This window comes from Pseudactinotalea terrae, assembly GCF_009733845.1.
GTDB classification, from domain to species: Bacteria; Actinomycetota; Actinomycetes; order Actinomycetales; family Beutenbergiaceae; genus Pseudactinotalea; species Pseudactinotalea terrae.
Window position 1 is genome coordinate 340057 of the sequence record NZ_WNXZ01000003.1, and the last position, 55853, is coordinate 395909.

Annotated in this window: 57 protein-coding genes (2 of these 57 only partly in view); 42 read left to right on the forward strand and 15 right to left on the reverse strand. The window is 70.5% G+C overall.

Annotated elements, in window-relative coordinates:
- The 4 genes from GPA03_RS12370 to GPA03_RS12385 form a co-directional block, all read left to right on the forward strand.
- Window positions 1-674, forward strand: partial view of an ABC transporter permease gene (locus tag GPA03_RS12370; RefSeq protein WP_241681275.1) — the 3' portion only. The gene continues 607 nt to the left of window position 1, outside the view; 674 of the gene's 1281 nt are visible here — the last part of the coding sequence; its start codon lies beyond the left edge, outside the window; the stop codon is at window positions 672-674.
- A complete protein-coding gene (locus tag GPA03_RS12375; protein WP_156252313.1) occupies window positions 674-1123 on the forward strand; it encodes a cytidine deaminase in 450 nt (149 codons plus the stop codon). Before GPA03_RS12370 ends, GPA03_RS12375 begins: the two co-directional genes overlap by 1 nt.
- Window positions 1120-2421: a thymidine phosphorylase gene (locus GPA03_RS12380; RefSeq protein WP_156252314.1), complete on the forward strand. Its 1302-nt coding sequence runs from the start codon at window positions 1120-1122 to the stop codon at window positions 2419-2421. Before GPA03_RS12375 ends, GPA03_RS12380 begins: the two co-directional genes overlap by 4 nt.
- Window positions 2422-2482: 61 nt before the next feature.
- Window positions 2483-3589: a GntR family transcriptional regulator gene (locus tag GPA03_RS12385; protein ID WP_156252315.1), complete on the forward strand. Its 1107-nt coding sequence runs from the start codon at window positions 2483-2485 to the stop codon at window positions 3587-3589.
- A 7-nt stretch (window positions 3590-3596) separates the two neighbouring features.
- On the opposite strand, the gene GPA03_RS12390 is transcribed toward GPA03_RS12385, so the two are convergent.
- From GPA03_RS12390 to GPA03_RS12415, 6 genes are read right to left on the reverse strand one after another with little or no spacing between them, the layout of a single operon-like run.
- The gene (locus GPA03_RS12390) at window positions 3597-4757 is read right to left on the reverse strand and encodes a glycoside hydrolase family 76 protein (RefSeq protein ID WP_162458356.1); all 1161 of its coding nucleotides are present in this window, start codon (window positions 4755-4757) and stop codon (window positions 3597-3599) included.
- 10 nt (window positions 4758-4767) lie between these two features.
- Window positions 4768-5814 carry a glycoside hydrolase family 76 protein gene (locus tag GPA03_RS12395; RefSeq protein WP_156252317.1) on the reverse strand — a complete coding sequence of 349 codons (1047 nt, stop codon included), beginning with the start codon at window positions 5812-5814 and terminating at the stop codon, window positions 4768-4770.
- Between the two features lie 3 nt (window positions 5815-5817).
- Window positions 5818-7095 carry an ABC transporter substrate-binding protein gene (locus GPA03_RS12400; protein WP_156252318.1) on the reverse strand — a complete coding sequence of 426 codons (1278 nt, stop codon included), beginning with the start codon at window positions 7093-7095 and terminating at the stop codon, window positions 5818-5820.
- A 34-nt stretch (window positions 7096-7129) separates the two neighbouring features.
- Entirely contained in the window at window positions 7130-8044 is a 915-nt protein-coding gene (locus GPA03_RS12405) for a carbohydrate ABC transporter permease (RefSeq protein ID WP_241681276.1), read from the reverse strand.
- Window positions 8041-9009 carry a carbohydrate ABC transporter permease gene (locus tag GPA03_RS12410; RefSeq protein WP_156252319.1) on the reverse strand — a complete coding sequence of 323 codons (969 nt, stop codon included), beginning with the start codon at window positions 9007-9009 and terminating at the stop codon, window positions 8041-8043. Before GPA03_RS12410 ends, GPA03_RS12405 begins: the two co-directional genes overlap by 4 nt.
- Entirely contained in the window at window positions 9006-10313 is a 1308-nt protein-coding gene (locus tag GPA03_RS12415) for a glycoside hydrolase family 125 protein (protein ID WP_241681277.1), read from the reverse strand. The genes GPA03_RS12410 and GPA03_RS12415 overlap by 4 nt, the downstream gene beginning before the upstream one ends.
- Window positions 10314-10534: 221 nt before the next feature.
- Between GPA03_RS12415 and GPA03_RS12420 the strand changes: the two genes are divergently transcribed.
- Genes GPA03_RS12420 through GPA03_RS12430 form a run of 3 tightly spaced genes read left to right on the forward strand, consistent with a single transcriptional unit; the run spans window position 10535 to window position 12039 of the window.
- Window positions 10535-10909, forward strand: coding sequence for a YidH family protein (locus GPA03_RS12420; protein ID WP_156252321.1), 375 nt, complete (start codon window positions 10535-10537; stop codon window positions 10907-10909).
- Window position 10910: 1 nt separating this feature from the next.
- Complete coding sequence (locus GPA03_RS12425; protein WP_156252322.1) at window positions 10911-11231, forward strand: DUF202 domain-containing protein; 321 nt, start codon at window positions 10911-10913, stop codon at window positions 11229-11231.
- A gap of 4 nt (window positions 11232-11235) precedes the next feature.
- Window positions 11236-12039, forward strand: a complete 804-nt coding sequence (locus tag GPA03_RS12430) for a hypothetical protein (protein WP_156252323.1) — start codon at window positions 11236-11238, stop codon at window positions 12037-12039.
- Between the two features lie 15 nt (window positions 12040-12054).
- Here the strand turns inward: GPA03_RS12430 and GPA03_RS12435 are convergent, their stop codons facing one another.
- Window positions 12055-14952: an AfsR/SARP family transcriptional regulator gene (locus GPA03_RS12435; protein WP_162458357.1), complete on the reverse strand. Its 2898-nt coding sequence runs from the start codon at window positions 14950-14952 to the stop codon at window positions 12055-12057.
- Window positions 14953-15037: 85 nt separating this feature from the next.
- Here GPA03_RS12435 and GPA03_RS12440 point away from each other — a divergent pair, with 85 nt between their 5' ends.
- From GPA03_RS12440 to GPA03_RS12580, 29 genes are all read left to right on the forward strand, one after another.
- The gene (locus tag GPA03_RS12440) at window positions 15038-15829 is read left to right on the forward strand and encodes an HAD hydrolase family protein (RefSeq protein ID WP_156252325.1); all 792 of its coding nucleotides are present in this window, start codon (window positions 15038-15040) and stop codon (window positions 15827-15829) included.
- 2 nt (window positions 15830-15831) lie between these two features.
- A complete protein-coding gene (locus GPA03_RS12445) occupies window positions 15832-16926 on the forward strand; it encodes an adenosine deaminase (protein WP_156252614.1) in 1095 nt (364 codons plus the stop codon).
- Window positions 16927-17017: 91 nt separating this feature from the next.
- Entirely contained in the window at window positions 17018-17887 is an 870-nt protein-coding gene (locus GPA03_RS12450; protein ID WP_156252326.1) for an ABC transporter substrate-binding protein, read from the forward strand.
- Between the two features lie 148 nt (window positions 17888-18035).
- Window positions 18036-18665 carry a LysE family translocator gene (locus tag GPA03_RS12455; protein ID WP_156252327.1) on the forward strand — a complete coding sequence of 210 codons (630 nt, stop codon included), beginning with the start codon at window positions 18036-18038 and terminating at the stop codon, window positions 18663-18665.
- A 61-nt stretch (window positions 18666-18726) separates the two neighbouring features.
- Window positions 18727-19584: an amino acid ABC transporter permease gene (locus GPA03_RS12460; protein WP_156252328.1), complete on the forward strand. Its 858-nt coding sequence runs from the start codon at window positions 18727-18729 to the stop codon at window positions 19582-19584.
- A complete protein-coding gene (locus tag GPA03_RS12465; protein WP_156252329.1) occupies window positions 19581-20342 on the forward strand; it encodes an amino acid ABC transporter ATP-binding protein in 762 nt (253 codons plus the stop codon). The genes GPA03_RS12460 and GPA03_RS12465 overlap by 4 nt, the downstream gene beginning before the upstream one ends.
- A 357-nt stretch (window positions 20343-20699) precedes the next feature.
- Window positions 20700-22316 (forward strand): ABC transporter substrate-binding protein, encoded by a 1617-nt coding sequence (locus GPA03_RS12470; protein WP_156252330.1) that lies wholly within the window; start codon window positions 20700-20702, stop codon window positions 22314-22316.
- Window positions 22317-22388: 72 nt separating this feature from the next.
- Window positions 22389-23357, forward strand: coding sequence for an ABC transporter permease (locus GPA03_RS12475; protein WP_156252331.1), 969 nt, complete (start codon window positions 22389-22391; stop codon window positions 23355-23357).
- Complete coding sequence (locus GPA03_RS12480) at window positions 23354-24259, forward strand: ABC transporter permease (RefSeq protein ID WP_206673535.1); 906 nt, start codon at window positions 23354-23356, stop codon at window positions 24257-24259. The genes GPA03_RS12475 and GPA03_RS12480 overlap by 4 nt, the downstream gene beginning before the upstream one ends.
- Window positions 24259-25332 carry an ABC transporter ATP-binding protein gene (locus GPA03_RS12485; protein ID WP_156252332.1) on the forward strand — a complete coding sequence of 358 codons (1074 nt, stop codon included), beginning with the start codon at window positions 24259-24261 and terminating at the stop codon, window positions 25330-25332. Before GPA03_RS12480 ends, GPA03_RS12485 begins: the two co-directional genes overlap by 1 nt.
- Window positions 25329-26354: an ABC transporter ATP-binding protein gene (locus GPA03_RS12490; protein WP_162458358.1), complete on the forward strand. Its 1026-nt coding sequence runs from the start codon at window positions 25329-25331 to the stop codon at window positions 26352-26354. The genes GPA03_RS12485 and GPA03_RS12490 overlap by 4 nt, the downstream gene beginning before the upstream one ends.
- Entirely contained in the window at window positions 26351-27622 is a 1272-nt protein-coding gene (locus GPA03_RS12495; RefSeq protein ID WP_156252334.1) for an amidohydrolase, read from the forward strand. Before GPA03_RS12490 ends, GPA03_RS12495 begins: the two co-directional genes overlap by 4 nt.
- Window positions 27600-28832, forward strand: a complete 1233-nt coding sequence (locus GPA03_RS12500) for an MFS transporter (RefSeq protein ID WP_162458359.1) — start codon at window positions 27600-27602, stop codon at window positions 28830-28832. Before GPA03_RS12495 ends, GPA03_RS12500 begins: the two co-directional genes overlap by 23 nt.
- Before the next feature lie 2 nt (window positions 28833-28834).
- The gene (locus tag GPA03_RS12505; protein WP_156252336.1) at window positions 28835-29506 is read left to right on the forward strand and encodes a GntR family transcriptional regulator; all 672 of its coding nucleotides are present in this window, start codon (window positions 28835-28837) and stop codon (window positions 29504-29506) included.
- Window positions 29507-29508: 2 nt separating this feature from the next.
- Window positions 29509-30474 (forward strand): alcohol dehydrogenase catalytic domain-containing protein, encoded by a 966-nt coding sequence (locus GPA03_RS12510; protein WP_156252337.1) that lies wholly within the window; start codon window positions 29509-29511, stop codon window positions 30472-30474.
- The gene (locus GPA03_RS12515; RefSeq protein WP_156252338.1) at window positions 30471-31286 is read left to right on the forward strand and encodes an alpha/beta fold hydrolase; all 816 of its coding nucleotides are present in this window, start codon (window positions 30471-30473) and stop codon (window positions 31284-31286) included. The genes GPA03_RS12510 and GPA03_RS12515 overlap by 4 nt, the downstream gene beginning before the upstream one ends.
- The gene (locus GPA03_RS12520; RefSeq protein WP_241681278.1) at window positions 31283-32413 is read left to right on the forward strand and encodes an adenosine deaminase family protein; all 1131 of its coding nucleotides are present in this window, start codon (window positions 31283-31285) and stop codon (window positions 32411-32413) included. The genes GPA03_RS12515 and GPA03_RS12520 overlap by 4 nt, the downstream gene beginning before the upstream one ends.
- Window positions 32406-33350, forward strand: coding sequence for a nucleoside hydrolase (locus GPA03_RS12525; protein ID WP_156252617.1), 945 nt, complete (start codon window positions 32406-32408; stop codon window positions 33348-33350). Before GPA03_RS12520 ends, GPA03_RS12525 begins: the two co-directional genes overlap by 8 nt.
- Window positions 33351-33382: 32 nt before the next feature.
- Window positions 33383-34306: a nucleoside hydrolase gene (locus GPA03_RS12530; RefSeq protein WP_156252339.1), complete on the forward strand. Its 924-nt coding sequence runs from the start codon at window positions 33383-33385 to the stop codon at window positions 34304-34306.
- 2 nt (window positions 34307-34308) lie between these two features.
- Window positions 34309-35058, forward strand: coding sequence for an MBL fold metallo-hydrolase (locus GPA03_RS12535; RefSeq protein WP_156252340.1), 750 nt, complete (start codon window positions 34309-34311; stop codon window positions 35056-35058).
- Window positions 35055-36017, forward strand: coding sequence for a phosphoglycerate dehydrogenase (locus GPA03_RS12540; RefSeq protein WP_156252341.1), 963 nt, complete (start codon window positions 35055-35057; stop codon window positions 36015-36017). Before GPA03_RS12535 ends, GPA03_RS12540 begins: the two co-directional genes overlap by 4 nt.
- A complete protein-coding gene (locus GPA03_RS12545; protein ID WP_156252342.1) occupies window positions 36014-36799 on the forward strand; it encodes a hydroxypyruvate isomerase family protein in 786 nt (261 codons plus the stop codon). The genes GPA03_RS12540 and GPA03_RS12545 overlap by 4 nt, the downstream gene beginning before the upstream one ends.
- Window positions 36796-37473 (forward strand): aspartate/glutamate racemase family protein, encoded by a 678-nt coding sequence (locus GPA03_RS12550; protein WP_156252343.1) that lies wholly within the window; start codon window positions 36796-36798, stop codon window positions 37471-37473. The genes GPA03_RS12545 and GPA03_RS12550 overlap by 4 nt, the downstream gene beginning before the upstream one ends.
- The gene (locus GPA03_RS12555) at window positions 37470-38198 is read left to right on the forward strand and encodes a molybdate ABC transporter substrate-binding protein (protein ID WP_156252344.1); all 729 of its coding nucleotides are present in this window, start codon (window positions 37470-37472) and stop codon (window positions 38196-38198) included. Before GPA03_RS12550 ends, GPA03_RS12555 begins: the two co-directional genes overlap by 4 nt.
- Window positions 38195-38980: an NAD-dependent epimerase/dehydratase family protein gene (locus GPA03_RS12560; protein ID WP_156252345.1), complete on the forward strand. Its 786-nt coding sequence runs from the start codon at window positions 38195-38197 to the stop codon at window positions 38978-38980. The genes GPA03_RS12555 and GPA03_RS12560 overlap by 4 nt, the downstream gene beginning before the upstream one ends.
- The gene (gene otnK / locus GPA03_RS12565; RefSeq protein WP_206673537.1) at window positions 38977-40224 is read left to right on the forward strand and encodes a 3-oxo-tetronate kinase; all 1248 of its coding nucleotides are present in this window, start codon (window positions 38977-38979) and stop codon (window positions 40222-40224) included. Before GPA03_RS12560 ends, otnK begins: the two co-directional genes overlap by 4 nt.
- Window positions 40224-40865 (forward strand): class II aldolase/adducin family protein, encoded by a 642-nt coding sequence (locus GPA03_RS12570; RefSeq protein ID WP_156252620.1) that lies wholly within the window; start codon window positions 40224-40226, stop codon window positions 40863-40865. Before otnK ends, GPA03_RS12570 begins: the two co-directional genes overlap by 1 nt.
- Window positions 40853-42031, forward strand: coding sequence for a threonine synthase (locus GPA03_RS12575; RefSeq protein WP_206673539.1), 1179 nt, complete (start codon window positions 40853-40855; stop codon window positions 42029-42031). Before GPA03_RS12570 ends, GPA03_RS12575 begins: the two co-directional genes overlap by 13 nt.
- Window positions 42018-42401 (forward strand): RidA family protein, encoded by a 384-nt coding sequence (locus tag GPA03_RS12580; RefSeq protein WP_156252346.1) that lies wholly within the window; start codon window positions 42018-42020, stop codon window positions 42399-42401. Before GPA03_RS12575 ends, GPA03_RS12580 begins: the two co-directional genes overlap by 14 nt.
- A 15-nt stretch (window positions 42402-42416) precedes the next feature.
- On the opposite strand, the gene GPA03_RS12585 is transcribed toward GPA03_RS12580, so the two are convergent.
- The 8 genes from GPA03_RS12585 to GPA03_RS12620 all read right to left on the reverse strand — a co-directional run bounded on the left by GPA03_RS12585 (window position 42417) and on the right by GPA03_RS12620 (window position 51351).
- Window positions 42417-43295, reverse strand: coding sequence for an aldehyde dehydrogenase family protein (locus GPA03_RS12585; protein WP_156252347.1), 879 nt, complete (start codon window positions 43293-43295; stop codon window positions 42417-42419).
- Window positions 43292-44737, reverse strand: a complete 1446-nt coding sequence (locus GPA03_RS12590; protein ID WP_156252348.1) for an aldehyde dehydrogenase family protein — start codon at window positions 44735-44737, stop codon at window positions 43292-43294. Before GPA03_RS12590 ends, GPA03_RS12585 begins: the two co-directional genes overlap by 4 nt.
- Before the next feature lie 17 nt (window positions 44738-44754).
- Window positions 44755-45774: a deoxyribose-phosphate aldolase gene (gene deoC / locus GPA03_RS12595; RefSeq protein WP_156252349.1), complete on the reverse strand. Its 1020-nt coding sequence runs from the start codon at window positions 45772-45774 to the stop codon at window positions 44755-44757.
- A gap of 50 nt (window positions 45775-45824) precedes the next feature.
- Entirely contained in the window at window positions 45825-47201 is a 1377-nt protein-coding gene (locus GPA03_RS12600) for a hypothetical protein (protein ID WP_156252350.1), read from the reverse strand.
- Window positions 47202-47241: 40 nt separating this feature from the next.
- Window positions 47242-47637, reverse strand: a complete 396-nt coding sequence (locus tag GPA03_RS12605; RefSeq protein ID WP_156252351.1) for a DUF6507 family protein — start codon at window positions 47635-47637, stop codon at window positions 47242-47244.
- Window positions 47638-47668: 31 nt separating this feature from the next.
- Complete coding sequence (locus tag GPA03_RS12610; RefSeq protein WP_156252352.1) at window positions 47669-48646, reverse strand: DUF6177 family protein; 978 nt, start codon at window positions 48644-48646, stop codon at window positions 47669-47671.
- Between the two features lie 147 nt (window positions 48647-48793).
- The gene (locus GPA03_RS12615; protein WP_156252353.1) at window positions 48794-50503 is read right to left on the reverse strand and encodes a phospho-sugar mutase; all 1710 of its coding nucleotides are present in this window, start codon (window positions 50501-50503) and stop codon (window positions 48794-48796) included.
- On the reverse strand, window positions 50503-51351 hold the full coding sequence (locus GPA03_RS12620; RefSeq protein WP_156252354.1) for a purine-nucleoside phosphorylase: 849 nt from the start codon (window positions 51349-51351) through the stop codon (window positions 50503-50505). Before GPA03_RS12620 ends, GPA03_RS12615 begins: the two co-directional genes overlap by 1 nt.
- A gap of 84 nt (window positions 51352-51435) precedes the next feature.
- Between GPA03_RS12620 and GPA03_RS12625 the strand changes: the two genes are divergently transcribed.
- From GPA03_RS12625 to GPA03_RS12645, 6 genes are all read left to right on the forward strand, one after another.
- Window positions 51436-52848, forward strand: a complete 1413-nt coding sequence (locus GPA03_RS12625) for an NAD(P)H-quinone dehydrogenase (RefSeq protein ID WP_156252621.1) — start codon at window positions 51436-51438, stop codon at window positions 52846-52848.
- Window positions 52849-53035: 187 nt separating this feature from the next.
- Window positions 53036-54154: a succinyl-diaminopimelate desuccinylase gene (gene dapE, locus GPA03_RS12630; RefSeq protein ID WP_156252355.1), complete on the forward strand. Its 1119-nt coding sequence runs from the start codon at window positions 53036-53038 to the stop codon at window positions 54152-54154.
- On the forward strand, window positions 54151-54942 hold the full coding sequence (locus tag GPA03_RS12635) for an LOG family protein (RefSeq protein ID WP_156252356.1): 792 nt from the start codon (window positions 54151-54153) through the stop codon (window positions 54940-54942). The genes dapE and GPA03_RS12635 overlap by 4 nt, the downstream gene beginning before the upstream one ends.
- Window positions 54943-54949: 7 nt before the next feature.
- Window positions 54950-55210 (forward strand): hypothetical protein, encoded by a 261-nt coding sequence (locus GPA03_RS22470; RefSeq protein ID WP_162458360.1) that lies wholly within the window; start codon window positions 54950-54952, stop codon window positions 55208-55210.
- Complete coding sequence (locus GPA03_RS12640) at window positions 55182-55349, forward strand: DUF3117 domain-containing protein (protein ID WP_156252357.1); 168 nt, start codon at window positions 55182-55184, stop codon at window positions 55347-55349. Before GPA03_RS22470 ends, GPA03_RS12640 begins: the two co-directional genes overlap by 29 nt.
- Window positions 55349-55853, forward strand: the start of a protein-coding gene (locus GPA03_RS12645) for a leucyl aminopeptidase family protein (protein WP_156252358.1). The gene runs 1013 nt beyond the window's last position; only the first 505 of its 1518 coding nucleotides appear in the window; the start codon lies at window positions 55349-55351; its stop codon lies beyond the right edge, outside the window. The genes GPA03_RS12640 and GPA03_RS12645 overlap by 1 nt, the downstream gene beginning before the upstream one ends.

Consider the following 55853-nt stretch of genomic DNA (forward strand, 5'->3'; position numbering starts at 1 on the left):
CGATCAGGTACCGGGTCGACCAGGTGATCACCGGTGTCGTGCTCAACGTGCTCGTGCTCGGGCTGACGACGTTCTTCTTCAAGGGCCTGCTGAGCGAGCTCGAGGGCCTGAACGACCGGTCGCGGTTGCCGGTGCTGCCGATCCCGCTGCTGTCGGAGATCCCGGTGATCGGGCCGGTGCTGTTCCGGCAGACGCTGCTGGTGTACCTGCTCTACGTGATCGTGATCCTGCTGCACATCTACCTGTTCCGCTCCCGGTGGGGACTCCGGGTGCGCTCGGTCGGCGAGCACCCCAAGGCCGCCGACACCGTGGGGATCGACGTCAACCGCACCCGGTGGCGCAACACCCTCCTCGGCTCCGGGATCGCCGGCCTCGGCGGCGCGTTCTTCACGATCGGTCAGGGGCTGGCGTTCGGCATCGACATCACGGCGGGCTCGGGGTTCATCGCGCTCGCCGCGCTGATCCTCGGGCGCTGGACCCCGCTGGGGGCGGTGGCGGCGGCGCTGTTCTTCGGGTTCGCCAACGCGCTGAGCCAGTCGCTGCGCTCGTACGGGGTCAGCCTCGACTCCAACATCCCGCTGATGATCCCGTACATCGTGACGCTGTTCGCGGTCGCCGGGTTCGGCGGCAAGGTCCGCCCGCCCGCCGCCGAGGGCACCCCGTACGTCAAGTGATGCCTGGTGCAGGCCCGGCGAGGCAGGATGGCACTGTGAGCACCGAGACGATCGACTGGGAAGCGTTGCGTGCCGCGGCACGCGAGGTGATGACGCGCGCCTACGTCCCCTACTCCCGCTTCCCGGTGGGCGCGGCCGCGCTGACCGACGCGGGCGAGGTGGTCGTGGGGTGCAACGTCGAGAACGCCGCGTACGGCGTGACGTTGTGCGCCGAGTGCTCGTTGGTCTCGGCCCTGATCACCGGGGGCGGCGGGCGCCTGGTGGCGTTCACCTGCTGCGACAGCCGCGGCGCGCGGCTGATGCCGTGCGGTCGCTGTCGCCAGCTGCTCTGGGAGCACGGCGGGCCCGAGCTGATCGTCGACACCGTCAGCGGACTCAAGCCGATGACCGAGGTGCTGCCCGATGCGTTCGGCCAGACCCAGCTCGAAGAGGGCACCACACCAGCATGACCACCACGCACGAGGCGCATGACGCCGTCGACATCATCGCCACCAAGCGCGACAAGGGCGTGCTGAGCGATCAGCAGATCGACTGGGTGGTCGATGCCTACACCCGCGGCGTCGTCGCCGAGGAGCAGATGTCCTCGCTCGCGATGGCGATCCTGCTCAACGGCATGAATCGCGCCGAGATCGCCCGCTGGACCGCCGCTATGATCGCGACCGGGGAGCGAATGGACTTCTCCACGCTCTCGCGCCCCACCGCGGACAAGCACTCCACGGGCGGCGTCGGCGACAAGATCACGCTGCCGCTCGCACCGCTGGTCGCGACGTTCGGGGTCGCGGTCCCGCAGCTGTCCGGGCGCGGGCTCGGCCACACGGGCGGCACGCTCGACAAGCTCGAGTCGATCCCCGGCTGGCGCGCGGCGCTGAGCAACGACGAGATGCTGGCGCAGCTCGACGGCGTGGGCGCCGTGATCTGTCAGGCCGGTTCCGGCCTCGCGCCCGCCGACCGCAAGCTCTACGCCCTGCGTGACGTCACGGGCACGGTCGAGTCGATCCCGCTGATCGCCAGCTCGATCATGAGCAAGAAGATCGCCGAGGGCACCGGCGCGCTGGTGCTGGACGTCAAGGTCGGCTCTGGCGCGTTCATGAAGGATCTCGAGGACGCGCGCGAGCTGGCCCGCACGATGGTCGATCTGGGCACGGACGCCGGCGTCCGCACGGTCGCGCTGATCACCGACATGTCGACGCCCCTCGGCCTCACGGCCGGCAACGCGCTCGAGGTGCGGGAGTCGGTCGAGGTACTGGCAGGTGGTGGCCCGCAGGACGTCGTGGAGCTCACGGTGGCGCTCGCGCGCGAGATGCTCGCCGCCGCGGGCCAGCCGGACGCCGATCCTGCGGCAGCGCTCGCCGACGGTCGCGCCATGGACACCTGGACGCGGATGATCGCCGCCCAGGGCGGTGACCCCGACGCCGCGCTCCCGACGGCGACGCACACCGAGCAGGTCCTCGCACCCGCCGACGGGGTGCTCGCCGGGCTGGACGCGCTCGCGGTCGGGATCGCGGCCTGGCGCCTCGGCGCCGGGCGTGCCCGCCGGGAGGACCCGGTGCAGGCCGGCGCCGGCGTCGAGATGCACGCCAAGCCCGGTGCCCTCGTCCGGGCCGGTGAGCCGCTCATGACGCTGCACACGGACACCCCGGAGCGGTTCGACCGTGCCAAAGAAGCCCTCGAGCACGCTGTGACGATCCTCCCGGAGGGCGACCGGGCCGCCGTGGGACCGATCGTCATCGATCGCATCGGTGCCTGAGGGCGAGCGCCGCGCCTGCGCTAGGCTCTGGACATATTGATTCTCTCCAGAGGGGCACGTGATGAACGACGCGTTGTACGCCCGGGTGTTCACCGCCCTCAAGGAGCGCATCGAGTCGGGTGAGGCCGCGGTCGGCGAGCGGCTGCCGACCCAGAGCGAGCTCGCCGGCGAGTTCGGCGTCTCGACGATCACGATCAAGCACGCGCTCGACATGCTCGACCGCGCCGGTTACATCAAGCGCCGACCACGCCTGGGCTCGGAGGTCATCTCCAGGACAGCCAGGACCGGGGGAGACCGGTCGCCGGGCGCGCTCCCGACGATCGGGTGCGTGCTGACCAGCTTCGACGACAGCTTCGGCACCCGGGTGCTGTGGGGCATCCTCGACGCGAGCCTCGGGCGAGCCAACGTGGTGCTCGGCCGCACGGAGGGCTTCCACGATCGGGAGCAAGGGCTGCTGGCCCAGTACCGCGACCTCGGCGTCGACGGGTTGATCCTGCAGCCCGGCTCCTCGGAGTGGATCGCCCCGGCGATCCTCGACCTGGTCTCCACCCAGCGTCCGCTGGTGATCCTCGACCGCAACCTCGACGGGCTCCCGGTCTCGACCGTGTGCTCGGACAACATCGCCTCGGGGCGGGCCGCTGCTGAGCACCTGTTCGAGCTCGGCCACCGCCACATCGGCCTGGTGACCTCTGCCGGCACGGTCTCCACGCTCGACGACAGGCACCGCGGCTTCGTGTTCGCGCACGCCGAGCACGGCCTGCCCTTCAGCGCCGCCCACGAGTACCGCAAGGTCTCCTCGGTGGTGCCCGACCACGAGGTCGGCGTCGAGGACGACCTCGCCAACCTCAAGGAGTTCCTGTCGGCCAACGCGCACCTCACCGGGTTCGTGGCGTCCGAGCACGCCGTCGGCCTGCTGCTGGTGCGCGCGCTGCACGAGCTCGGGCTCGAGGTGCCCGAACAGGTCTCCGTCGTCTCGTTCGACGCCCCGCAGCACGTGTTCGACGACGAGGTGCGGCGGTTCACGCACATCGACCAGCACGAGCACGACCTGGGTCGCGCGACGCTGGAGTCGGTGCTCGCTCAGGTCGCCGAGCGTGGCCGCGTCACCAAGCAGGTGCTCGCCACCGAGCTGGTGATCGGCGACACCACGGCGCCGCCGCGAGGCTGACCTCCGTTCAGCGGTGCTGCGCTGCCGCGACCTCGGTGGCCATCACGGCGCTGAGCTGGGTGGACAGGTCGGTCGAGGGTGGGGCGGGCTGCGACCAGTCGTCGCCGGCTCGCAGCGTGCCGTCGGTGGCCTGGTTCCGGAACAGCGCCTCGGTGCTGCTCACCAGGAACCGCGACAGCGCTGCGTGCTCGGTCTCGGCCAGCAGCTGCCCCGCGTACCGGTAGAAGATGCCCGGGAACAGCCCGGCGTCGCCGCCGTCGCCGTCGGGCAGCAGCACCTCCCCGTCGGAGAGCTCCGCGAGCGTCACGTCGATCGTGGTGGCGGCGCGCTCGAGCCTGCCCTCGTCACCGTCGGTGCGGTACTCCTCGACGCACGCTCCCACGTACAGGCCTTGGTTGTAGCTGAAGCGCCAGTCGAGGTCGATCTTGCCGTCCCGGTTGCGGTTGATGCCGTCGTGGACGAAGCCGTTCGGTGCCACCAACGTCTCCTCCCACCACTGCATGGAGGCACGGGCGCGGTCGAGGAACCTGGCCTCGCCCGTCGCCCGGTGCAGCCGGTGGCCGGCGATCACGAACGGGCCGTTGGCAGGGGTGTTCTTGTAGTGGTACTGGCCCTTCTCCCACACGATGCCGCCGCCCTGGGTGCTCCAGCCGAGGTCCCAGATGTGGTCGTGCAGCGTGATCGCGTCCTGGAGCGCGCTCTGGTCCTGGGCGGCGTCGTACAGCCTCACCAGAGCGAGAGCGAACCAGCCCATGTCGTCGAAGAAGTCGTTGATCAGGCTGTCCCCGTTGCGCAGCACCAGGTTCTCGCGCAGCTGCTGTGCGCGGTCGAGGTCGGCGGCGTCCTGCGTGCGCTCCCAGGCATCGATCGCGGCGTCGACGGCGTGGACGTTCCACCAGTAGTGGAACGGTGCATCGGCCTGGGGGTCCTCCGGGTAGGCGTAGTGCAGGAGCTGCGGCGACGGCGCCTCGAAGAAGGCCGCCAGGCCATCCTGAGCTGCGGCGGCCCGCCAGGCCGCGAGCCCGGCGGGGTCCGTCGGTGGCGACGCCGTGGTCTCCTCGGGCGCCGGCGGCGCACTCGATCCGCAGGCGCCGAGCAGCGCCGCCACTCCTGCGCTGCCCAGCGCCAGCGCCCGACGGCGGCTCAGCGCCGATCGGGCAGCCGGCACCGGGCCACGCTCAGCCCGGGGTGTCCGCGAGCTCACGGGCATCGATCCGCGCGCGCATCTCGGTCGCCATGATCGCCGACAGCTGGGTGGACATCGACGTCGGATCGGCGGCGGGGGAGCGCCAGTCGTCGCCGGCCCGGAGCACGTCTCCCGAGCAGGCGTTCTCCCACAGCGCGTCGGTCCCCAGCCGCACGAACGCGACCAGGTCCGCCGCGGGTCGCAGCGCCAGCAGCAGCTCCAGGTAGCGGTAGAAGATGCCCTTGAACAGGCCGACGTCACCACCTCCGGTCTCGGGGAAGACACCGTCGACGGCGAGCAGCTCGATCGCGCGGCGTGCGCTGAGCTCGGCGCGGTCGAGCCACCGCTCGTCGTGGTCGTGCGAGAACAGCTCGACGCACGCCCCGATGAACAGGCCGTAGTTGTAGGTGTACCGCCAGTCGGTGTCGACCGAGCCGTCGTCCTCGCGGTTGACGCCGTCCTCGACCGTGCCGTCGTCGCGCACCAGGTGCTCCTGCAGCCAGGACATCGTGCGCCTCGCCCAGACCAGGTACGGGTCGTCCGCGCCGAGTCTGCTGGCCAGCCGCGCCCCCAGGATGATGAAGGGTCCGTTGGCGGGCGTGTTCTTGTAGAACCGCTGGGGCTTGCGCCAGGCGATGCCGCCGCCCATCGTGTCGTTCCAGCCGTCGTCGAGGCAGTGCTGCCAGATCTCCCGCGCGGGCTCGAGGTAGCGCTCGTGCCCGGGCGCACGGGAGAGTCGCTCGAGCGCGAGCCCCAGCCAGAGCATGTCGTCGAAGTACTCGTTGAAGAGCCGGCCCTCGTTGCGGGTCAGCACGTTCTCGAAGATCTCGACGGCGGCCCCCAGGTGGCTGGGGTCGCCGCTGCGCTCCCACCGGTCGACGGCGATATCCATCGCGTGCGCGAGCCACCAGTAGTTGAAGGTCTCGTTCTCGTCCACCGGATAGGTGTTGTTGAGCAGCTGCGGAGCGGGTGCGCCGTACAGGCTCCACAGGCTGTCTTGGGCGAGCTCGGTGCGTGCGGTCCAGTCGGTTCGTGTCATCGATCAGGCGTTCTCGGCGAGGATGCGGTTGAAGGACTCCTCGGCATTGTCGAGCGCTTCCTGCGCGGTGATCTCACCGGCCATGAAGCGCTGCAGCTCGGGGATCAGGCCCTGCACCTCCGCATCGGAGTAGCCGGGCACCGTCGGACGTGCTGTCGCGAAGGACATCGTCTCCAGCAGCGCCGAGTAGGCCTCGTTCTCGGTGAAGAAGGGGTCCTCGGCGGCCTCCAGGTTGGCGGGCATGTTGCCGCTGGCCTCGGCGAACGCGACACCGTTCTCGGCCTGCGCGGTCCACCAGGTCATGAACTCCCAGGCGCCCTCGGCGTTCGGTGCACCCTCGGGGATGATGAGCCCGAAGCCGCCCAGACCGGAGGCCTGGTCGCCGTCCGGGCCTGCGGGGGCAGGCATGATGCCGTAGTTGAGGCCCTCGAGAGCGTCGTAGCTCGCGAGCATCCACGGGCCGTTGTAGGACATGGCCACGGTGCCCTCGGCGAACCCGTCGGTACCCTCGGCGAACCCGAGCTCGTAGACCCCGCGCTCGTTCATCAGCTCGTCCCACTGCTCGAGCACCGCGAGGCCCTCGGGCGTGTTGAAGGCGGCGGTGGTGCCGTCGTCGGAGACCATCTGGCCGCCGGCCTGACCGAGCCACATGCTGAACAGCCCGACGTCGTTCAGCGCGAAGCCCGAGCGCACCAGTGCCCCACCGTCGTCACGCACCGTGAGCGCCTCGGCAGCGTCGGCGAGCTCGGCCCACGTGGTGGGCGGCTCGACGCCGGCCTCGGCGAGCATGTCGACGTTGTAGAAGAGCGACCGGTTGTCCACGGTCAGCGGCAGACCGTAGACCGTGCCGTCATAGGTGAGCTCGTTCAGCGCGGCCTCGTAGAAGATCGAGGTGTCGAGCGAGTCCTGCGAGATGAGGTCCTCGAGCGACATCAGGGCACCCTTGCTGGCGTAGACGCTGGTCTGGAACCTGTCCCAGAGCACGACGTCGGGTACGCCGCCGCCGGCGATCGCGGTGAGCAGCTTCGCCTCGACCTCCTCCTGCGGCTGGTAGGTGACGACGTAGTCCTCCTGGCTGGAGTTGAAGGCCTCGACCTGCGCCTCGATCTGGGCGGCCTGCTCGCCGGTCCAGTTGCCCCAGAAGGTGACGTCCTGGCTGCCGCCGGCGTCGTCACCGCCGGCACCACCGCCGCCGCTGGAGCAGGCGGCCAGGGCGAGCGCCCCGGCCGCGAGCGCGGCCGAGACCTTGATGAGTCCTGCGGTTCGTGTCTGCGTCGACATGGGATCCGGATCTCCTTGCGTGGGTGGGGTGGGCTTACTTGCTTCCGACATGTGCGACGCCCTCGATGATGTATCGCTGGGCGAGCACGAAGATGAGCAGCACCGGGAGGCTGACGATCACGGTGCCCGCCATCAGCGGCCCGTAGTCCGTCGTGTGCTCGGACTTGAAGGCGGCCAGACCCACCTGCACGGTCAGCATGCTGCGGTCGCTGAGCACGATGAGTGGCCACATGAAGCTGTTCCAGCCGGCCTGGAACGTGAGGATGCCGAGCACAGCTGCTCCCGCCGTCGCGAGCGGCATGTAGATCTGGGCGAAGATCCGGAACTCGGAGGCGCCGTCGATCCGGGCGGCCTCAGCGAGCTCCTCGGGCATCGAGGCGAAGAACTGCCGCATGAAGAACACGGCGAACGCACCGGCGGCGCCGGGCAGGATCACGGCCCAGTACGAGTTGATGAAGCCCATGCCGCCCTCGCCGAACAGGTCGTTGCCACCGGCGAACGGGAAGCGGCGCAGCACCAGGAACGTGGGAACCATGGTGACGATGCCGGGGATCATCAGCGAGGACAACAGGGTGCCGAACAATGCACGCTTGCCGCGGAAGCGCAGCCGGGCGAACGCGTAGCCGGCCAGCGACCCGAAGAAGATGTTCAGCACGACGCCCGCGACGGCGAGGAACGTCGAGTTGAAGAAGTAGCGCCCGAACGGCACCGACGTCCATGCGCGGACGTAGTTCTCCAGCGTCGGTGCGTCCGGCCAGATCTGCAGCGACGAGGAGAGGATCTCGCCCTCGGGCTTGAGCGAGGTGACGATCGTCCAGACCAGCGGGAACACGGTCGTGATCGAGATCAGCACCACGGCGGCGAACCACAGCACCGTGCCGATCTTCTGGCGGGGCGTGCTCGGGCGCTTGGCACGCATGAGGGAGGGCTGTGGTGCTGCAGCGGTCATGACTGGCTCCGTGACGTCAGCCTGAAGTTGATGAGCGAGAACACGGCGATGATCAGGAACAGCACGAAGGACAGGGCCGATGCGTAGCCCATCTTCAGACCGCCGAAGCCCTGGTTGTAGATGTAGTAGACGACCGTCAGCGTCGAGTTGCCTGGCCCGCCCTTGGTGAGGAGGTACGCCTGGTCGAAGACCTGGAAGGCACCGATGATCAGCAGCGTGGAGATCAGGAACGTGGTCCGCGACAGGCCTGGCAGCGTGATGTAGCGCAGCGACTGCCACGCGTTCGCACCATCGATCCGCACCGCTTCGTAGAGCTCGCGGGGGATGCCCTGCAGGCCGCCGAGGTAGATGAGCATGTTGGTGCCGAAGCCGGACCAGACCGACATCAGCACGATCGCCGTCATCGCCCACTTGGAGTCGTACAGCCAGGCCGGGCCGTTGATGCCGAACCATCCGAGCACGATGTTGAAGAGCCCGGACTGGGGGTTCAGGAGCCAGTACCAGATCGTCGCGGTCGCCACGGTCGAGGCCACCACGGGAACGTAGAAGAAGGTGCGGAAGAGGTTGACCGCGCGGCTGTCGCGGTTGAGCAGGAGGGCCGTGCCGAGCGCGACCAGCACGCCCAGCGGCACGAACATGACCGTGTAGATCGCGGTGTTGCGCAGCGCCAGGCCGAAGATCGGGTCATCGAGGATGCTCCGGTAGTTCTCGAGCCCCACCCAGCCGACGTCGCCGATGACGGCGTAGTCGGTGAAGCTCAGCACGACCGCCATCACCACCGGGATGATGACGAAGGTCAGGAACAGCAGCATCGGCACCAGGACGAAGAGCCATCCCCAGAGCTCCTGGGGGTCAGGGCGGCGGAACGGGTGCGAGTGACGGTCTCGGCGCGGTGTGGCCTGCGGCTCTCTCGTCGCCACATCCATCGCGTCGGCGCTGACGGCGGTGGGCTGGATGGTGGTCATGGCATCGGCACCTGCTCCGGCTCGGAGGTGATGGATCGCACGCTGATCCCGCACACGTCGAGCACGAGCTCGCAGAACATCGAGTCGGCCCACGAGAACCACTCGCGTGTGAAGGTGCCCGGGTCGTCGACGTCGAACGACTCGTGCATGCGGAAGGTACCCGCGTGCGTGCGGGCGAGGAGGTCGAGGATCCGGCGTTTGTCCGCCTCGTCCGTCGTGGTCAGCCCCTCGACCGCGAACGCGATCGGCCACACGTACCCCTGGGGGGTGTGCGGACTGCCCATGCCGGTGACATCTGCGCCTGAGACATGGCTCGGGTTGTCGGCGGAGAGCACGAACGCGCGCGTGCGCAGGTAGAGCTCGTCGTCGAGCGCGTGGCCGCCGGTCAGCGGCAGCGAGAGGAGGCTCGGCATGTTGGCGTCGTCCATCAGCACCGCGTGGCCGAGACCATCGACCTCGTAGGCGTAGATGCGCCCATGGACCGGGTGCTCGACGACGCCCCACTCGTTCACGCCCACGGTGATCTCGGCGGCCAGCTCGCGGGCGCGGGCGGCCAGCTTCGGGTCGTCGAGGACGGTCTGGGCAAGCGTGGCGAGGTCGCCCAGCGCCGCCGCGGCGAACAGGTTGCCCGGTACGTTGTAGTGCAGCTCGCACGCGTCGTCGCTCGGCCGGAAGGCGCTCCAGCTCATGCCGGTCCGGCCGACGGGCGCACCCATGCCCTCGTGCGTGAGGGTGTCCGAAGGCGGGCCGTCGTGGCGCTGGAACCGGTAGGGCGAGCGGTCGGCGTGGTCCTGCTCCACCCGCCAGGTGGTGATGATCAGCTCGGCCGCGCGGGTGAACTCCGAGTCGAGGTGGTCGGTGCGCCCGGTCGCGCGCCAGAGGAGGTGCGCGAGCTGCAGCGGGAAGGCCAGCGAGTCGATCTCGTACTTGCGCTCCCAGACGCTCGGGTGCATCTGCGTGTCGTCGTCGACGTGGCCGGCGCCGTTCGGGCTCGCGTTGAAGGCGTTGGCGTACGGGTCGAGAAGGACCGCGCGCACCTGGCGGCGTACCAGCGAGACCAGCAGGTCGGCGAGCGCGTCGTCGTCGGCGGCGAGCGGGAGGTATGGGCGCACCTGGGCTGCCGAGTCGCGCAGCCACATCGCCGGGATGTCGCCGGTCAGCACGAACACGTCCTCGCCCTCGACGTGCACGAAGGCGTCGCGCAGGGTGCGGGCCATCGCCTCGGCGAAGATCCGGGTGATGGTGTCCGATCCAGTCGTCGTGCGCACGCGCTCGACGAGATCGTTCGGAACGGTCAGAGCCACAGTGCTCCCTCTGGACATATTCAACATTAAGGATGTCTGGCCGCAACATTAAACGTACTCACCTCGATCGCGCAAGGCCCGGCTAGGCTCACGCGGGTGACGATCATGGGTGCGTATACGCCTCCCGGCTCTCGAGCCCGCGGCCCCGCGCCGACACCGCGTCGCGCACGCCGCCGTCCCGGTGGCGGGCCCCGGTCTCGTCGGCACGGGGAGGCCGGGAGGTGACGGGCGAGCGCAAGCCCACCTCGGTGTATGGCGTCGGCAGCGAGCCGGACCCGCGGTTCTCGCTCGCGAACGAACGGACGGCGCTCGCCTGGCTGCGCACCGGGCTCGCGCTGGTGGGTGGTGGCGTCGCGCTGACGACGCTCGGCACCTTCGCCGATGCCGGGGCCTTCCTCGACGTCATCGCCGCGGTCGCGTGCCTGGCCGGCGGCGTGCTCGCCGTCGGCGCGCTGGCGTCCTGGCGCCGGGCCGAGCGCGCACTGCGGCTGAAGCAGCCGCTGCCGTCGCCGAGCGCGTTGCCGATCCTCGTTGGCGGTGTCGCGGTCATCGGGATCGCGATGGCGGTCTACGCGGTGGTCCAGGCGGTCACCTGAGGTGCGCAGCGTCCACTCCGATCTCGACGCCGACGGCGGTGCGCAGCCCCAGCGCACGATGCTTGCGTGGAACCGCACGATGCTCGCCACGGTGCTCGGCTGCGCCACGCTCGCTGTCGCCGCGCAGCGGCAGGAGATGGCCGTCATCGCTGCGGTCGCGGCCCTGGCCGCGCTCGCGGTGCTGGTGCTGGTGCTGCGAGACATGCCTGCCTGGCGCGAGGGCGGCAGCACTCACTACACGCTGATGCGGCACGTCGCGGGAGCGGTGGTGCTGCTGGCCGCCCTGGGTGCGGTCATCTCGATCCGCGGCCTGCTGGGATGAGGCCATGAGCTCACCGTTCGCGCTCAACAAGGCGCTGAGCCCGTTGTTCACCTCGCGGTGGACGACGCTCGCGATCTCCAGGCTCGACGGCGGCGCCCGGCGTGCGATCGGCCGTCGCCTAGAGCCGCCCACGATGGCGATCTTCGGGCGCGGCACAGGACCCGTGAAGGTCGGGGGAGTGACGGTGGCGCAGCCCGATGGCATCACGTGCGCCGCCACGGGCCTGCTGCTGCTCAACGCCGCGTGCGACCCGGCACTCGCGGCCTGGCTGGAGGCCGGCGACCGGCCCGGCGCGCTGCCGCCCGAGATCGCTGCCCTGAGCGAGGCGCAGCTGGCTGAACCCGACGCCGCGCGCAGGATCGCGCTTGCGGCCGCCGCCGTCCACGACCGGGCCACCCGCGCGACCCTCGGCCCATTCCGGTGGCCACGGAGATACGGGACGACGCCCTGGGGCGTGGCGCGCGAGGCCCGGGTGCCGGGCGTGCGGTACCGGCAACGCGCCGTCGACGACCAGGACCAACAGGTCATGGACGAGGTCCTCGAGATGATCACATCGGCGACGATGCAGGGCATCCCGGTGCCGGTCTACTCCGGTGGCGACCGGGCCGGCGGATGGCAGACCGCGATGCCGCGGCACCTGGTGCTGGCGCTGCCGACCACCCGCCCGGACCAGCTGCGGATCTACGAGCCCGGTCGCGGCCGCATCGAGACGATCGCCCCGCACGAGCTCCGCGCCCGTACCGAGCCGCACCGTGCGCTCGGCGGCTGGACCCACCTCGCCTGGACCCTGATCCCGATCGTGCGCTGACGGCACCGCCGTGCGTCAGGGGACCCCGGCCAGCCCGCACTGCGCGAGCAACTGCTGGGAGCGGGCCTCGTCGGAGGCCGACTCGGCAACGTCACCTCGATCCCGCAGCAGCTGCGAACGCGCCGCCAGGGCCCGGGCCTCGTTCTCGGCCATCCCGACCCGACGGGAGCGAGCGACGGCGTCGTCGAGCAGCCGGAGGGCCTCGCTCTGGTCGGTGGCAGCGGTCACGGTGGCGAGGCCGACGAGTGAGCGGGTGAGCTGGTCGTCGTCGTGGAACCGGCGGGCCTTCTCGACCGAGCTCGCCAGCCAGAGCTGTGCACTCTCAGGCTCCTGGAGCTGCAGCATCGACATACCGATCACCCACTCGAACTCCGCCTCCTGGGTGATCGCGCCGAGCTCGGCCGCCGCCTCGAGTGCCCGGCGCGCCGTCGCGATGGCCTCCTCTGGGCGGCCCTGCAGCATCTGTAGCCAGGCGAGCGATCCAAGGGCCTCAGGCAGCCGCCCCAGGTGATCGGTGCGCTCGCCGGTCAGGTCCTCGACCTGCGCCACCAGATGCGGCTCGGCCTCGTCGAGCCGACCCAGCCGTGCCAGCGTGAAGCTCACGTTGCCGAGCGCCAGTGCCTGGCGCGCCTCGTCGTTGCCCTGCTCGCACCAATGGGCGCTGGAGCGGTAGGCATCCAACGCGTCCTGCAACCTCCCCGTCTTCTCGAGAAAGATGCCGTACTGGTTGCATGCGACGGCCATCTTGATCGGGTTGTCGGCCGCGTCGGCACAGCGCATCGCAGCGATCAGATGCTGTCGCGCCCCCTCATGGTCCCCGGTCCGGGTCGCGATCGACCCGAGCGACGCATGGGCCGAGGCGGCGCCACCGGGGTCATCGGTGCGCGCCGCCGCCTCGAGGGCAGCGGTGTGGAGCGCTCGACCGATCTCGTGGTTGCCGCTGCGCAGGATCAGCAGCGGGATCGCACGCGAGATGAGGATGAGCGACCCCGCCGCCTCGTCGGGTGCGTGGTCGATCGCGGCCATCAGGGGCCCGAGCGCAGCCAGCAGCCACTCCCGGGCCGCACCCCCGTCGGCGAACCGCTCCGACGCGGCCCCCTCCTCCAGCACCCCGATCGCCTCGCGCACGAGGCCCGCGTAGCAGGCGAGCAACCGGACGCGGGATGCCTCGCGCTGCTGCTCGCTCCCGAGGTCGTCGGCGCACTCGCACGCGTAGGCGGCCACGAGGTCGTGCTGACGCACCCACCGCCCCTCCGTCTCGGCGAGGTGCGCTCGCCGCAGTGCCGCGATCGCCACGGCTGTCCGCCGGTGGTCGAGGCCTGCGAGCGCTGCGACGCCCTCGACGTCGACCGCGTTGCTTCGAGCCAGCCCGATGGCGGTGAACACCGTGACCGCATCGGGCGGCACTGCTCGCAACGACCAGGAGAGCACCTCGCGGGCGCTGCTGCGCCGGTCACCGAGGTCCCAGAGGTCGAGCGTGGTGCCGTCGAGGTGAGAGTCGGACAGCGCGGCCAGGGCGCCCGGGTCCTCACGGACACGCTCACCTGCGAGCTTGAGCATGAGAGGCATGTACCCGCAACGTCGCGCGAGGTCGGTCCACGCCGGGTCGTCGTGCGCGCCGGCAGCACTGCCCCGCAGCAGGGAGACCGCCGTCTCCTCGTCGAGCCCCGGCAGCGCGAGGTGGAGCGCGTCCTCGCGCACGCAGAGCCCGCTGAGGCGTTCCCGGCTCGTGACGAGCACGCGAGTGCCCGGCGTACCCGGCAGCAGCGGCCGCACCTGCTCGACGTCGCGGGCGTTGTCGAGCACCACCAGCGCGCGCCGACCCGCCAGCAGGCTGCGGTAGGTCGCGGCCCGTTCGTCGAGGTCGTGCAGGCTCGCCGGGTCGCCACCCAGCGCGCGGATGAACCCGTTGAGCGCGCGCTCCGGGGCGATCGGGGCGCCGGCGCTGTAACCGTGCAGATCGACGAACAGCTGGCCGTCGGGGAAGTCGTCACGGTTCTCGTGCGCCCAGCGAAGTGACATCGCGCTCTTGCCCACACCGGGCGGGCCGCAGATCACGGCGACGCGCGGGGCGCCGTCGCCCTCGCCGAGCAGAGGCGCGAGCGAGTCCATCGCCTCGCCGCGACCGACCACCTCGGTCGCACCCGGGAGCTGGGCCGGCACGAGAGGCGGCTGGTCGGCCGGGGTGCCGGTGAGCACGAGATCCTGCACGGCTGCGAGATCGGCAGAGGGTTCGAGGCCGAGCTCGCGTACCAGCAGCCTGCGCGTGCTCCGGTACACCTCCAGGGCCTCGTTCCGGCGGCCTGCCTGGTGGAGCGCGCGCATCAGCAGGGCCTGCACGGTCTCCCGCAGCGGGTGCAGCCGCGCCAGCACGGTCAGGTCGGCGAGCGAGTCGAGATGCCGCCCGTGCCGGACCGCTGCGGCCAGGTCGACCTCGGCCACCTCGAACCGGAGCGTCTCCAGACGCTCGGCCTCGTCCCGGCAGATCGGGACGTCGACGCCCTCGTACGCTCGGGCCGACCAGTCCGTCGGCCACTCCTGCAGGGCAGCGTGCGCCGCCTCCGCCCTGACCGTCTCGTCCGCCGAGCTCAGCGCCGTCCGTGCGAGATCCTCGAACCGCTGCGCGTCGAGGCCGCCCGGGAGGACACGCAGCTCGTACCCGCCGTCATGGGCGATCAGTGCACGGGGGTCGCTCAGCTCGTTCCGGAGTCGATGGATGTGAACGTGCAGCCGCTGCTTGGCCCGGTCCTGCGCCGCTCCGGGCCAGAGTGCGTGCCACAGCACGTCGCCCGGCACCTGCTGACCTGCGCGTGCCAGCAGCACCGCGAGCAGGCGACGGCGGAGCTCGCCGCCAGGTTGGACCCACGACTCCCCGGTGTGATGAGCCACGGGTCCGAGCACGCGAAACCGCACCGAATCACCTCCCCGACCCTTCGCGAGCGTACTCACCGTGCGGTCGTGAAAGCGAGGAGAAAGCCGGCCCACGCAGGGTGTCCACATGAAGCTCCGGACCGGGCCCGCATCCCGTCTGCTGGTGGTGTGCGACATCGATGGCACCCTGACGTTCACCGGCCGACGGCCCGAGCCACGCGTGCTCGCCCAGCTGGTGGCGCTGGCATCCCGCGGGCCTCGCGTGAGGATCGCCGTGGCGACCTCACGATCCTCCCGCAACGTGCTGGCCTGGTTTCCCGAGCTCCTTCACCGGCTCGACCGCATCTGCTGCCACGGTGCGCTGACGATCACCGCGGACCGCATCTCGCGTGTGCCGGTGCCGGTCGAGTCCCTCGAGGTCGTCGTCGGGCGACTGGCGGACCTCGGCGCCGACTACTGCCTCGAGCGCGGCACACACTTTGCCGCGAGCGATGCTGGCGCGCTGCCCTGGCTGGGAACGACGCACCGCTACGTGCTCCCCGGCCTGCCCGCGCGCTCTGACCTGACCGGCGTCGTCATGTGCAGCGTGGCCGATGCCGAGCAGGCTGCCGAGGCTGTGCGCGACGTGGCGGGTGTCAGCCTCGTCCCGAACGCCGGCCACGCCGACGTCGTGGCTGCCGGTGTCGACAAGGCGCGTGCGCTCGCCGAGCTGCGCGAGCCGGACGACCATGTCGTGGTGCTCGGCAACGACCACGAGGACCTCCCGATGCTGCTCGCGGCCGATCGGGCCTACGTCGTCGGCGGCGACCTCGCGGGTCTCGACGAGCTGCCGCACATCAGCCGAGCTCCCGCGACCGCGATCGGGGTCGGGGACGTGCTCGCCCAGCTGGAGCTGCCCGCACTACGCTCAGCGCTGTGACGTTGACCCAGGACCAGATCCGCACCCTCCCCAAGGTCGTGCTGCACGACCACCTCGACGGCGGCCTCCGCCCGGCCACGATCATCGAGCTCGCTGCCGAGATCGGCCACGAGCTGCCGACGACGGACCCGGCCGAGCTCGCCCAGTGGTTCGTCGACGCGTGCACCTCCGGGTCGCTGGTGCGGTACCTGTCGACGTTCGCGCACACGTGCGCCGTCATGCAGACAGCGCCGGGGCTGCGCCGGGTGGCGCGTGAGTCGGTCGTCGACCTGGCCGCGGACGGCGTCGTCTACGCCGAGCAGCGGTACGCGCCCGAGCAGCACCTCGAGAGGGGACTGACCCTCCAGCAGGTGGTCGATGCCGTCGAGCAGGGATTCGCCGAGGGCGTGGCCGAGGCGGCGGAGAACGGCCACACCATCCGGGTGGGGACCCTGCTCTCGGCGATGCGGCAGAACAGCCGCAGCGACGAGATCGCGCAGCTGGCGATCGAGAACTACGGTGCGGGCGTCGTTGGATTCGACATCGCCGGGCCCGAGGACGGCTTCCCGCCCACCCTGCACTCTGCCGCCTTCACGACGCTGCGCAAGAACCACGTGCCGGTCACGATCCACGCGGGCGAGGATGCGGGGTTCTTCTCGATCGACCAGGCTGTCATCGACTGCTACGCCCTCCGCATCGGTCACGGGGTGCACATCATCTCCGACGTCACCACACCCGCGGGGGCCGATCCCAGCGACATCGATGCCGCTGAGCTCGGTGTCACCGCAACCTGGGTGCGCGACCGCCAGATCCCCCTCGAGGTGTGCCCGACGTCGAACATCCAGACCGGCACGTCGCCCTCGATCGTGGAGCACCCGATCACGCGCCTGCGCGACCTGGGCTTCGCCGTCACCATCAACACCGACAACCGGCTGATGTCAGGCACGTCGATGAGCCGGGAGATGTCGCTGCTGGTCGACCAGGCTGGCTGGGAGCTCGCCGACCTCGAGCGCGCCACCCTCACTGCGGCGTGGAACGGGTTCGCCCACCACGACGTGATGGAGGACATCATCACGAACCAGATCATCCCGGGGTACGCCGCCATCATCGGCGACTGATCTCGGCAGTCGACCCCCTGGGGCCTCGCGCCGGGAATGTGCGCGGCCGCGCCTACGCTGAACAGCGGGAACACGACCGAGAGGACCTTCCTTGCGACCTGCTACGCGCGCGCTGACCGGGGCGGCTGCTCTGCTGCTCCTCGCTGCCTGCTCCACCGCTGGTGATGGCTCGCCGGGCGAGAGCGCCACCGACGGAGCCTCCGACGGCGGAGCCACCTCGTGCGAGCCCGGTGCCCTGCCGACGCTGACCGAGAGCACCCTCACGATCGGCACGAGCGTCCCCTACGAGCCCTGGTACGTGGGGGAGGACCCGAGCAGCGGCGAGGGCTTCGAGTCCGCGCTGGTCTACGCCGTGGCCGAGGAGCTCGGCTACGCAGCACAGGATGTCACCTGGGAGACCGTGACCTTCGAGCAGATCGTCGCGCCCGCCACCAAGCCGTTCGACTTCGCCGCGTACCAGACCTCGATCACACCCGAGCGGGAGCAGGCGGTCGACTTCTCCAGCCCGTACCTGACCACCCGGCAGGGCGTCGTGGTGCAGGGCGAGGGCGACCTCGCCGACGCCACCACGATCGCCGAGCTCGAGGGCGCCAGGATCGGCGTCACCGCCTCGCAGACCTCGCTGACGATCGCTGAGGCCGCCTGGGGCGACGCCGTGGAGCTGGTCCCGTACGACGACGCCGGCCTCGCGATGCAGGCGCTCAGCAACGACCAGGTGCAGGCGGTGGTCATGGACGTGGACCAGGCCGTGGCGGCTACCACGGTGTACTTCCCGGGCACCTCGGTCATCGGGACCCTGCCCGACGGCGGTGTGGTCGAGCAGCTCGGCTTCGTCCTCGACCTCGACTCGCCGCTGACCGACTGCGTCTCGGCCGCCGTCGACGCCCTCGAGGAGGACGGCACCCTGGCCGACCTCCGCACCGAGTGGCTCAGGTCCGACGACATCCCCGAGCTCGGCTGAGCGCGTCGCGTGCCGAGGCGGGCACGCCGTCGGGGCGAACGCGCTCCGGTGAAAGCGCGACGAAAGCGTCGCTCGGAAACCTGGGCGGGTCAGCGTCCGGGCACCTGCGTTCAGGCAGCTCGGGCGATCGTGCCCACCGGGAGCTGCGATGCCCGTGCCCAGTCCGGAGACGACGCTGGCGTTCCTTCTCGCCACGGCAGCCGTGGTGGTGATCCCGGGACCGTCGGTCGCCTTCGTCGTGGCGCGCAGTGTGCAGCAGGGCACTCGGGCCGGTCTCGTCTCGGTGCTCGGCCTGGAGACCGCGGCGGCTGTCCACGCGGGTCTGTCCATCGCCGGCGTGGCCGCGCTGCTGGAGCTGGTACCGATGGGCGTGCAGCTGCTCTCCTGGGTCGGAGCGGGCTACCTCCTCTGTCTCGCCGCGCTCGCGCTGCGCCGGGTCCGACCGCCCACGAGCGGTGGCTCCCTCGGGGCGCCGGTGCGTCGAGGTCGGTTGTTCCTCGAGGGGTTGCTCGTCGACCTCCTCAACCCGAAGACCGCCCTGTTCTTCGTCGCGTTCCTGCCGCAGTTCGTGGAGCCCGAGCGGGGGCCGGCCACCACCCAGGTCGCGCTGCTGGGAGGGGCGTTCGTGCTCGTGGCGTGCGTGTGCGACAGCGCCTACGCCCTGCTGGCCGGCCGGCTGTCGGAGCGACTGCGCGCCTCCCAGTCGGCGCAGCGCCGGCTGGCGAAGATCTCGGCGGGCGTGTACCTGGCCCTGGCGGTGACAGCCGTCGCGGTATGAGGCCAGCGACACCTGGCGTGCGCCAGAATGTGGCGGTGGAGCGCGGCAGAGGGGGCGAGGGGTGACCTGGGAGCCCTCACCGGTCGCCGTCGAGCGGGAGCGGTACCGCTCCCGACGGCGACGGCGCTCGTTCCTGCTCGCGCTCGGCTCGACGCTGGTCCTCGTGGTGGCGGCCGTCCTGGTGGTGATCACGTCCCCGGGCTGGGAGCGGACCCGTAGCTCCTTCTTCGACCTCGACGTCGCGACCGAGGTGCTGCCCGGGCTCGTCCAGGGCCTGTGGCTGAACCTGCGGGTGTGGGTCCTTGCCGTGGTCATCTCGCTCACGCTCGGTCTCGGGCTGGCGATCCTGCGCACGACGGCGTACCCCGTGCTGTTCCCGCTGCGCGCCCTGGTCGCGGCGTACGTCGACATCTTCCGTGGGCTGCCGCTGCTGCTCGTGCTGCTTCTCGTGGGCTTCGGGCTGCCCTCGCTGCGGCTCTCGTGGTTGCCGATCGATGCCGTGTACCTGGGCACCGGTGCCATCGTGCTGACCTATACCGCCTACAGCGCGGAGATCTTCCGCGCCGGCATCGGCGCGGTGCACCCGGCACAGGTGACGGCGGCGCGGGCACTGGGACTGACCCGCGCGCAGACCACGCGCCGGGTGGTGGTGCCGCAGGCGATCCGCAACACCACCCCCGCGCTGCTGAACACGGTGGTCTCCCTGCAGAAGGACTCAGGGCTGATCTCGATCCTGGGTGCGGTCGACGCGATCCGGGCCGCCCAGATCGAGGTGACCGGGGCCTACAACTTCACGCCGTACGTGGTCGCGGGCGTGCTGTTCCTGCTGATCTCGATCCCGCTGACGCGCGCGGTGGACGCCTACAGCGAGCGGCGCGGCTGGGGCGCCACCCGACCGGCAGCGGGCGTGGCGAGATGACCGCGCAGGTGAGCGACGTCGTCGAGAACCCCGATGCGAGCGCGGTACTGAGCGTGCGCGGGCTGCGGCTGCAGTACGGCGACCGCGTGGTGCTCGACCGGCTGAACCTCGAGGTCCGCGAGCACGAGTGCGTCGTGCTGCTGGGGGCCTCCGGGTCCGGCAAGTCGACGTTGCTGCGTGCGATCGACCTGCTCGAGGACGTCCAGGACGGCGTGATCGCGCTGCGCGGCCTCGACGTGACCGACCCGCGCGTGGACGCCGACGCCGTGCGGGCACGGCTGGGGCTGGTGTTCCAGGCCTTCAACCTGTTCGGCCACCTGAGTGTGCTCGACAACCTCACGCTCGCGCCGCGGTTGGTGCACCGGCTGCCGCGCGCCGCCGCGGAGCAGGCTGCGCTGCAGATGCTGGAGCGGGTCGGGCTGGCGGGGCGGGAACGGGCCTACCCCGAGCAGCTCTCGGGCGGCCAGCAGCAGCGGGCGGCGATCGCGCGCGCCTTGGTGACCTCTCCCGATCTGCTGCTGCTCGACGAGGTCACCTCCGCGCTCGACCCCGCGCTGGTGGGCGAGGTGCTCGAGCTGCTCGCCGATGTCCGCGCGGCCGGCACCACCATGCTCGTGGCCACGCACGAGCTCGGCTTCGCACGCCGCGTCGCCGACCGGGTGTGCTTCCTGCACGAGGGCCGGGTGTGGGAGCAGGGACCGCCCGAGATCATCGACGCGCCGACGACCCCGGAGCTCGCTGCCTTCCTCGGCCGCTGAGCCCACGCGTCTCGCGTGGCCGGACGTGACTTGAACGTGATGCTGGTCAACTTGACTTGTGGGATTTTGAATCTAAAATCGAATCCAACATCGCAGGGCACGTAGGCGTTGATGCGATGCCGGGCCAACCGGCCACGACTAGTTCACCAGTCAGGCAGCGTGCGATCCACGGTCAGGCCTGCAGAGAATGCACCCCGGTGCCTGAGCGGCGATCGCTCGGCGCAGACGTCGTCGTCTGAGCCATGCCTCGCCGTGCGTCTCGTGCTCCCGCCGGAGCGCTGATCGGCAGACAGACATCCTGATCGATCCTGCGAGCTCGCACCCAAGCAACGATGCTTCACACCAAGGAGACAACAGATGGCCACGACCAATCGACGAGGGTTCCTCACTCTCGCGGGAGTGAGCGCCCTGGCGGTGCCGCTGCTCGCCGCATGCAACCGGGACACCAACGACCCGTTCGCCGACGACACCGGTGGCGGCGAGAGTGGTGGCGGCGAGGGCGGAGTCGCGGTGATCGTGACGGACGCCGACCCCGAGAGCCTGAACCCCGGTCAGACCACCTCGAACCAGACCCTCGACGTGTGCGCGAAGATCTTCGAGGCGCTGGTCTGGATTGACCCCGACGGCCAGCCGGCACCGCTGCTGGCGACCGAGTGGACGATCTCGGAGGACGAGCTGGTCTATACCTTCACGCTGCGGGAAGGAGTGACATGGCACGACGGCGAGCCCTTCACCTCGGCGGACGTGGTCTGGACGATCGAGGAGGGCATGCCGAACAACTCGCGTGCGCAAGGTGTGATCGCGCAGATCGCCTCGGTCGAGGCTCCGGGCGACTACGAGGTCGTCATCACGTTGATCGAGCCCTATGCCCCGCTGCTGCAGCAGCTCAAGGTCTTCGACCTGCCGATCATCCCGAAGCACGTCTTCGAAGGCACCGATCTCGCGACCAACGCAGCGTCTCGGGCGCCCATCGGGACTGGCCCGTTCCGGTTCTCCGAGTGGGACCCGGGCCGCTCGTTGCTGCTGGTGGCGAACGAGGAGTACTGGGACGAGGGCAAGCCCGGCCTGTCTGAGATCATCTATCAGATCGTCCCCGACGCGGCCAACCGATCAGCCGGCCTCGAGACGGGTGAGTACGACTTCGTGGGCGCTTTCTACCTGCCGCGCGCCGACGTCGCGCGCCTGAAGAGCCTCGACAACGTCGTGGTCCGCGAGCAGACGACGATCCCCTCCCTTCACTTCATCCAGTTCAACCACCAGAACGAGCACCTGGGAAAGCGTGAGGTGCGTCAGGCGATCGCCAAGGTGGTGGACCGGCCGCGCATCGTCGAGCAGGCGATGGCCGGCCTCGGACTTCCGGGCGTGGGTTCGTTCGGTGAGGGCTTCCCATGGCTGGTGAACGAGGAGGTGTCCTACGACATCTTGTACCCGTTGGATCCCGATGCCGCGAGGAGCGAGCTCGAGAGCGCCGGCGTCCCCGAGGGGACCACGCTGCGGCTGACCTACGACGCTGCGAAGCCGCAGTTCCAGGCGGCATCGCAGATCGTCCGCGACAACCTCTCCGCCATCGGGATCGAGGTGACGATCGAGCCGTTGGAGACCTCGGTGTACCGGGACGCCGTGTACGCGCAGCGTGATTTCGACCTGGCGCTCCAGTCGTTCACCTCCAGCGGTGACCCCGCCATCGGGTACCACCGGATCTACCGAACGAACGAGACCAACGACCCGAACGTGAACGCGACGGGCTACTCCAACGCCGAGGTCGACGCGCTGCTCGAGCAGGCAGAGACGGTCAGCGACCTCGAGAAGCGTGGCGAGTTCTACAAGCAGGCGCAGGTGATCCTCAACGAGGACGTGCCCACGCTGGTCATGTACGACGAGCTCCAGGCCGACGCGGTCAGCACGCGGCTGGAGGGGCTGTTCGCCGGCATCAACCCGGTGGACCGCTGGGGCGAGGTCACCGCGACCGAGTAACGCTCACGCGCCGGGCCGGGGAGAGCATCCCCGGCCCGGCGCCGACCCGTTCGACGATCGAGAGGCCCCCACATGCGACATTCGTGGATCCCGCTGTTCGCACTGAAACGACTGCTGTTCGCCATCCCGCTGGTGCTCGGCGTCGTCATCATCAACTTCCTGCTCATCCAGCTGGCCCCGGGTGACCCCGCGACGGTGCTGGTGGGTGACTTCCCGGTGCCCGAGGAGTACCTCGACCGCATCCGCGCGGAGTACGGCCTCGACAAGTCGATCCCGGAGCAGCTGATCGCCTACCTGGGCCAGCTTTTCCAGGGCAATCTGGGCGTCTCGTTCTCCAAGCGGCAGGACGTGCTCACGCTGCTCCTCGAGCGGATGCCGGCAACCTTGAAGCTCACGCTCAGCGCGATGGTGCTGGCCACGATCGTGGGCGTGCTGCTCGGGGTCGTCGCAGCCAAGTACCGTGGCCGGGCGCCCGACACGGCGTCCCAGGTCACCACGCTGCTCGGGTTCTCGGTCCCGGAGTTCTGGCTCGGTCAGATCCTGATCCTGCTGTTCGCCGTCACGCTCGGGTGGCTGCCGCTCGGTGGCGACGCACCGGTCCGTGGCGATGGTGACGTGCTGTTCAACCTGGACTACCTGGTGCTGCCCGCCGTGGCGCTGTCGTTCCGCTACGTGGCGCTGATCGCGCGGATGACCAGGTCCAGCCTGTTGGAGGTCAGCAGCGCCGACTTCGTCGCGGCAACCCGGTCCCGGGGCGTGTCGGAGTCGCTGATCCTGCGGCGGCACACGCTGAAGAACGCGGCACCACCGGTGATCACGGTGATCGGCTACAACTTCGGCTTCATCCTGGCGGGCTCCGTCATGGTCGAGACCGTCTTCGGGTGGCCGGGCATCGGACGCCTGCTGTACGAGTCCATCACCTCGCGCGACTACCCCGTGATGACGGCGATCTTGCTGATCATCTCGGTCACGGTGGTGCTCGCGAACGTGCTGACCGACATCGTGCACGCCCTCCTCGACCCACGGTTGGAGCGAAAGTGAGCACGCCCACTCTCCACGACGCCACCCCCAACGCCGAGGCCGCCGGCCTGGCGACGCAGGAGAACGCGCTCGGCGAGTTCTGGTACCGCTTCTCACGCAACCGGGCCGCCGTCGTCTGCCTCTTCGTGGTGATCGTCGTGATCGCAGCAGCGCTGCTGGCCCCGCTGATCTCCCCGTACGACCCGATGAGTGGCGTGGGTGCGGCACAGCAGCCGCCCGGCAGCCCCGGGCACCTGCTGGGCACCGACCACCTCGGTCGCGACATGTTCTCGCAGGTGATCCACGGTGCGCGGGTCTCGCTGATGGTCGGGTTCGTGGTCGCCGCGTTCGCCACCGTGCTCGGGGTGCTCATCGGCGCCCTCGCCGGCTACTACGGCGGCTGGGTCGACAACGTCCTCATGAGGGTCACCGAGTTCTTCCAAACCCTGCCCCGACTGGTGCTGGCGCTGATCATCGTGGCGCTCTTCGGCAGCGGTCTGACCAAGCTCATCCTGGTCGTGGCTATCCTGTCCTGGCCGCAGACGGCACGCGTCGTCCGCACCGGGTTCCGGACGCTGCGCTCAGCGGCCTTCGTCGACGCGGCACGGGTGAGTGGCGTGCCGTCGTGGCGCATCATCGCCACCGAGATCCTGCCGAACGTCCTCGCACCTGTCGTGGTGGTGGCCTCGCTCGACGTCGCCTCGGCCATCCTCACCGAGGCGTCCTTGAGCTTCTTCGGCCTGGGGGACCCCAACGTGGTCTCGTGGGGCGGGATGCTGCAGCAGGCGCAGCAGTACCTGCGGTCGGCATGGTGGATGGCCGTCTTCCCCGGGATCGCGATCGCCGTGCTGGTGCTCACGTTCAACGTGCTCGGTGACGGTCTCAACGACGCACTCAACCCGCGACTGAAGGACAAGGACTGATGGACACCAGCGCTACCGGGCTCCTCGACGTCCGGGACCTGTCGGTCGCCGTACGGTCTCGGCGGGGCCCCATCGGACTCGTGGACCGGGTCAGCCTGTCCATCGGACGAGGAGAGATCGTCGGTCTGGTCGGTGAGTCCGGCTGCGGCAAGTCCATGACCGCGGCCGCCATCGGCCGGCTGTTCCCCACGACGGCGGCACGCATCACCGGCGGAGAGGTGATGCTCGAGGGCACCGGTGACCTCACGAACCTGAGCGACCGGCAGTTCCGCAAGATCCGCGGCGCCAGGATCGGGATGATCTTCCAAGATCCTTCGACCTACCTCGACCCCTTGATGACTATCGGCAGGCAGGTGGGCGAAGCGCTGCAGGCGCACGGCTACGAGGGGTCGCGCGAGGACCGCGTCGCGGAGCTGCTCGCGATGATGGGACTGCCCGACGCCGCCCAGCTCTCGACGCGTTACCCGCACGAGCTCTCCGGAGGGCAGCGTCAGCGCGTGCTGATCGCCGCAGCACTCGCGGGCGAGCCGGACCTGCTCATTGCAGACGAGCCGTCTACCGCCCTGGACGTCACCGTGCAAGCAGAGATCCTTGTGCTGCTGCGTGAGCTTCGGGACGACCTTGGCCTCAGCATCCTCATGATCACGCACGACCTCGGTGTGGTAGCGCAGATGTGCGACCGCGTGTACGTCATGTACGCCGGGCGCGTCGTCGAGGAGCGCGACGTGTACGAGATCTTCAAAGATCCTCGGCACCCGTACACGCTGGGACTGCTCGCGGGGACGCTCTCACCGGAGGTCCGCGACCAGGAGCTGTTCGCGATCCCCGGCCGAGTCCCGGATCCTCGGGCGATGCCGGAGGGCTGCCGATTCCATCCTCGGTGCCCCCTCGCGGTGCAGGAGTGTCGCGAGAAGGAGCCACCCAAGCAACCGTTGGGGGAGGGCTTCAGCGCGTGCTGGAAGTACGACGACCCCCGGCTGCCGCGAGCATGGCAGCTGGCCGAGGAGCACGTGCTTCCCGTCGGGTTCGAGGGCATCCCGGCGACGTCCGACGACGAGGTGAGCGAGCCATGAGCGCCGATCAGGCCGACGACCGGTTGGTCGCCGAGGATGTCTACCGCAGCTTCAAGGTCACCTCGAAGGGGCGCAAAGCGGTGCTCACCGCCGTCAACGGGGTGTCGTTGAGCATCAGCCCGTCGGAGACCGTGGCGCTGGTGGGCGAGTCCGGGTCGGGGAAGTCAACCCTCGGCCGCATGATGTTGGGCCTGGATCAGCCCACGGAAGGTCGGGTGCTCTACCAGGGTAGGGACGTCAATGCGCTCGACCGCGCGCAGTGGCGCGACTTCCGCCGCGAGGTGCAGGTCATCTTCCAGGACACCGGGTCCTCGCTCAATCCCCGGCGCTCGATCGGTGACTCAGTCGAGATGCCCTTGCTCTACAACCTCGGGCTGGATCGTCGGGAGGCACGGGCCCGCGTGGCCGACCTTCTCGATACCGTCGGTCTTCCTCCCGACACCTTCATCAATCGCAGCCCCCTGGAGCTCTCCGGTGGTCAGCGTCAGCGCGTCTCGATCGCGCGTGCCATGGCCTCGGAGCCGCGCTTCATCGTCGCGGACGAAGCCGTGTCGGCGCTCGACGTCTCCGTGCGCGCCCAGGTCCTCAAGGTGATGAAGGAGATCCAGCACAGCCGGCAGCTCTCCTACCTGTTCATCACGCACGACCTCGGGGTGGTGCGCGCGATCGCCGACCGGGTCGTGGTGATGTACCTGGGCGAGATCGTGGAGTCCGGACCGGCGTCGATTGTTCTCGAGCAGCCATCGCACCCGTACACCCGCAGCCTGCTGGCCGCGGCACCTCGGCCGGACCCCACCATGCGGACGCTGGCCCGGGCACAGGTGAAGGGCGAGATCCCCTCGCCGATCGAACCTCCTCTCGGCTGCCGGTTCCACACGCGGTGCCCGATCGCACGGGACGTCTGCGCCACCACGGTGCCTGCCGCCGTCGACTTCGGAGACGGCTCGCTCGCGGCCTGTCACTTCGCCGACGAGGTCCGCAGCGGCGCCGGGCCGTGGACCGCCGAGGAGCGATCGGCATGAGGGACGAGCTCGTCCGGCTGCGCCGCGAGATTCACAGGCATGCCGAGCTGCCGTTCCTGGAGGTGGCGACGGCAGCGCTGATCCTGCGCGAGCTCGAGGGTCTGCCGGTCCAGATCCGCACCGGTGCCGCAGCGATGACGATCGACGGCGTCGTCGACTACCCCTCGGTCGAGCAACGGGCGGAGGCGGCGGCCGCCGCCGTCGCCGCAGGGTTCGACGAGACCACGCTGACGGCGCTCGCCGAGAACGGAACCGCCGTCGTCGTCGACATCCCCGGAGCCCGACCCGGCCCCACGTGGGCCCTCCGGTTCGACATCGACGGGCTCCCGATCGTCGAGTCGACCTCGCCCGTGCACCTGCCTGCACGTGCGGGATTCGCTTCCCAGACGGGCGCGATGCACGCCTGCGGTCATGACGGGCACACGGCGATCGGGCTGCAGCTCGCTCGCCAGCTGGTCGACGGCGACTTCCCCGGGCACGTGAGGATGCTGTTCCAGCCTGCCGAGGAGGGTTCCCGCGGCGCGGCCGCGATGATCCCCGCAGGCGTCCTCGACGGCGTCGACCGCTTCCTCGCGCTGCATCTCGGCCACAGCCTGCCCGCCGGCCTTGCCGTGGGCACCGGCGTCGGCGTGCAGGCCACCACCAAGTTCCGGGTGACGTTCACCGGCATCGAGGCGCACGCCGCCGGTGCGCCGCAGGAGGGGCGCAACGCGGTGGCTGCCGCCGCAACGGCGATCCTGCACATCCTCGCGCTGCCGAGGTCGAGCAAGGCCGCCACGAACGCGAACGTGGGCACGATCGCCGGGGGGAGCGCGACCAACATCGTGCCGTCATCCTGCGTGATCACCGGCGAGGTCCGCTCCGACGACGGCGCGACCTGTGAGGACCTCCTGGAGCGAGTACGGGGCGTCATCGATGGAGCGGCGCGCACCTGGGGTGTGGAGTCCGAGCTGGTCGTCACGGCATCGGCGACGACGCTGCATCCCGACGACGTGCTCGTCGACGAGGTGGTCGCCGTGGCGAGGAGACTCTTCGGTGACGCCGGGGTGAGGCGTACCGCGACGATGTCTGCCAGCGACGACGCGACGATCCTCGCCCGTGAGGTCCAACGCGCGGGCGGCCTCGCGACCTACGTGATGGTCGGCGGTGCCAACGAGCACCCGCACCACCACCCGTTGTTCGACATCGATGAGGACTGCCTCGTCCCGGCCGTGCGATGGTTGGAGGAGGTCATTCGCTCAGCGGATGACCACAGCCTTCATGACTGAGTCGCAGCCCAGGCTGCGGAGCCTGCTCGGATCTCTGCTGCTGCTGATCCTCGTGGGGCTCAACCTCCGCCTCACCCTCGCAGGCTTTACGCCGCTCGTGCCGCTGATCCAGGCGGAGTCTGCGGTGTCCAGCTCCGTGCTCGGGCTCGCCACCGGGGTGGCGGTCGTGATGTTCGGTCTGATGGCGCCCCTCACACCGATGCTGGTGCTGCGGTTCGGCCCGGACCGTGTCCTGACCTTGGGACTGTTCGCCATCTGCGTCGGGACGGGTGTGCGGTTCGTCTCGATCTTCGCCGGCATGATCCTCATCGGCGCGGGTATCGGCCTGATGAACGTGGTCCTGCCCGCGATCGTCAAGCGGGACTTCCCGGCACGCATGGCGGTCGCGACCGCCGTCTACACCTCGGCGCTCAACGTGGGCTCAGCGGCGGCCGCGACCGGGGTGGTTCCGCTCGCCGAGGCTGTCGGCGGCTGGCGTGTCGCAGCCGCGATCACCGGAGTCCCGGCAGTCGTGGCCCTCATCGTCTGGGTCGTGCTGCGCGGGCGGACCACCCGGACGGCGCCTGCGCCGGCTCGACTGGGTGGGGCTCTCCTGCGCAGCGGGCTCGCATGGCAGGTCACTGCCTTCATGGCCCTGCAGTCGTTGCTGTACTACTTCGTGCTGGCCTGGCTCCCGACGATCTATCTCGATGCCGGGCTCTCGCACTCCCGTGCGGCGGCCGTGCTGGCGATCGCTCAGGTGGGGCAGCTCGTGGGCTGCATCGCCACACCGGTGCTGATCAAGCACCGCACCGACCTGCGCGCCATCTGCAGCGGCTTCGCGATCGTGACGCTGCTGGCGTTCCTCGGGTTCGTGACCGTTCCGATGGCTTCGCCGTTCGGGTTCGCGTTCGTGCTGGGGATCGGGCAGGGCGGTGCGCTCGTCTGCGCCTTGCTGCTGATCGGGGTGCGGACGCCGGACGCGCGGACCGCAGGCAGCCTGTCCGGGATGGCACAGAGCGTCGGCTACGTCGTCGCCGCGACCGGCCCACCGGTGGCCGGGCTGATCTTCGACAGGACCGGAAGCTGGAGCACGCCATTGTTGATCATGTGCGTCCTGTGCGTGATCGAGGCAGTCGTGGGTGTGCTCGCAGGCCGCGACCGTGTGGTCCCTTCGATCATCCCGATCGAAGGATTCGGAACGAAGCGCGCTCGAGTGGGGGAGATCTAACGATGTCGGAACAGCTGCAGCTCCAGACCTACACGGAGCAGGCCTACCGCAGGCTTCGGCGCATGATCCTGGGAGGGGAGATCGCCCAGGGAACGAAGCTGACCGTACGGGTGCTCGCGGAACGGCTCGGGCTCTCGCCGACCCCGATCAAGTCCGCACTGATGGGGCTCGAGCGCGAGGGGTACATCGTGAGCTCGGCGCACCGAGGGTTCTCGGTCCCTCGGGTGCGGCCCTGCGACGTGGCCGATGCGTTCGAGTTGCTGGAGATCCTAGAGGTCTACGCCGCGCAGAAGCTTGCCCGCTCACCCGAGCGGGAGTCGGTGCTGCAGCGCCTCGACGCCCACATTGAGGCACCGGAGGACCTCCAGGGAGATGCCGAGGACCGCTGGCGGATGACCTTTCACCGCCTGGTCTGGGAAGGATGCGGGAACGCCAAGCTGGTCCAGGTCGCCGAGAACCTTCGTGGGCTCATCCTCATCGCGTCCGGTGGTGTGCTCGACATGCCCGGTCACCACGAGTCCGCGCACGCGGAGCACGCGCAGATGGTCGAGGCCATGCGCGACGGCGACGTGGACCTGGTGACAGGGCTGCAGCGCGTGCACTCCCAGAACCTTGCCCGCGCGGTGAAGGACCGCCTCTTCGGTGACGCCGACAACCTGCGTGAGGTCGACTGACGATGCTGGCTGCCGTGGTCCGCGACTATGACGCGGGGGTTCAGCTCGAGAAGCTGCCCGACCCGGTCCCGTCGGGCGACGCCGTGGTCGTGGACGTGCTAGGAGCTGGGATCTGCCACACCGACCTCCACCTGCTGCAGTGGCGCAATCGTGAGCTGCCGTTGATCATGGGTCACGAGATCGCGGGGACCGTGCCCGGCTACGGACCGGTGCTCGTCCATCAGTCCTGGGGCTGCGGCCATTGCCGATCGTGTCGGCGCGGCGAGGAACAGCTCTGCTCCGACGTGACCGAGGCTGGCTTCGAGCGTCCCGGCGGCTACGCCGAGAAGGTGCTCGTGCCGCACCCGCGGTACCTGATCCCCCTCGGGGAGCTCGACCCGCGCCGAGCAGCACCCCTGACCGACGCGGCGGCGACGAGCTACCGCGCCGTTCGGCGGGCCGCTCCGTGGCTCTCGAGCGAGCAGGACCGAGCCGTGGTCATCGGCGCCGGTGCGCTGGGCCAGTTCGCCATCCAGTTCCTGCGGCTCCTCACCCCGGCCCACGTGATCGCCGTCGATCTGTCCGAGGACAAGCGCGCCGATGCGCTCGTGCTCGGCGCGCACGAGGCGGTGACGGCGAAGGAGCTGGGCGGACGCCGGGCCGAGGTCGTCCTCGACCTCGTGACCGAGGACGACACGCTCGCCCTCGCCGCGGCGCTGGTCGAGCCTGGCGGCATGATCATGCGGATCGGCTCCGGCAACGGCTCGTTGCCGTTCGGCCGCGGCGTGGTGCCGCCAGAGGTCACGTTCATGTCCGCGCGCGGCGGCTCGCTGGCCGATGTCACGGAGGTCGTCGAGCTTGCGCGCGCCGGCCGACTGCGCTGGGAGACCGAGGAGATCCCGCTGACCGACGTCGTCGGCGCGCTGGACCGGCTCGCTCGCGGCGACGTCCAGGGTCGGCTAATCCTCACGCCAGGGGGCCCCGCATGACCGGGTCGCTGCGCCGATTCGGAGACGTGACGCTCAACGTCGCCGATGAAGGTGACGGTGCGCCGATCGTGCTGCTCCACGGCTGGTCCTACGACCTGCACCTGTGGGACACACTGACGCCACGGCTCCTCGAGGAAGGCTGGCGCGTGATCCGCGTCGACCTGCGCGGGCACGGCCGATCACCCGCCGCCGGTCCCTATTCGTTCACGCAACTGTCCCACGACGTCGAGGCCGTGCTGGCGGAGATGACCGCGCAGCGACCGGTGCTGCTGGGGCTGTCGTTGGGTGGCTTCCTGAGCATGCGGCACGCGATCGAGCACCCGACCGTGATCCGGGGGGTCGTGCTGGCGGACACCTGGACCACCCCCATCCCCTCCGACGCCGAGATGGCCGCCACCCTGCCGGAGTCGGCACGGGATCCGGCAGCGCTCGCGCAGTGGTGGAGCGACCGGCGTGGCGGCGACGCGGTGGTGGCCGCCGACCCCACGCTGCGTGCCGCGCGCGATCGATTCGCGCAGCTCGACGCCGACGGGCTGCGGCACGCCATCGCCGCGTGCGCCGAGCGCGAGCCGGTGACCGAGGTCGAGCTGGCCTCGATCATGGTGCCCGCGCTGGTGATCGCGGGCGAGCACGACCGGCTGTTCACGCCCTCGATGCACGCCTCGATGGCCGAGGCGATCCCCGACGCGCGCCTGCACGTCATTCCCGACGCCGGTCACATCTCCGTGTCCGACGCCCCCGACGAGTTCATCCGGGCCGTGCTCGCGTTCCTCGCGGCCCTGCCGAGTCCCGACCAGGAGGAGATCCCATGACCATCTCGCCCGCCTATGCCGAGTACCTGCGCAGGATGCCCAAGGTGGACCTGCACGTCCACCTGACGGGAACCGTGCGCCCGGAGACGTTCGCCGAGATCATCGAGCGGGAAGGCGTCGAGCTGCCGGAGCCACCGCTGGAGGTCTTCGCCAAGATCAACTCGCGCGCCAAGGATCTGAGCATCTACCGCGACGCGGTGCTGCCGGTTCCCACCGGACCGGGGGACGACGAACCGGAGCCGTCCTACAGCCTGTTCCAGGTGTTCGAGTGGCTCACCGCCGCCATCACCACGCCCGCCGACTACGAGCGCATCGCGTACGAGGCCTGCGAAGACGCAGCGACGCTGTCCAACGTCCGCCACGTCGAGTACTTCTTCGAGCCGGCGCCCTGGGCCGGGTTCGGCTACGCGGCGGCCATCGACGCCTGCATCGCCGGGCTGAAGGCCGGCGAGCGTGACTTCGGGCTTAGTGCGCGGCTGGCGATCGGCATCGACCGCAGCCAGTCCGGCGAGGCTGCCCTGGAGCGGGTCCGCGCCGTTGTCGAGAATCCGCGTGACTACGTGATCGGGATCGGGCTGGACAACCTCGAGACCGTGGGTCCGCCCGAGCAGTTCATCGAGGCCTACCAGCTCGCCAAGGAGCACGGCCTGCGCCGCACCGCGCACTCATCCGAGCACTCGCCGAGCGCGCAGAACACCATCACCTGTCTGGACGACCTCGCGTGCGACCGCATCGATCACGGGTACTTCGTGCTGCAGGACGAGGCGGTGATCGAGCGGTGCCGGGACGAGCAGGTCCCCTTCACGTGCATCTTCACCACCTCCCGGCGGGCCTGGCGGCCCTGGCGCCGGGCCAGCGTGCGCGAGATGGTGGCGCGCGGCCTCAAGGTCACGATCGCCTCCGACGACCCGGGCATGTTCCCGACGACGCTCGCGCAGGAGTACCTGATCGCCGCGCAGGAGGTCGGCTTCGACAGGAAGACCATGCGTGAGCTGTGCCTGAACGGCGTCGACGCGTGCTGGCTCGAGGAGGACGAGAAGGCCGCCTTGCGGGCCGAGTTCGTCGGGGCGCTCGACGCGCTCGAGGCCGAGCTCTTCGCCGACGAGACCGCAGGTGAGCATGCCTGAGGTGCGCCCGGTCGTCGTGGACTGCGACCCGGGACTCGACGACGCCGTCGCGCTGGCGATGGTCGTTGCGTCACCCGAACTCGACCTCATCGGGGTGACCACGCTCGCCGGCAACGCCTCGCTCGCCCACACCACCGCCAACGCCGGTGCTCTGCTCGAGCTGCTCGGGCTTCCCGCCGAGCTGCCGTTCCACACCGGGCACGCAGGCCCGCTCGCGCGGGTCCAGCGTGAGCCCGACGAGCCGATCCACGGTCCCGGCGGCATGGGGGACATCGAGCTGCCCGCGCCGCGGCAGCCCCGACCGGGTCACGCCGTCGACTGGCTCGCCGAGACGATCCGCGAGCGGCCGGGCGAGGTCACGATCATCGCGATCGGTCCGCTGACCAACGTGGCCGGGCTACTGCTCCACCACCCCGACGTGGCGCCGCTGATCGGTGACGTCGTCGTCATGGGGGGTGCCGCGTTCGTGCAAGGCAACCTGACAGCGCGTGCCGAGTTCAACTTCCACGCCGATCCCGAGGCCGCACGCTACGTGGCGGAGTCCGGCGTGCCGCTGCGGATCGTGCCGCTCGATGTCACACGCCGCGCCCTGGTCACAGGTGAGGACATCGATCGACTGCGCGCGGCGGGCGGCATCGCCGCGCTCATGGGGGACATGCTCGCCTATCTGGCACGCGGCTTCGAGCGGCGGCACGGGATACGGGCATGCGCCGTCCACGACGCGCTCGCGGTCGCTGCGCTGCTCGAGCCCGAGCTGATGGTGTGGGAGCACGCGGCCATCACCGTCGAGTGCTCAGGCGAGTTCACGCGCGGCGAGCTCATCGTCGACACCCACGGCCGGCTCGGCCGCGAGCCGAGCGCGGCGGTCGCCACCGGCATCGATGCCGAGAGGTTCCGAACCCTCATGCATAGGCGGCTCACCGCCGTCAGTCACTGATCGACCACCCGAACGGACCTGGAGAAGAGAACATGCTGATCGTCGACACGGACCCCGGCACGGATGATGCCGCCGCGATCATGACGCTGCTGGCGTCCGGCACGAAGGTGGACGCGTTCGTGAGCGTCTACGGCAACGTGCCGGAGCACAAGACGACCTCGAACCTGCAGCGGCTGCTGGACATCGTGGGCGAGACGAACACGGCCCGGTACCGCGGCACCCACCGGCCCATGTACGGCGAGCAGGTCGCTGCCAAGCACATCCACGGCGAGGACGGCATGAGCGGCGCGTTCGCCGAGCCGCGCCACGATCTGCCCGAGCTGCCGCGCGTCAACTATGTCTCGATGCTTCGTGAGGCGACCGAGCCGGTGACGATCATCGCCCTCGGCCCGCTGACCAACATCGGCTCGGCCCTGGCGGCCGCACCGGACGTGGTGGACAAGATCGAGCGGATCATCTTCATGGGCGGGGCCGTGCTCACCTACGGCAACGAGACGGCGGCAGCCAGCTTCAACGCCGTCAACGACCCGACCGCCGCCGCGATCGTCTACGACTCCGGGGTCTCGATCGCGCAGGTCGGGCTCGATGTCTGCCGACCGGCCGAGATACCGATCAAGCCGCTGTTGCCGTTCCGTGACAGCACCACGCCGGCTGGACAGCTCATCTGGACCCTGCTCAACGAGCACTTCCTGGTCAAGCGCGCCGGCGGCCTCACCGAGGACTCGGTGATCCGCTTCAACGATGCGCCGTGCGTGGCGTACTTCCTCCATCCCGAGCTGTTCCGGACCGAGCGGCTGCCGGTCATGATCGAGACCGAGGGGCGCTACACGCGCGGCGCGACAGTCGCGGACTTCCCCGGTTACACCGGCAGGGAGCCGAACACCGACGTGCTGCTGGAGATCGACGTCGACGGCTACGCCGCACTGATCAGCGACCTGCTGCTGACCTACCTGTGACCATGCAGGCCACCGCCCTGGTGCACGGGTTCCCCGCCAAGAGCGCCTCCCACGGAAGCCTCGGCTGGTGCTCGGTTTGGCTGCTCGAGAGCGGGGACCGACGGGTCCTCGTCGAGACCGGGCCGCCCGGCTACGCACCGAGGCTGCTCGGCCTCCTCGCCGAACGCGACCTGGCCCCGCGCGACATCACCGACGTGCTGATCACCCATGCCCACTGGGATCACCTCTACAACCTGCCGATGTTCCCTCACGCGACGTGGTGGATCGGTCGGGACGAGCTGACCTGGGCCCGGGATCTTCCTGCTGAGACCCCGTTCGTCTCGCCTCTGCACGTGGCGATGCTCGACGGCGGGCATCCGGACGTCGGTCTGGTGGGCGACGGCGACGTGGTGCTGCCGGGGGTGCGTGCGGTCGCGACCCCTGGGCACACGCCGGGCCACCTGGCCTACGTCGTCGAGGCGGAGCGGGCGCTGATCTTCGCCGGCGACTCCGTCAAGAACATCTACGAGCTCAGCACCGGTCTCGTGGACATGACGCTCGACCAGGCCGCCAGCGAGGCGAGCGTGACGCTGCTGCGCGACCTCATGCGGCAGCGGGGCGCCGTGCTGGTGCCGGGGCACGACGTGCCGCTGGAGGTCGATGAGCGCGGCGAGGTCCGGCGGACGACCCTTCAGCAGGCGAGCCTGGCGGTGTACCTGGCTCCCGACGAACCACCCACGAGCCAACCGATCGGAATGGAAGGATCGCGATGAGCGCCCGAGATGTCGTCATCACCACGAGCTACCTGGGACCCGATGACGAGGTGCACGAGATGCTCGTCGCCGCCGGACTGGAGGTGATCTACTCGCGGCCGCAGGACCGCGACGGCGACCTCGCCACGATGGCGGAGGCGATCGCGGGCGCCGCGGGTCTGATTGCCGGCACCGAGCCGGTGTCGGCCGCAGCGATCGAGGCCGCACCGGACCTCAAGGTGATCGCGCGCACCGGGGTCGGGTATGACAACGTCGACGTCGCGGCGGCCCGCGCACGCGGTGTCGTCGTCTGCACCACCCCCGGCGCCAACGCCGACTCGGTCGCCGAGCTCGCGCTCGGCCTGATGATCGACTGTGCACGGCGCGTCACCGAGAGTTCCCGGGCGGTGCTCGACGGGCAGTGGCAGCAACGGTCCGGTCACGAGCTGAAGGGTGCGACCCTCGGCATCATCGGGCTGGGCGGCATCGGACGACGGCTCGCCGTCCTCGCCCGCGCCTTCGGCATGACCGTGGTCGCCCACGACACCTACTTCGACGAGACGTTCGCGACCAGCCACGAGGTGTCCCGGAGCAGCCTGCCCGACCTGCTGACCGCGTCCGACTTCGTCTCGGTGCACACCGCACTCACGCCGCAGACCCGCCACCTCATCGACGCGGCGGCACTGGCGATGATGAAGCCCACCGCGATCCTCGTCAACACCGCTCGCGGCGGGATCGTCGACGAGATCGCCCTGGCCGAGGCGCTGCACAGCGGCACCATCAGCGGCGCAGCGCTCGATGTGCTGGAGACCGAACCGGCCGCCGCCGACCATCCGCTGCGTACCGCGCCGGGCTGCGTGATCACGCCCCACATCGCCGGGGCGACGTTCCAAGCGCGTGCAAGATCCGGCGCACTCGCCGCCGCCCAGGTCATGGAGAGCCTGCGCGGTGGCGTGGTGGCGCACGAGGTGACGTCATGAAGGATCCAGCGCGGTACGCCGCGAACCTCAAGTGGCTGTTCACGGAGCTGCCGTTTCCTGAGCGGTTCGCGGCCGCAGCCGCCGAGGGCTTCACCGCGGTCGAGATCCCTGACCCGTACTCGCTCCCTGCCGCACAGCTGCGCAGGCTGGCGGACGACGCCGGTGTGCGGACGATCCTCGTCAACACCCCGCCCGGCCCGGCAGGCAGCCGGAGCGCCGGGGGAGCGGCCGGGGTTCCCGGCAGCAAGGCGGAGTTCCGGGCCGGGCTGGAGCGTGCCGCCGAGTACGCGAGCACTCTGGGTGCCACCCTCGTGCACGTGGTGGCCGGGCGTCGCCCCGACGGCGTCAGCCGCGACCGCGCGTTCGCCAGCTACGTCGACAACATCAGCTGGGCCGCCGCGCAACTGAAGGACTCCGGGCTGCAGATCGTGCTCGAGATGCAGAACCAGCGCAATGCCCCCCGCTTTGTGCTGGAGTCCCAGGCGATGGCGGCCGCCGTCGTCGAGGCGGTCGGTGAGCCGGTCGGTCTGCTGCTCGACCTGTTCCACCTGCAGGTCCAGGACGGAGATCTGCTGACCAATCTCTCCACCTACCTGCCGCTGACCCGCCACATCCAGATCGGCGACGCCCCAGGCCGCACCGAGCCGGGCACGGGCGAGCTCGCCTGGCACCGCATCAGCTCCGCGATCGACGCGTCCGGCTACAACGGCTGGTTCGGGTGCGAGTTCCAGCCACAGGGCGGTTCCGCCGGGGTGCTGGCTCGACTGCTGGAGGCGAGATGACGAACGAGTACCGGATCGCGCTTGTCCACGCGACGACCGCAGCGATCGCACCCGCGGAGGCCGGCCTCGCCGCGGAGTTCCCCGAGGCGAAGCCCTGGAACATCCTCGACGACCAGCTTCTGCCCGATGCCGCCGCGGCCGGGGGGCTGACCGAGCCGCTCGAGGAACGAATGCGGCACCTGATCCGTCACGCGGCCGACAACGGTGCCGCGGCCGTGCTCCTCACCTGTTCGATGTACGGGCCCGTGGCGATCGACGCACACGAGAAGATCCCGGCGCTGGCGCCGGACGAGGCCGCCTTCGACGCCGCCGTCGAGGGCGGCTACGCACGGGTCGCAGTGGTCGCCTCGTTCGAGGCCGCGATGACCGACTCGCTGGACCGGTTCCGCGTGCACGCACGAGAGCGCGGCGCCGCAATCGAGGCAACGGGCGTCTGCGTGCCGGGAGCGTTCGGGCCCGCCGCTGCGGGTGACTCCGGCGTGGTGGCGGACGAGATCGTCGCCGCACTCGCCGGCACCGACGTCGACGCGATCCTGCTGGCGCAGTACTCGCTGGCACCGGCAGCGGCGCGGATCCAGGAAGCGACCGGACGCCCCGCGATCTCCGGTCCGCACAGCGGCGCCGCTCGGTTGCGGGCGCTGCTGACCCACACAGAGAAGGACTCCGATCGATGACCAGCACCCCGACCACGCTCACCCTCTTCAGCGGATTGGCGCTCAAGGACGTCCTCGAGGACGCGGTGCTGCCCGCCTACGCCGCCGGCGGCGGGCACCAGATCGACACGGTCTACGAGCCGACCAGCGCGCTGGTCGGGCGGATCCGGGAGGGTCAGGTCCCCGACCTGATCATCGGCGTCGCCGACTCGCTGCACGAGCTCGCCACCGAGGGAATCCTCGACGGCGACCGGCTCGCACCGCTGGTGCGTTCCGGTCTCGGCGTGGCCACGTTGCCTGGCGCGCCTGTTCCGGCGCTGCGGAGCGTGGAGGAGTTCGTCGTCACGTTGCGCAGCGCCCGCTCTGTCGCCTACTCGCGCGGTGGCGCCAGCGGCATCTACTTCGCGGGTCTGCTGGAGCGCCTCGGGATCGCCGACGACGTCAACAGCCGCGCCACGATCGTGCCCGGTGGCTTCACCGGTGAGGCGCTGCTCGACGGCCGAGCTGACCTCGCGGTCCAGCAGGTCATCGAGCTGCGCTCGGTCCCCGGTGTCCGGATCGCCGGCACCTTCCCACCGGATATGCAGCACTACATCGACCTGTGGCTGGGCCGGGCGGCCGCACCAGCCGCGCCAGCGGCGGTGGCGACGCTGCAGGACTTCCTGACCTCCGCCGTCGCGCTCGAGGCCTACACAGCAGCGGGCCTCGAGGTGAGCGATCGCGCTGACGGAGCGGACCGGCGATGAGCGTGCTCACGCTCACGGGCGCCAGCGGCCGGCTCGCCGGGCCGCTGCGCCCGGCGCTCCGGGCGCACGCCGACCAGGTCCGGCTGTTCGACCGCGTGCCCGTGGGGGACCCTCGGCCCGGCGAGGTGGTGATCGAGGGCGAGCTGGAGGACCTCGACGCCGTCGAGGCAGCGGTGTCCGGGGCCGAGGTCATCGTCCATCTCGGCGGGAAGGCCGACGAGGCACCGTTCCCCGAGATCCTGTCGGCGAACGTCGTCGGCACCTACCACGTGCTCGAGGCGGCGCACCGACACGGGGTGCGGAGGGTGGTCTACGCGAGCTCGCACCACGTGACCGGGTTCTACCAGCCGGACCAGCTGGTCGGCATCGACTCGACGGTCCGCCCGGACAGCTACTACGGTGTCAGCAAGGTCGTCGGTGAGTCGCTCGGTCGCCTCTATCACGACAAGTGGGGCCTGGAGGTGGTCTGCCTGCGGATCGGAGTGTGTCGGGAGGCACCCGAGACCTCGGACCAGTTGCGCACCTGGCTGAGCCCGGCCGACAGCGTGCAACTCGTGATGGCCGCGGTCACGGCACCGCTCGAGCACGGCTATCAGGTCGTCTACGGCTTCTCCGACAACTCGCGTGCGTTCTGGAGCCGCGACGGCGCGGCCGCCATCGGCTTCGAGCCCGGCGACAGCGCGGACGACCACGCCGAGGCGTTCGACGTCGACGCAGAGTTCTCCCACCCCCATCAGGGCGGCGCGTTCGCCGCACCCGACTACCGGGGCGGGATCTGGTGACCCTCCGCTACGGCGCGATCGCCGACGACTTCACCGGCGCCACCGACCTGGCGGGGAACTGGCGCTCCCGGGGGCTGAGGGTCGGCGTGCTCATCGGCCTGCCCGATGGTGCCGCGATCGAGGCTGCGCGCGACCTCGACGCCGTCGTGATCGCGCTGAAGATCAGGTCCGCGCCCGTCACGGAGGCGGTGGAGCAGGCACGAGCGGCGCTGGGTGTGCTGCGCGAGCTCGGTGCGCGGCAGGTCTACCAGAAGTACTGCTCGACGTTCGACTCGACCCCGGCGGGCAACATCGGTCCGATCGCCGACATGCTGCTCGAGGAGCTGCGGGCCCCGGTCGCGGTCGTGGTGCCCGCGTTCCCCGACAACGGCCGGACCACCTACCGCGGGCACCTGTTCGTGGGCGATGAGCTGCTGCAGGACAGCCCGATGAAGGATCACCCGCTGACACCCATGCGGGACTCCCATCTCGTGAGGCTGCTGCAGTCGCAGGCGGCGCACCGCGTGGGCATGATCGCGCTGCCCATCGTGCGCGCCGGTGCGGACGAGCTGCGCCGGCAGCTAGAAGCCGCCGACGAGCGGGGTGAGCGGCTCGTCGTCGTCGACGCTGTCGAGAACGCGGACCTGGCGGTGATCGCGGAGGCGACGGCGGATCACCCCCTGGTCACCGGCGGGTCCGGCCTGGCGCTGGGCGCGCCACGGGGGTCGGCCGAGGTCGCGCCGATACCGACAGTGCCGGGTCGCCGCGCGATCCTGGCGGGCAGCGCCTCGACCGCCACCCGCGCGCAGATCGAGCACGCGCAGCAGCATTACCGCTCCGAGCGGATGCAGGTCGAGCGCCTCTCGACGGGAGCGGCCGCCGAGGTCGATCGGCTGGCCACCTGGGCCACGGCGAGCTGGGATCAGCACCCCGATCAGCCCGTGCTGATCTACTCCGTCGGGTCCGCGGCGGACCTCGCAGTTGCGAACGACGGCACCACCGACCTGATCGAGTCCGCGTTCGCGGCGCTCGCGGTCCGGCTGAAGGAGCTCGGCTGCCGGCAGCTGGTCGTGGCCGGGGGCGAGACCTCCGGCAGCGTGGTCGACGGCCTCGGCCTCGGCATGCTCGAGCTCGGCGAGCGGCTCTCACCCGGCATCTCCTGGCTGCACGGCAGGTCCACCGACGGCCAGGAGTACAACCTGGTCCTGAAGTCGGGGAACTTCGGCACCATCGACCTGTTCACGAGCGCCTGGGAGGCACTGTGATGCTGGACGACCTGTGCAGCGCGGCGCGGGCTCTCACCGATTGGGGGCTGTCACCCGGCGCCTCGGGCAATATCTCGGTGCGCGAGGGCGACCGGGTCTACGTCAGCCCCAGCGGAGTCGCGCTCGGGGACCTGACACCGGACCAGGTCGCGGTGCTCGAGATGGGCGAGCACCCACTGGACTTCACCCACGTCGCCGGGCCGACGCCGTCGAAGGAGGTCCCGCTCCACCTGGCCTTCTACCGGTCGGGCTTCAGCAGCGTGGTGCACCTGCACTCCAGCGCAGCCGTGGCGGTCTCGTGCCTGCCGCCATGGTCTCCGCACAGTGCCCTGCCGCCGATCACGCCCTACCTGCTGATGCGCGTGGGCCGGGTCCCGCTGATCGCGTACGCGCGGCCCGGCGATGTCCGCCTGGCCGAACGGGTCCTCGAGCAGGAGCAGCCGCTGAACGCGGTGCTGCTGCAGAACCACGGATCGGTGGCGGCGGGCGACTCGGTCGAGCAGGCGATGTCTCGCGTGGTCGAGATCGAGGAGGCCGCGAAGGTGGTGCTGGCCCTGGGAGGTCACGACGGCGTCCGTCACCTGAGCGCTGACGATATCGCCGAGCTGCAGCGGACCTACCAGCAGCCGTGGCTGGACTGATCGCGTTGCTGCCTGATCTCGTGTGCGTCGTGTGCGGCACCACGTACCCGGTCACGTCGCTGACGTGGCGGTGCCGGTGCGGCGGTGTTCTCGACGTCACTGCGTTCGGGCCGCACCTCGACGTCGCGGCGCTGCCGGATGGTCCCACCTCGATGTGGCGGTACGCGGACGTGCTGCCGGTGCCGCTCGATACGCGGGTGTCGTTGGGGGAGGGACTGACGCCTCTGGTGGTGTCGTCGGCGCACGAGGACGTCTGGCTCAAGTGCGACTTCCTGATGCCGACGGCGTCCTTCAAGGACCGGGGCGCTGCCGTGCTGGCGACGACCGCCAAGCGCCTGGGCGTCAACCAGGCGATCGTGGACAGCAGCGGTAACGCCGGCACCGCGGCGGCGGCGTACTTCGCTCGAGCCGGGATTCCGGTCCAGGTGCTCGTGCCCGCGGCCACCTCGCCGGGCAAGCTCGCGCAGATGTACGCGCACGGCGCGAATGTGGTGCTCGTCGACGGCGACCGGGCAGCGACGGCCGCCGCAGCGCTCGACGCCGCCGAGCGCCCAGGGGTGCTGTACGCCAGCCACGTGTACCACCCGTACTTCGTCCACGGCGTGAAGACCTATGGCTACGAGATCTGGGAACAGCTCGGTCGCTGGCTGCCCGACGTCGTCATGGTCCCGGTGGGGAACGGCACGCTCGTGCTGGGCTGCGCGCTCGCCTTCGCCGAGCTGTACGCGCAGGGTCTCATCGACCGGGCCCCGCGCATCGTCGCGGTGCAGTCGAGCTCCTGCGCACCGCTGGCGCAGGCGTGGGCGGCTGGGCTCGACGAGGTCACCGCCGTCCCGACCCGTCCGACGATCGCCGAGGGCATCGCCATCACCGCGCCGCCCCGGGGGCCGCAGATACTGGCGGCTATCAGGGGGAGCGGTGGCACGATCGTCACGGTCGACGACGACCAGGTGCTGCAGGCCCAGACTGATCTCGCTGCGCAGGGTCTGTTCGTGGAACCGACCTCCGCCGTCTGCTACGCCGCGGTCGAGCATGCCCGTACCGCTGGTGCTCCGCGCGACCCCGACGATGAAGCCCTCGAAGCCCTGCGCACAGGCGAGGTCGTCGTCCCGCTGTGCGGCAGCGGCCTCAAGACAGGAAAGGCACCCCAGCATGTCGGCACCTGAGCCTCAGGCTCCCGTCCACTTCCGCGACGCGCAGCATCCGTACGAACCGGTGCGCACGGCCGGCCCGCTCGTGTTCATCGCCGGTCAGCTGGGGGTGAAGGACGGGGCGCTGGTCACTGGAGGCGTCCAGGCCGAGGCTCGCCAAGCGTTCGCTAACCGGCGTGCACTGCTGGCCGGGGAAGGGCTCGGGCTCGAGGACCTCGTGAAGGTCACCGTGTATCTGTCGTCCATGACCGACCGGCTGGCGATGGACGAGGTCTACGTCGCCGAGATGCCCGAGCGGCTACCCACGCGCACCTGCATCGCCGTCGCCGAGCTGCCGTTCCGGGCACGGGTCGAGCTCGACGCCATCGCCTACCGAGAGCACTGACCGGGGCTGGAGGTCTCACATCCCCTTCGGGTGCCAGACGGTCTTGGTCTCGGTGAACGCAAGGATCTGGCCGATCGACTGGTCGGTGCGCCACGTCGGCTCGGTGTCGGCCTCGGGGCGCCGGACCCGCTTGACCGTGTCTGCGGCGAGCGCCTCGAGCTCACCCCACGTGACGCCGTCGGACTCGGCCGCGCCGGCCAGGTCGAGCGCGTTGACGTCCATGTGGGAGGCAAGTATCGGTGCCACCTCGGCGGTCTTGCCGGTCAGCACGTTCACCACGCCGCCGGGAACGTCGGACGTCGCGAGCACCTCGCCGAGAGTGATGGCAGGCAGCGGACGCTGCTGCGAGGAGATCACCACGGCGGTGTTGCCCGTGACGATCACCGGTGCCAGCACGCTCACCAGCCCGAGCAGCGAGGACCGCTGCGGAGCCACGATGCCCACCACACCGGTCGGCTCGGGGGAGGAGAGGTTGAAGTACGGTCCCGCGACGGGGTTCGCGTTGCCCGCGACCTGCGCCACCTTGTCCGCCCAGCCGGCGTACCAGACCCACCGGTCGATCGCTGCGCTGACAGCAGCCTCGGCACGGGCCGCGCTCAGGCCTTCACCAGCCGTGACGTCAGCGACGAACTGGGCCCGCCGACCCTCGAGCAGCTCGGCCACCCGGTACAGCACCTGGCCACGGTTGTACGCCGTCGCGCTCGCCCACCCGGGCTGCGCGGACCGGGCGGCACGGACGGCGTCGCGCGCGTCCTTGCGTGAGGCCAGTGCCGCATTCGCCAGGAAGGCACCCCGCGAGCTCGTGACCTCATAGGTGCGCCCCGACTCGGAACGGGGGAACGCACCGCCGACGTAGAGCTTGTAGGTCTTGCGGACATCGACGCGCTCGCTCATCGCGTGCTCCCCTCCACGAGGTACGGACCGAGGCCCTGGCGACCGCCCTCGCGGCCGTACCCGGACTCCTTGTAGCCTCCGAACGGGCTGGTCGGGTCGAACTTGTTGAAGGTGTTGGCCCAGACCACGCCGGCGCGGAGCCGGTCGGCCATCCACAGGATCCGCGACCCCTTCTCGGTCCAGACCCCCGCCGACAGCCCGTACGGGGTGTTGTTGGCCTTCGCGATCGCCTCGGCAGGCGTGCGGAACGTGAGCACGCTGAGCACCGGCCCGAAGATCTCTTCACGCGCGATCCGGTGCGCGGCGCTGACCTGCGTGAACACGGTCGGCGGAAACCAGAAGCCGTTCTCGGGGATCGCGCAGTCGGCGCTCCAGCGCACCGCTCCTTCAGCTTCACCGGCGTCGCTCAGGTCGCTGATGCGCTGCAGCTGCCGAGCGGAGTTGATGGCCCCGATATCGGTGTTCTTGTCCATCGGGTCACCGAGCCGGAGGGTGCCGAGCCGAGCCTTCAACCGGTCGATCAGCTCGTCGTGCATCGACTCCTCCACCAGCACCCGGGATCCGGCGCAGCACACCTGACCCTGGTTGAAGAAGATGCCGTTGACGATGCCTTCGACCGCCTGGTCGATCGGGGCGTCGGCGAACACGATGTTCGCCGCCTTGCCGCCGAGCTCGAGCGTCGCGTGCTTGCGGGTGCCGGCGATCTGCTTCGCGATCCCCTTGCCCACCGCTGTCGATCCGGTGAAGGCGACCTTGTCGACATCCCTGTGCCCCACGACGGCTGCGCCGGTGGCGCCAGCGCCCGTCACGATGTTCACCACGCCGGCAGGCAGACCGGCCTGCTGCACCAGCTCGGCGAACAGCAGCGCGGTCAGCGGCGTGGTCTCGGCCGGCTTGAGCACCACGGTGTTGCCGGTCGCCAGTGCCGGTGCGATCTTCCACGAGAGCATCAGCAGCGGGAAGTTCCACGGGATCACCTGACCCACCACACCGTGCGGCTGCGGGTTCGCCCCGAAGCCGGCGTGGTCGAGCTTGTCGGCCCAGCCCGCGTAGTAGAAGAAGTACGCGGAGGCCAGCGGCACGTCGACGTCGCGGGACTCACGGATCGGCTTGCCGTTGTCCAGCGTCTCCAGCACCGCGAACTCACGCGACCGCTCCGCGAGCAGGCGCGCGATCCGGTACAGGTACTTGGCGCGCTCCGACCCGGGCATCGGGCCCCAGACCTTCTCCTGCGCCCGGCGTGCGGCGGCCACGGCCCGGTCGACGTCGCTCTCGTCGGCCACGGCCACCTCGGCCAGGGCCTCCTCGGTAGCCGGGTTGATCGTCTTGAGCGAGCCGGCGGAGCCCTCCGTGAACTCGCCGTTGATGAAGAGTCCGTAGGAGGAGGCGATGTCGACGACCGCCCTCGACTCCGGCGCCGGTGCGTACTCGAATGCACTCATGATCGTGCCCTCAGCTCTCAGTCGATCGTCACGTAGTCGGGGCCGGAGTACACGCCGCTGGCGAGCTTCTGCCGCTGCAGCAGCACGTCGTTGAGCAGCGTGGAGGCACCGAACCGGAAGAAGTCGGGGTCGAGCCACCGAACCCCTGCGACCTCGTTGACCGCGACCAGGAACTTGATGGCGTCCTTGCTGGTGCGGATCCCGCCCGCCGGCTTCACGCCGACCTGCACGCCGGTCGCAGCCAGGAAGTCTCGCACCGCCTCGAGCATCACGACCGTCACCGGCAGCGTCGCAGCAGGCTGCACCTTGCCCGTGGAGGTCTTGATGAAGTCCGCCCCCGCGAGCATGGACAGCCACGAGGCGCGCCGCACGTTGTCGAACGTGACCAGCTCGCCGGTCTCGAGGATCACCTTGAGGTGCGCGGGCCGTGCGGACCGGCTCTGACAGACCTCCCGCACCGCCACGATGTCCTCGTACACCTTGAGGTAGTCACCCTGCAGGAACGCGCCCCGGTCGATCACCATGTCGATCTCGTCGGCACCGGCAGCCACCGCGTCGGTCGTGTCGGCCAGCCGCACCGCGAGCGAGGCCCGCCCCGAGGGGAACGCCGTGCTCACCGCGGCCACGTGGATGCCCGATCCCTTGGCCGCCTCGACGGCGGTGGCCACCATGTCGTTGTAGACGCAGACGGCGGCCGGCCTGGGGCAGGTCGCGTCACCCGGCTCCGGGGTACGCGCCTTCGCGACGAGCGAGCGCACCTTGCCGGCCGTGTCGGCACCCTCGAGGGTGGTCAGGTCGATCATCGAGATGATCGTGTCCAACGCCCAGGCCTTGGACGTCGTCTTGATCGACCTCGTGCCGAGCTGGGCGGCGCGTCCCTTCGCGCCGACCTCGTCGACGCCCGGCAGCCCGAACAGGTACCGCCGCAGGGTGGTGTTGCTGATCTGCGCCGACCCGACCAGACCGGCAGCGTCGGTGGCCACCTGGGCAGCGTCGCGTACCCAGGGACGCACGGTCGACGTCGTCTGTGCAGTCATGCTCGCGAGTCTAGGCTGCCCACCCCGGGTTCGGGCGTCGAGGCCTCGGGTCAGGGCTTGTGCTTGCCAGGCTTGTGCTTACCGCCGTCTCCTGACTCCCACGCCCCACCCTCGTCGCCGCGGTGCGCGCCGCCGGGGCCGTCGCCCTTGCCGGGGTTGAAGGTGTGGCTCAGCCAGTTGCCGCTCGCGTCGGCGACCTTCACGCCGCCCCTGACGAACCAGCCCGAGCCTGTCTGGTACAGACCGGCAGCATCGGCCATCGCCTGCACCATCGCGGCCTTCTCCGCCGACATGGGGAATCCCTTGGTCACGCCCTTCGGCCCGGGGACCAGCAGCAGCAGCCAGGCGAGGGCGGACTCGGTCCCGACCTGCCACGGCCTCTCGTGCCAGCGGTCGATCGCCTCGTCGAGGTTCTTGGAGTTGCCGCCGCCCGCGAACGGGAGCACGAACTGCTCACCCTGCTTCATCCGGTCCGCGAGCCACTGCCCCAGCGGGTCGTCGCTGCTCTCGAGCTGCTCGATGATGTCCTCGGCGCCCCGGATCCCACCGTTCTTGTACTTGGTCGTCCCGAGGAAGATCAACGCGCCCAGCAACCCGTTGCCCACGTTGCCCCAGGCGCCGCCCATCCGCTTGATCTTCTCCCACGGGCTCTCGAAGCCGCCGGCCAGCGGGCTCAGGTTCCACAGCCCTTGCGCCGTCGTCTTGATGACGCCCCATGCACCCACTCCCACCTGCTCCAGCGGGTCGAGATCGAGGTCGCGGGGGTTTCCCCACGGCACCTGGCTCGACAGGATGGCGTCGACGTCCCACGGCTCCGGCTCGGGGACCTGCGGCATGTCGTCGATCTCGCGGATGCTGGTGGCGGCCTCGATGGCGGCCTCGTTGATCTTGACGAGGATGCCGGCGTACTCCTCCAGCAGCTCCTTGTTCTTCTCGACGGCCTCCCGGTTCTCGGTCCACGGCACCGTGTCGTCGCCGAGCAGGCCCTTGGTGATCACCGGGATCACGCTGTCGTTCGGGGTGCCGTCGATCACGTCGTCACGGAACTCGCGTGCCCGGGACTCGAGATCCTTGATCTCCTGCTGACACTGGTGCAGCGCGCCCCCGAAGATCATGACGGCGGCGTATGCCTTGTCGGCCCCCGAGGCGAAGTCGTCGGCGGCCGCCACGGTCGGGTCCATGAGCGCATACACCTGGGCGCTCTGCGGGGTCTCGTACACCCCGGGCGAGGACAACCCCGACCAGACCGTCTGCATCGCCTCGGTGCGGTTCTGCACGCGGGTGCCCATGCGACGCAGCGCGAACGCGGCGTCGTAGACGGCCTGATGGTCCGGGTTGGTCGAGCTGATGACGAACAGATCGGGGTCGATGAGACCCTCGCCGTCGGCACCGTTGGGCATCCCGCCGCCACCCTCGGCGTCCCTCATGACTCTTCTCCTTGCTGCCTGCTGTCCATCGCGGTCATCGTCACGGGCCCTGCGGGATCCGGTGCGGCGGCCGCACGGGCGGCGGCCCTGCCGGGTCGTCGAGGACGTCAGCGTGCTTGAGCAGCTGTCGCTGCTGCTCGGCGGCCATGTCCTGCATGCCCGACTGGTAGGCGAGCGTGGTGCTGGTCAGCCCGGACAGGCACGTGTCGGCGAGCAGGGCCACACCGGCGAGCTGCCGCCCCTGCAGGGCGCTGAGATCGACGAGGGCGTCGACGAGCGGCGCCACCACGGCGCCGGCCTGACCCTGCCAGAACACGCCGTCGGTGATGTCGTCGACGTCCCGCTGGCGGATCGCGTCGTCGAGCTTGAGCCGCTTCTCGCCCGCTCGGGTGAGCAGCCCGACCACCCGCTCGGGGTCGATCTTCCACCCTGTCATCGCTGCTCCTGTCGTGCTCGTGAGGAGGACGTCATGGTCTTGGAGTCACCAGCTCCAGGTACTGCTGGCGCGCGGCGTCGAGATCATCGGCGTCGAAGGCGACGAGCGCGCCGGGGATGCGCGCACGCCCGACCGCCTCGCCGCCGTGGTCCGCGACGATCTCGACAGCCGAGGTCCCCAGCCGACCCAGCGCCGTCGGGCCGAGCAGGGCGACGAGTGGCCGTTCCGGCGGATCCGCGGCGGGCCGCCAGCGCAGGTCCGGCGCGGCGCCGGAGCCGGAGACGACGCAGCTGAGCACCCGGTACGGGGCGGCGGCGAGCGCCCGCGCGGCGCTGCGGGCACGCGGGAGCGCGGATCGTGCGGTGCCGGCATGGAGCACACCGCCGCGAACCCGCTCGAGCACACCGCCCTCGGTCCGAGCTGCGACGATCTCGCCCCAGGAGTCGGGGCCGCGCCAGTACATCGGCGGGGTCAGCGGCATCTGGGTGCGCGCGTGCGCGGTCAGCGTCTGGGGGTCCCAGGACCGGTGCAGCGGCTCCTCGACGTCCCAGTGCGTGGGTCCCGGCGCATCGAGCGCAGCGAGCAGCGACGGGACGACCTCACCGAGAGTGGTCCCCGGGGCCGCCCGGTGCTCGAGGAGCACCTCGAAGGAGACCAGCGCATGGCTGAACGACTCCTCGGGCGCCGTCGCGCAGCTGCGCTCGTTCTCGAACAGCTCGATCGGGTCCGTGACCACCGCACCGGTCTGCACCTCGCGGAGCGCGGTGCCCTCGGCGATCACCCAGAACCCCGAGAGGTCACGCAACCAGGAGATCACGAACGGGCTCATCGTCGCCTCGGGCGCCGTGCTCACGATCGGGCGACGTTCGTGCGCGGCGCAGTCCTCGAAGAAGCGGCGCACGCCGCTGTCGAGATCGAGCTGCGGGCCGTCGGTGGTCAGCAACGCGTAGACCGGGTTGACGGCGGTCACCTGGGTGCGTTGCCGTGGGGTCTCGCCGGTGCTGACCATCGGTCTCCTTGTCCTGGTGCGGGGCGGTGTGCCCTGCAGGGTAGACAAGGTCCGTGGCCCTTCACGAGGGGCGGCCATGGGCAGGACTTCCCGGCAGCTGCTCCACGCAGCGTCACCCGTGAGTCCAGTGATCGCCTGATCGCAGGCTCAGACCCCCGCAGCCGCCGCGATGTCGGAGCGGAGCCGGGCGAGGCGTTCGGCCGCCTCGGCGCGGACCTCGGCGAGCTCGGTGGCATCGGCTCGTGGGTCGATCGGCTCGATCACCTCGAGATAGCACTTCAGCTTCGGCTCGGTCCCCGAGGGTCGCACGATCGCTCGGCTGCGGTCCTCGGTCTCGTAGAGCAGCCCGTCGGTGGCCGGCAGCTCCTCGCTGCCGGCCGACAGATCGACCGCGCGCACGACGGCGGAGCCCGCCAACGTCGTCGGAGGCACCTCCCGGAGGCGAGCCATGGCGTCGGAGATCACCGACAGGTCCTCGACCCTGACCGAGAGCTGCCCGGTGACGTGGACCCCGTAGGCGCGCGCGATGTCGTCGAGGGCGTCGGCCAGACTGCGCCCGATCGACCTCAGCTGCGCCGCGTGCACCGCGAGCAGCAGCGCGGTCGTGATGCCGTCCTTGTCGCGCACGCCGCCCGGGTCGACGCAGTATCCGAGCGCCTCCTCGTAGCCGAAGTCGAGCCCGGGCACGCGGGCGATCCACTTGAACCCCGTCAGCGTGGCCGAGAACTCCAGCCCGTGCGCGGCGGCGATCGCCGAGAGCAAGCGGGAGGACACGATCGAGCACGCCAGTGTGGCGCCGGTGCCCGCGGACGCCGACGCGATCCGCTCACCCAGCAGCGCACCCACCTCGTCACCGCTCAGCTGGCGCCACCCGCCGGCCTCCGGTATCGCGATCGAGCAGCGGTCGGCGTCCGGGTCGTTGGCGATGATGAGGTCCGCGCCCACGCGCTCCGCCGTCGCGTACGCGAGATCGAGCGCGCCGGGCTCCTCCGGGTTCGGGAACGCCACGGTGGGAAACTCCGGGTCGGGCTCCGCCTGCTCCGCCACGAGGGTGACGTCGGCGAAGCCCGCCTCGCGCAGCACCCGTGCCGCCAGCGCGCCACCCACGCCGTGCAGCGGCGTCAGCACGATCGTCAGATCGGTGGCGCTGCCGTCGGGTGCGACCCGCAGCGCGCGGGTGATGTAGTCGTCGAGGATCTGCTGGCCCAGGCGTTCCTGGCTGCCGCCGCTCGCTGCGGCGACCTCCGGGTCCCGCGGCACGCCGGCCACCGCGCCCACGGCCTCGATCGCCTCGGCGATCTCGACGTCGAAGGGCGGGACGATCTGCGCGCCGCGCCCCGCGTCGGTGACCACGCGGCCGCCGAGGTAGACCTTGTAGCCGTTGTCCTGCGGGGGGTTGTGCGAGGCGGTCACCATCACGCCGGCGTCGGCGTCCAGGTGCCGCACCGCGAACGCGAGCACGGGCGTCGGCCACGCCTGGGGCATCAGCAGCGCACGACCACCGGCGGCCGCCACCACGTCGGCAGTGTCCTGCGCGAACTGGGCGCTGCCGTGGCGGGCGTCGTAACCGATCACCACCAGCGGTGCCGAGTCGAGGCGCTCGCGCAGGAACCGTGAGAGCCCTGCTGCCGCGCGGATCACCACGGCGCGGTTCATCCGCATGGGGCCGGCGCCGATCGCGCCGCGCAGCCCGGCCGTGCCGAACTGCAGCGTGCCGGAGAACCGGTCGGCCAGGTCGTCGAGGACCGCCTGGTCGCCTCCCTCAGCGGCGGCGATCAGCTCCAGCAGCTCCACCTTGGTGGCTGGGTCCGGGTCGTCACCTGCCCATGCGCGGGCCTGCGCCAGCAGCGTGTCCATCAGCCGATCCGCCTCACGATCTCGGCGAGCAGCGCCCCGATCCGCGGCCCCGCCTCCCGCCCGGCCTCGATGACCTCGGTGTGCGAGAGCGGCGTCGCGGAGATCCCCGCGGCCGCGTTCGTGACCAACGAGATGCCGAGCACCTCCAGCCCGGCCTGGCGTGCGGCGATCGCCTCGAGCGCGGTCGACATCCCCACCAGGTCGCCGCCGATCCGGTGCGCCATCTGCACCTCGGCCGGCGTCTCGTAGTGGGGTCCGCGGAACTGCACGTAGACGCCCTCGTCGAGGCTCGCGTCCACCGTGCGGGCCACGCCGCGCAGCCGTGCCGAGTACAGATCGGTCAGGTCCACGAAGGTGGCGCCCTCGATCGGGGAGTCCGCGGTGAGGTTGATGTGGTCCTTGATCAGCACCGCGGTGCCCGGCAGCCACTCGGGTCGCAACCCGCCGCAGCCGTTGGTCAGCACGATCACGGAGGCCCCCGCGGCTGCGGCCACCCGTACGCCGTGCGCCACCCTCCGCACGCCCTTGCCCTCGTAGTAGTGGGTGCGGGCGCCGAGCACCAGGGCGTGCTTGCTCGCACCGGCGGCATCCGTGTAGCGGATCGCGCTCAAGGTTCCCGAGTGCCCGGGCACCCCTGACCTCGAGAAGCCCGGGACGTCGTCGGCACTCACCTCGCCCACCTGCTCACCCAGGTGAGCGGCGGCACCGCCCCAGCCCGAGCCGAGCACGAGAGCGATGTCGAACCGCGCCACGCCGGTCAGCTCACGCACGCGCTCGGCGGCGAGTCGGGCGACCTCGAGGGGGTCGCTCGTGGGGTCGTCGATGTCGGTGGTCACGGTCTCGGCCATGCACGGAACCTACTACCGGCACAATGGGTGAGCGTGACGACTGCCGCAGCACCTTCTCAGCCCGATCCGGACAGCTCCGGACCCATGACGGCCGGCCCGTCGAGCACGCGCGAGGGATCGCACGTCGTGATCGTGGGCGGTGGGCCCGGCGGCTACGAGGCCGCCCTGGTCGCGCGCCAGCTCGGTGCAGAGGTCACGATCGTCGAGCGCACCGGTCTCGGAGGCGCCGCCGTGCTCACCGACGTCGTCCCCTCCAAGACACTGATCGCCACCGCCGAGTTCATGACCACGACCGAGTACGCGCCGAGCCTCGGCATCCTCGCTGGTGGCGACGGCGCTGGCGTCGAGGTGGACTTCAAGGTCGTGGACGAGCGAGTGCTCGAGCTCGCGGCCGCGCAGTCCCGGGACATCCACACCCGCCTCGAGCGGGAGGGGGTCGCGATCGTCGAGGGCACCGGGCGGCTCGACGGTCCCGGGTGCGTCGTGGCCTCCACCAAGCACGGCGACCAGCGCCTGCCCGCCGACGTCATCCTCATCGCCACCGGCGCCCGCCCTCGCGTCCTCGGCAGCGCCCAGCCCGACGGCGAGCGCATCCTGACCTGGACCCAGCTCTACCACCTGGTCGAGGTCCCCGAGCACCTGATCGTGGTCGGCTCGGGCGTCACGGGCGCCGAGTTCGCCGGTGCCTACCGTGCGCTCGGTGCCAAGGTCACGCTCGTCTCCTCGCGAGACCGCGTGCTGCCGAACGAGGACGCCGATGCCGCCGAGCTCATCGAGGGCGTATTCAAGCGTCGGGGCATGGAGGTTCTCTCGCGATCCCGCGCAGCCGGGGTGCGACGCACCGACGACGGCGTCGCCGTCGACCTCGTCGATGGTCGGGTCGTCGAGGGGTCCCACTGCCTCATCGCGGTCGGCGGTGTTCCCAACACCGATGATCTCGGGCTCGAGACCGCGGGGGTGCGGCTCACGGACTCCGGCCACATCGCCGTCGACCGGGTCTCCCGGACCACGGCGCGCGGCGTCTACGCCGCAGGCGACTGCACGGGTGTGCTCGCGCTGGCGTCGGTGGCGGCGATGCAGGGGCGGATCGCGATGTGGCACGCGCTGGGCGACGCGGTCTCGCCGCTCGACCTCGGGCAGGTCTCGGCGAACATCTTCACGGCGCCGGAGATCGCCACGGTCGGCATCCCCGAGAGCGACATCACCTCGGGCAAGGTGCGCGGCGCCGTCACGATGCTGCCACTGGCCCGCAACCCGCGCGCGAAGATGCTGGGCATCACCGAAGGCTTCGTGAAGCTCTTCAGCCACCGCGCGAGCGGTCTGGTGATGGGCGGTGTGGTGGTCGCGCCGCGAGCGGGCGAGCTCATCCACCCGATCACGCTCGCGATCGCGAACCGGCTCACCGTCGACCAGGTCGCCAACGCCTTCACCGTCTATCCCTCGCTGTCCGGGTCGATCGCCGAGGCCGCCCGGGTGCTGCACGACAAGCGCGGCTGACCAGCACGCGCGGGATCGCCTGCCGGTCCCGCGACGCACGCCCATGCCAGTCGAACAGGTGGTCCTGCCCGGTAACGGCGCCGATACCGGGCAGAAACCCCTGGTCATCCGCAGGGGCGGGCAGAACCACCTGTTCGGCGAGGCACGTGAGGCGGTCGGTGCCCGGCGGGGTCGGTAGTGTCGACGTGTGAACCGGCTCCCCGACCTCGCGACGACCGATGTGGTCAGCCTGACCCAGGCCGTCTGCGACATCGAGAGCGTCAGCGGCACCGAGGCTGCGCTCGCCGATGCGGTCCAGGCCGCGCTCGGTGCGTGCCCCCACCTCGAGGTGCTGCGCGACGGCGACGCCGTGATCGCCCGCACCCACGCCGGTCGCGCCCACCGGGTGGTCGTCGCCGGCCACCTCGACACGGTGCCGATCCGCGACAACCTGCCGGTCCGCCGGCAGGCCGGCGCGGAAGGCGAGGAGCTGTGGGGGAGGGGCACGGTCGACATGAAGGGTGGCGTCGCCGTCGCCCTTCACCTCGCGGCGCGGCTCGCCGAGCCGGCCAAGGACATCACGTGGATCTTCTACGACAACGAAGAGGTCGACGGCGATCTCAACGGACTCGGACGGGTGGCGCGCACGCACCCGGACTGGCTCGAGGCGGACTTCGCCGTGCTGGGCGAGCCGAGCAACGGCAACATCGAGGGCGGCTGCAACGGCACGCTGCGCGCCGAGGTGCGGCTCGTGGGCAAGGCCGCGCACTCGGCGCGGGCGTGGATGGGCAGGAATGCGATCCACGACGCCGCAGACGTGCTGGCGCGGCTGGTGGCGTACCGGCCGGCCGAGATCGACGTCGAGGGGCTGCGCTACCGCGAAGGGCTCAACGCCGTCGGGATCACCGGCGGTGTCGCGGGCAACATGATCCCGCCCGAGGCCACGATCACCGTGAACTACCGGTTCGCGCCGGACAAGACCCCGGAGCAGGCCTTCGAGCACGTGCGCGAGGTGCTGCCCGGCTACGACCTCGTGCTCACCGACGCCGCGCCGGGAGCGCGCCCCGGGCTCGACCACCCGGTGGCGCAGGACTTCGTCGCCGCGGTCGGCGCCGTGACCGGCGGGGCCCCGAGCCCCAAGTACGGATGGACCGACGTCGCGCGGTTCAGCGCGCTCGGCATCCCGGCTGTCAACTTCGGTCCCGGCGATCCCAACCTCGCCCACGCCGATGACGAACGCGTGCCCGTCGCCCAGATCGAGTCCGCTGCCGCGGCTCTCGAGGCCTGGTTGAGCGGGCACACCACCACGGAGGAGAGAACGCGATGACCGAGAGTCTCCGCGAGCACCGACAGGGTCCCGTGCAGCTGCGCGGCAAGCAGATCCCCCAGTCGACCACCGACGAGCGCCTGCTCCGGGAGTCCGGCGACGCCGAGTGGGTCCACAGCGACCCCTGGCGGGTGCTGCGGATCCAGTCGGAGTTCGTGGAAGGCTTCGGCGCGCTCGCCGAGCTCGGGCCGGCGATCAGCGTGTTCGGCTCTGCGCGGTTCAAGCCGGGGGCGCCGGAGTACGAGCTCGCCGGGCAGGTGGCGCAGGGGCTGGTCGAGGCCGGCTTCGCGGTCATCACCGGGGGCGGGCCCGGTGTCATGGAGGGTGCGAACAAGGGCGCGCGGGAGGCCGGCGGCACCTCGGTCGGGCTCGGCATCGAGCTGCCGTTCGAGCAGGGGATGAACGCCTACGTCGACCTCGGCATCAACTTCCGCTACTTCTTCGCCCGCAAGACGATGTTCCTCAAGTACTCCCGAGGCTTCGTGGTGCTCCCGGGCGGCTTCGGCACCTTCGACGAGCTCTTCGAGGCGCTGACCCTCGTGCAGACGCGGAAGGTGCAACGCTTCCCGCTCGTGCTCGTCGGGGTGGACTACTGGAGCGGCTTGCTCGACTGGCTGCGGGACTCGGTGCTGGCTCGTGGATCGATCTCGCGGGAAGATCTCGACCTGATCAAGCTGACCGATGACGCCGACGAGGCGGTGCGGATGGTGATCGAGGGCCTGCGCGACCTCAGCGACGAGGTCGAGGCCGCGGCCGCGGCCGAGAGCGCCGGCACCAACGGCTCCTGAGCGGCCGATGAGCTGGGTGACCTGGGGCTTCGTCGGGCTCGCGATCGCCGTGCTGGCGGTCGCCGCCGCGATCTCGCGCGGGTGGATCGAGGTCACGCTGGACCCGCCGTACGAACCTCAGGTCCGCCCGGCCGACCCGACGGGTACCCGTTCTGGCATAGAATGGTCGGAGCCTGCTGCCGGGCGGTCGCATGATCGGATCGGGCAGCACCACCCAAGAACAACAGGGGAGACCGCCCATGGCCGCCATGAAGCCCAGGACCGGTGACGGACCGCTCGAGGTCACCAAGGAGGGTCGGGGCATCATCATGCGTGTGCCGCTCGAAGGCGGTGGCCGGCTCGTCGTCGAGCTGAACGCCACCGAGGCCTCCGAGCTCAGCGAGGCGCTGAGCGCCGTCGCCGGCTGATGGTTGCGGACTCGCGTCCGCGGCTCAGCTCTGTCCCGGGACCGACCTCCCGGGGCACTCTCGACGGCGCCGACGTCGTCGCACTGCTGATCGGTGCGACCGATGACGGGCTGGCCGTCCCCACCGGGCTGGATGCCGTGGTCGGTGTCGACCTCGCGGCGTTCGCCACGCAGGAGTCAGCCGGCGGTGCGGCCGCTGAGCTGACCTCCTTGTCCCTGCCGCCGATGCTCGACGGCGACGCACCCTGGGCCGGTCTGCCCGCCCGGGTGCTCCTCGCGGGCGCCGGGGACGGCCGTCCCACCGCGCTGCGCCGCACGGGCGCAGCGCTCGCGCGGGCGGCCGGGGGCAAGGACCGGCTGGTCGTCGATCTCGGCGCCTACGCCGAGGGTGTCGGGCCGCTGGTCGAAGGCTTGCTGCTGGCGTCCTACCGGCCGCCGTTCACGGGTATCGGCCCCGGTTCGGGCGCGCCGGTCGGCGAGATCGTGCTCGTCGGCGAGGTGTCGC

What these genes read in the sequence shown, in the direction of transcription:
- GPA03_RS12375 (WP_156252313.1), top strand. Translation starts at nt 674, where the DNA reads ATGCCTGGTGCAGGCCCGGCGAGGCAGGATGGCACTGTGAGCACCGAG.
- GPA03_RS12380 (WP_156252314.1), top strand. Translation starts at nt 1,120, where the DNA reads ATGACCACCACGCACGAGGCGCATGACGCCGTCGACATCATCGCCACC.
- GPA03_RS12385 (WP_156252315.1), top strand. Translation starts at nt 2,483, where the DNA reads ATGAACGACGCGTTGTACGCCCGGGTGTTCACCGCCCTCAAGGAGCGC.
- GPA03_RS12395 (WP_156252317.1), bottom strand. Translation starts at nt 5,814, where the DNA reads ATGACACGAACCGACTGGACCGCACGCACCGAGCTCGCCCAAGACAGC.
- GPA03_RS12400 (WP_156252318.1), bottom strand. Translation starts at nt 7,095, where the DNA reads ATGTCGACGCAGACACGAACCGCAGGACTCATCAAGGTCTCGGCCGCG.
- GPA03_RS12405 (WP_241681276.1), bottom strand. Translation starts at nt 8,044, where the DNA reads ATGACCGCTGCAGCACCACAGCCCTCCCTCATGCGTGCCAAGCGCCCG.
- GPA03_RS12410 (WP_156252319.1), bottom strand. Translation starts at nt 9,009, where the DNA reads ATGACCACCATCCAGCCCACCGCCGTCAGCGCCGACGCGATGGATGTG.
- GPA03_RS12430 (WP_156252323.1), top strand. Translation starts at nt 11,236, where the DNA reads ATGAGCTCACCGTTCGCGCTCAACAAGGCGCTGAGCCCGTTGTTCACC.
- GPA03_RS12440 (WP_156252325.1), top strand. Translation starts at nt 15,038, where the DNA reads ATGAAGCTCCGGACCGGGCCCGCATCCCGTCTGCTGGTGGTGTGCGAC.
- GPA03_RS12455 (WP_156252327.1), top strand. Translation starts at nt 18,036, where the DNA reads ATGCCCGTGCCCAGTCCGGAGACGACGCTGGCGTTCCTTCTCGCCACG.
- GPA03_RS12465 (WP_156252329.1), top strand. Translation starts at nt 19,581, where the DNA reads ATGACCGCGCAGGTGAGCGACGTCGTCGAGAACCCCGATGCGAGCGCG.
- GPA03_RS12470 (WP_156252330.1), top strand. Translation starts at nt 20,700, where the DNA reads ATGGCCACGACCAATCGACGAGGGTTCCTCACTCTCGCGGGAGTGAGC.
- GPA03_RS12475 (WP_156252331.1), top strand. Translation starts at nt 22,389, where the DNA reads ATGCGACATTCGTGGATCCCGCTGTTCGCACTGAAACGACTGCTGTTC.
- GPA03_RS12485 (WP_156252332.1), top strand. Translation starts at nt 24,259, where the DNA reads ATGGACACCAGCGCTACCGGGCTCCTCGACGTCCGGGACCTGTCGGTC.
- GPA03_RS12490 (WP_162458358.1), top strand. Translation starts at nt 25,329, where the DNA reads ATGAGCGCCGATCAGGCCGACGACCGGTTGGTCGCCGAGGATGTCTAC.
- GPA03_RS12495 (WP_156252334.1), top strand. Translation starts at nt 26,351, where the DNA reads ATGAGGGACGAGCTCGTCCGGCTGCGCCGCGAGATTCACAGGCATGCC.
- GPA03_RS12500 (WP_162458359.1), top strand. Translation starts at nt 27,600, where the DNA reads ATGACCACAGCCTTCATGACTGAGTCGCAGCCCAGGCTGCGGAGCCTG.
- GPA03_RS12505 (WP_156252336.1), top strand. Translation starts at nt 28,835, where the DNA reads ATGTCGGAACAGCTGCAGCTCCAGACCTACACGGAGCAGGCCTACCGC.
- GPA03_RS12510 (WP_156252337.1), top strand. Translation starts at nt 29,509, where the DNA reads ATGCTGGCTGCCGTGGTCCGCGACTATGACGCGGGGGTTCAGCTCGAG.
- GPA03_RS12515 (WP_156252338.1), top strand. Translation starts at nt 30,471, where the DNA reads ATGACCGGGTCGCTGCGCCGATTCGGAGACGTGACGCTCAACGTCGCC.
- GPA03_RS12520 (WP_241681278.1), top strand. Translation starts at nt 31,283, where the DNA reads ATGACCATCTCGCCCGCCTATGCCGAGTACCTGCGCAGGATGCCCAAG.
- GPA03_RS12525 (WP_156252617.1), top strand. Translation starts at nt 32,406, where the DNA reads ATGCCTGAGGTGCGCCCGGTCGTCGTGGACTGCGACCCGGGACTCGAC.
- GPA03_RS12530 (WP_156252339.1), top strand. Translation starts at nt 33,383, where the DNA reads ATGCTGATCGTCGACACGGACCCCGGCACGGATGATGCCGCCGCGATC.
- GPA03_RS12535 (WP_156252340.1), top strand. Translation starts at nt 34,309, where the DNA reads ATGCAGGCCACCGCCCTGGTGCACGGGTTCCCCGCCAAGAGCGCCTCC.
- GPA03_RS12540 (WP_156252341.1), top strand. Translation starts at nt 35,055, where the DNA reads ATGAGCGCCCGAGATGTCGTCATCACCACGAGCTACCTGGGACCCGAT.
- GPA03_RS12545 (WP_156252342.1), top strand. Translation starts at nt 36,014, where the DNA reads ATGAAGGATCCAGCGCGGTACGCCGCGAACCTCAAGTGGCTGTTCACG.
- GPA03_RS12550 (WP_156252343.1), top strand. Translation starts at nt 36,796, where the DNA reads ATGACGAACGAGTACCGGATCGCGCTTGTCCACGCGACGACCGCAGCG.
- GPA03_RS12555 (WP_156252344.1), top strand. Translation starts at nt 37,470, where the DNA reads ATGACCAGCACCCCGACCACGCTCACCCTCTTCAGCGGATTGGCGCTC.
- GPA03_RS12560 (WP_156252345.1), top strand. Translation starts at nt 38,195, where the DNA reads ATGAGCGTGCTCACGCTCACGGGCGCCAGCGGCCGGCTCGCCGGGCCG.
- GPA03_RS12570 (WP_156252620.1), top strand. Translation starts at nt 40,224, where the DNA reads ATGCTGGACGACCTGTGCAGCGCGGCGCGGGCTCTCACCGATTGGGGG.
- GPA03_RS12580 (WP_156252346.1), top strand. Translation starts at nt 42,018, where the DNA reads ATGTCGGCACCTGAGCCTCAGGCTCCCGTCCACTTCCGCGACGCGCAG.
- GPA03_RS12585 (WP_156252347.1), bottom strand. Translation starts at nt 43,295, where the DNA reads ATGAGCGAGCGCGTCGATGTCCGCAAGACCTACAAGCTCTACGTCGGC.
- GPA03_RS12590 (WP_156252348.1), bottom strand. Translation starts at nt 44,737, where the DNA reads ATGAGTGCATTCGAGTACGCACCGGCGCCGGAGTCGAGGGCGGTCGTC.
- deoC (WP_156252349.1), bottom strand. Translation starts at nt 45,774, where the DNA reads ATGACTGCACAGACGACGTCGACCGTGCGTCCCTGGGTACGCGACGCT.
- GPA03_RS12600 (WP_156252350.1), bottom strand. Translation starts at nt 47,201, where the DNA reads ATGAGGGACGCCGAGGGTGGCGGCGGGATGCCCAACGGTGCCGACGGC.
- GPA03_RS12605 (WP_156252351.1), bottom strand. Translation starts at nt 47,637, where the DNA reads ATGACAGGGTGGAAGATCGACCCCGAGCGGGTGGTCGGGCTGCTCACC.
- GPA03_RS12610 (WP_156252352.1), bottom strand. Translation starts at nt 48,646, where the DNA reads ATGGTCAGCACCGGCGAGACCCCACGGCAACGCACCCAGGTGACCGCC.
- GPA03_RS12615 (WP_156252353.1), bottom strand. Translation starts at nt 50,503, where the DNA reads ATGGACACGCTGCTGGCGCAGGCCCGCGCATGGGCAGGTGACGACCCG.
- GPA03_RS12620 (WP_156252354.1), bottom strand. Translation starts at nt 51,351, where the DNA reads ATGGCCGAGACCGTGACCACCGACATCGACGACCCCACGAGCGACCCC.
- GPA03_RS12625 (WP_156252621.1), top strand. Translation starts at nt 51,436, where the DNA reads ATGACGGCCGGCCCGTCGAGCACGCGCGAGGGATCGCACGTCGTGATC.
- GPA03_RS12635 (WP_156252356.1), top strand. Translation starts at nt 54,151, where the DNA reads ATGACCGAGAGTCTCCGCGAGCACCGACAGGGTCCCGTGCAGCTGCGC.
- GPA03_RS22470 (WP_162458360.1), top strand. Translation starts at nt 54,950, where the DNA reads ATGAGCTGGGTGACCTGGGGCTTCGTCGGGCTCGCGATCGCCGTGCTG.
- GPA03_RS12640 (WP_156252357.1), top strand. Translation starts at nt 55,182, where the DNA reads ATGGCCGCCATGAAGCCCAGGACCGGTGACGGACCGCTCGAGGTCACC.